At 36.5% G+C, this 57671-nt stretch carries 44 protein-coding genes, 4 tRNA genes and 6 rRNA genes (1 of these 54 running past the window's edge); 22 read left to right on the top strand and 32 right to left on the bottom strand.

Features of this window, described 5'->3' with window-relative positions; all coding sequences use genetic code 11:
* Together ACKX2A_RS14915 and ACKX2A_RS14910 are read right to left on the bottom strand one after the other, a co-directional pair.
* On the bottom strand, window positions 1-93 hold the 5' end (the start) of the coding sequence (locus ACKX2A_RS14915) for an RluA family pseudouridine synthase (protein ID WP_415325529.1). The gene continues 981 nt to the left of window position 1, outside the view; 93 of the gene's 1074 nt are visible here — the first part of the coding sequence; it begins with the start codon at window positions 91-93; its stop codon lies off the left edge, out of view.
* 73 nt (window positions 94-166) lie between these two features.
* The gene (locus tag ACKX2A_RS14910; protein ID WP_415325528.1) at window positions 167-1282 is read right to left on the bottom strand and encodes a PASTA domain-containing protein; all 1116 of its coding nucleotides are present in this window, start codon (window positions 1280-1282) and stop codon (window positions 167-169) included.
* A gap of 155 nt (window positions 1283-1437) precedes the next feature.
* Here ACKX2A_RS14910 and ACKX2A_RS14905 point away from each other — a divergent pair, with 155 nt between their 5' ends.
* From ACKX2A_RS14905 to ACKX2A_RS14895, 3 genes are all read left to right on the top strand, one after another.
* Window positions 1438-2424, top strand: a complete 987-nt coding sequence (locus tag ACKX2A_RS14905) for a D-alanine--D-alanine ligase (RefSeq protein ID WP_415325527.1) — start codon at window positions 1438-1440, stop codon at window positions 2422-2424.
* 72 nt (window positions 2425-2496) lie between these two features.
* Complete coding sequence (gene coaD, locus ACKX2A_RS14900; protein ID WP_415325526.1) at window positions 2497-2967, top strand: pantetheine-phosphate adenylyltransferase; 471 nt, start codon at window positions 2497-2499, stop codon at window positions 2965-2967.
* Window positions 2968-3065: 98 nt separating this feature from the next.
* Entirely contained in the window at window positions 3066-3701 is a 636-nt protein-coding gene (locus ACKX2A_RS14895; protein ID WP_415325525.1) for a trimeric intracellular cation channel family protein, read from the top strand.
* A 185-nt stretch (window positions 3702-3886) separates the two neighbouring features.
* On the opposite strand, the gene ACKX2A_RS14890 is transcribed toward ACKX2A_RS14895, so the two are convergent.
* Together ACKX2A_RS14890 and ACKX2A_RS14885 are read right to left on the bottom strand one after the other, a co-directional pair.
* The gene (locus ACKX2A_RS14890; RefSeq protein ID WP_415325524.1) at window positions 3887-4453 is read right to left on the bottom strand and encodes a DUF2892 domain-containing protein; all 567 of its coding nucleotides are present in this window, start codon (window positions 4451-4453) and stop codon (window positions 3887-3889) included.
* Window positions 4454-4569: 116 nt separating this feature from the next.
* Window positions 4570-5064, bottom strand: coding sequence for a dihydrofolate reductase (locus ACKX2A_RS14885; RefSeq protein WP_415325523.1), 495 nt, complete (start codon window positions 5062-5064; stop codon window positions 4570-4572).
* A gap of 73 nt (window positions 5065-5137) precedes the next feature.
* Here ACKX2A_RS14885 and ACKX2A_RS14880 point away from each other — a divergent pair, with 73 nt between their 5' ends.
* The 7 genes from ACKX2A_RS14880 (at window position 5138) to ACKX2A_RS14850 (ending at window position 10774) form a co-directional block, all read left to right on the top strand.
* Window positions 5138-5746: a LemA family protein gene (locus tag ACKX2A_RS14880; protein ID WP_415325522.1), complete on the top strand. Its 609-nt coding sequence runs from the start codon at window positions 5138-5140 to the stop codon at window positions 5744-5746.
* Window positions 5746-6177: a TPM domain-containing protein gene (locus tag ACKX2A_RS14875; RefSeq protein ID WP_415325521.1), complete on the top strand. Its 432-nt coding sequence runs from the start codon at window positions 5746-5748 to the stop codon at window positions 6175-6177. Before ACKX2A_RS14880 ends, ACKX2A_RS14875 begins: the two co-directional genes overlap by 1 nt.
* Entirely contained in the window at window positions 6158-6964 is an 807-nt protein-coding gene (locus tag ACKX2A_RS14870; RefSeq protein WP_415325520.1) for a TPM domain-containing protein, read from the top strand. Before ACKX2A_RS14875 ends, ACKX2A_RS14870 begins: the two co-directional genes overlap by 20 nt.
* 474 nt (window positions 6965-7438) lie before the next feature.
* Complete coding sequence (locus ACKX2A_RS14865; RefSeq protein WP_415325519.1) at window positions 7439-7960, top strand: NAD(P)H-dependent oxidoreductase; 522 nt, start codon at window positions 7439-7441, stop codon at window positions 7958-7960.
* A 6-nt stretch (window positions 7961-7966) separates the two neighbouring features.
* Window positions 7967-9856, top strand: a complete 1890-nt coding sequence (locus ACKX2A_RS14860; protein WP_415325518.1) for a monovalent cation:proton antiporter-2 (CPA2) family protein — start codon at window positions 7967-7969, stop codon at window positions 9854-9856.
* 169 nt (window positions 9857-10025) lie between these two features.
* Window positions 10026-10430 carry a carbonic anhydrase family protein gene (locus ACKX2A_RS14855; RefSeq protein WP_415329477.1) on the top strand — a complete coding sequence of 135 codons (405 nt, stop codon included), beginning with the start codon at window positions 10026-10028 and terminating at the stop codon, window positions 10428-10430.
* Between the two features lie 8 nt (window positions 10431-10438).
* Window positions 10439-10774 carry a carbonic anhydrase family protein gene (locus ACKX2A_RS14850; RefSeq protein ID WP_415325517.1) on the top strand — a complete coding sequence of 112 codons (336 nt, stop codon included), beginning with the start codon at window positions 10439-10441 and terminating at the stop codon, window positions 10772-10774.
* 31 nt (window positions 10775-10805) lie between these two features.
* Here the strand turns inward: ACKX2A_RS14850 and ACKX2A_RS14845 are convergent, their stop codons facing one another.
* A complete protein-coding gene (locus tag ACKX2A_RS14845) occupies window positions 10806-11630 on the bottom strand; it encodes a head GIN domain-containing protein (protein ID WP_415325516.1) in 825 nt (274 codons plus the stop codon).
* 60 nt (window positions 11631-11690) lie between these two features.
* On the opposite strand from ACKX2A_RS14845, the gene ACKX2A_RS14840 reads away from it, so the two are divergent.
* The 4 genes from ACKX2A_RS14840 to ACKX2A_RS14825 all read left to right on the top strand — a co-directional run bounded on the left by ACKX2A_RS14840 (window position 11691) and on the right by ACKX2A_RS14825 (window position 15824).
* Window positions 11691-13832, top strand: coding sequence for a M3 family metallopeptidase (locus ACKX2A_RS14840; protein WP_415325515.1), 2142 nt, complete (start codon window positions 11691-11693; stop codon window positions 13830-13832).
* A 13-nt stretch (window positions 13833-13845) separates the two neighbouring features.
* Window positions 13846-14694 carry a hypothetical protein gene (locus ACKX2A_RS14835; protein WP_415325514.1) on the top strand — a complete coding sequence of 283 codons (849 nt, stop codon included), beginning with the start codon at window positions 13846-13848 and terminating at the stop codon, window positions 14692-14694.
* Between the two features lie 2 nt (window positions 14695-14696).
* Complete coding sequence (locus tag ACKX2A_RS14830) at window positions 14697-15119, top strand: hypothetical protein (RefSeq protein WP_415325513.1); 423 nt, start codon at window positions 14697-14699, stop codon at window positions 15117-15119.
* Between the two features lie 327 nt (window positions 15120-15446).
* Entirely contained in the window at window positions 15447-15824 is a 378-nt protein-coding gene (locus tag ACKX2A_RS14825) for a YchJ family protein (protein WP_415325512.1), read from the top strand.
* 187 nt (window positions 15825-16011) lie between these two features.
* Here ACKX2A_RS14825 and ACKX2A_RS14820 read toward each other — a convergent pair whose 3' ends face one another.
* On the bottom strand, window positions 16012-16512 hold the full coding sequence (locus ACKX2A_RS14820; protein WP_415325511.1) for an FKBP-type peptidyl-prolyl cis-trans isomerase: 501 nt from the start codon (window positions 16510-16512) through the stop codon (window positions 16012-16014).
* A gap of 99 nt (window positions 16513-16611) precedes the next feature.
* Window positions 16612-16863, bottom strand: a complete 252-nt coding sequence (locus tag ACKX2A_RS14815) for a VF530 family DNA-binding protein (RefSeq protein WP_415325510.1) — start codon at window positions 16861-16863, stop codon at window positions 16612-16614.
* Window positions 16864-16999: 136 nt separating this feature from the next.
* Here ACKX2A_RS14815 and ACKX2A_RS14810 point away from each other — a divergent pair, with 136 nt between their 5' ends.
* Window positions 17000-17161, top strand: a complete 162-nt coding sequence (locus ACKX2A_RS14810) for a hypothetical protein (protein WP_415325509.1) — start codon at window positions 17000-17002, stop codon at window positions 17159-17161.
* Between the two features lie 81 nt (window positions 17162-17242).
* Here ACKX2A_RS14810 and ACKX2A_RS14805 read toward each other — a convergent pair whose 3' ends face one another.
* The 4 genes from ACKX2A_RS14805 to ACKX2A_RS14790 all read right to left on the bottom strand — a co-directional run bounded on the left by ACKX2A_RS14805 (window position 17243) and on the right by ACKX2A_RS14790 (window position 22681).
* Window positions 17243-18268, bottom strand: a complete 1026-nt coding sequence (locus tag ACKX2A_RS14805) for an LLM class flavin-dependent oxidoreductase (RefSeq protein WP_415325508.1) — start codon at window positions 18266-18268, stop codon at window positions 17243-17245.
* 78 nt (window positions 18269-18346) lie between these two features.
* Window positions 18347-19435, bottom strand: a complete 1089-nt coding sequence (locus tag ACKX2A_RS14800) for an acyltransferase family protein (protein WP_415325507.1) — start codon at window positions 19433-19435, stop codon at window positions 18347-18349.
* Between the two features lie 17 nt (window positions 19436-19452).
* Entirely contained in the window at window positions 19453-20523 is a 1071-nt protein-coding gene (locus ACKX2A_RS14795) for an acyltransferase family protein (protein ID WP_415325506.1), read from the bottom strand.
* 16 nt (window positions 20524-20539) lie between these two features.
* Entirely contained in the window at window positions 20540-22681 is a 2142-nt protein-coding gene (locus tag ACKX2A_RS14790) for a DPP IV N-terminal domain-containing protein (protein ID WP_415325505.1), read from the bottom strand.
* Between the two features lie 374 nt (window positions 22682-23055).
* Between ACKX2A_RS14790 and ACKX2A_RS14785 the strand changes: the two genes are divergently transcribed.
* Window positions 23056-23568 carry a YceI family protein gene (locus tag ACKX2A_RS14785; protein ID WP_415325504.1) on the top strand — a complete coding sequence of 171 codons (513 nt, stop codon included), beginning with the start codon at window positions 23056-23058 and terminating at the stop codon, window positions 23566-23568.
* A gap of 157 nt (window positions 23569-23725) precedes the next feature.
* Complete coding sequence (ygiD, locus tag ACKX2A_RS14780) at window positions 23726-24553, top strand: 4,5-DOPA dioxygenase extradiol (RefSeq protein ID WP_415325503.1); 828 nt, start codon at window positions 23726-23728, stop codon at window positions 24551-24553.
* A gap of 57 nt (window positions 24554-24610) precedes the next feature.
* Here ygiD and ACKX2A_RS14775 read toward each other — a convergent pair whose 3' ends face one another.
* The 4 genes from ACKX2A_RS14775 to hutH all read right to left on the bottom strand — a co-directional run bounded on the left by ACKX2A_RS14775 (window position 24611) and on the right by hutH (window position 28877).
* Window positions 24611-24880, bottom strand: coding sequence for a hypothetical protein (locus ACKX2A_RS14775; RefSeq protein ID WP_415325502.1), 270 nt, complete (start codon window positions 24878-24880; stop codon window positions 24611-24613).
* Between the two features lie 255 nt (window positions 24881-25135).
* Entirely contained in the window at window positions 25136-26623 is a 1488-nt protein-coding gene (locus ACKX2A_RS14770; protein WP_415325501.1) for a S8 family peptidase, read from the bottom strand.
* A gap of 116 nt (window positions 26624-26739) precedes the next feature.
* A complete protein-coding gene (locus tag ACKX2A_RS14765) occupies window positions 26740-27186 on the bottom strand; it encodes a GNAT family N-acetyltransferase (protein ID WP_415325500.1) in 447 nt (148 codons plus the stop codon).
* A gap of 203 nt (window positions 27187-27389) precedes the next feature.
* Entirely contained in the window at window positions 27390-28877 is a 1488-nt protein-coding gene (gene hutH / locus ACKX2A_RS14760) for a histidine ammonia-lyase (protein WP_415325499.1), read from the bottom strand.
* A gap of 225 nt (window positions 28878-29102) precedes the next feature.
* Between hutH and ACKX2A_RS14755 the strand changes: the two genes are divergently transcribed.
* The 3 genes from ACKX2A_RS14755 to ACKX2A_RS14745 all read left to right on the top strand — a co-directional run bounded on the left by ACKX2A_RS14755 (window position 29103) and on the right by ACKX2A_RS14745 (window position 32553).
* On the top strand, window positions 29103-29768 hold the full coding sequence (locus ACKX2A_RS14755; protein WP_415325498.1) for a hypothetical protein: 666 nt from the start codon (window positions 29103-29105) through the stop codon (window positions 29766-29768).
* A gap of 80 nt (window positions 29769-29848) precedes the next feature.
* Window positions 29849-31651 carry an excinuclease ABC subunit UvrC gene (uvrC, locus tag ACKX2A_RS14750; RefSeq protein WP_415325497.1) on the top strand — a complete coding sequence of 601 codons (1803 nt, stop codon included), beginning with the start codon at window positions 29849-29851 and terminating at the stop codon, window positions 31649-31651.
* Between the two features lie 122 nt (window positions 31652-31773).
* Window positions 31774-32553, top strand: a complete 780-nt coding sequence (locus ACKX2A_RS14745) for a T9SS type A sorting domain-containing protein (protein ID WP_415325496.1) — start codon at window positions 31774-31776, stop codon at window positions 32551-32553.
* Window positions 32554-32598: 45 nt separating this feature from the next.
* Here the strand turns inward: ACKX2A_RS14745 and ACKX2A_RS14740 are convergent, their stop codons facing one another.
* The 4 genes from ACKX2A_RS14740 to ACKX2A_RS14725 form a co-directional block, all read right to left on the bottom strand.
* A complete protein-coding gene (locus ACKX2A_RS14740; protein WP_415325495.1) occupies window positions 32599-35478 on the bottom strand; it encodes a T9SS type A sorting domain-containing protein in 2880 nt (959 codons plus the stop codon).
* 79 nt (window positions 35479-35557) lie between these two features.
* Window positions 35558-36310: a hypothetical protein gene (locus tag ACKX2A_RS14735; RefSeq protein ID WP_415325494.1), complete on the bottom strand. Its 753-nt coding sequence runs from the start codon at window positions 36308-36310 to the stop codon at window positions 35558-35560.
* An 11-nt stretch (window positions 36311-36321) separates the two neighbouring features.
* Entirely contained in the window at window positions 36322-37401 is a 1080-nt protein-coding gene (locus ACKX2A_RS14730) for a PorV/PorQ family protein (protein ID WP_415325493.1), read from the bottom strand.
* Window positions 37402-37416: 15 nt separating this feature from the next.
* Window positions 37417-38295 carry a DMT family transporter gene (locus tag ACKX2A_RS14725; RefSeq protein ID WP_415325492.1) on the bottom strand — a complete coding sequence of 293 codons (879 nt, stop codon included), beginning with the start codon at window positions 38293-38295 and terminating at the stop codon, window positions 37417-37419.
* Window positions 38296-38995: 700 nt separating this feature from the next.
* Here ACKX2A_RS14725 and ACKX2A_RS14720 point away from each other — a divergent pair.
* Window positions 38996-40624 (top strand): acyl-CoA carboxylase subunit beta, encoded by a 1629-nt coding sequence (locus ACKX2A_RS14720; RefSeq protein ID WP_415325491.1) that lies wholly within the window; start codon window positions 38996-38998, stop codon window positions 40622-40624.
* A 415-nt stretch (window positions 40625-41039) separates the two neighbouring features.
* Window positions 41040-41510 carry a VanZ family protein gene (locus ACKX2A_RS14715; protein ID WP_415325490.1) on the top strand — a complete coding sequence of 157 codons (471 nt, stop codon included), beginning with the start codon at window positions 41040-41042 and terminating at the stop codon, window positions 41508-41510.
* A 66-nt stretch (window positions 41511-41576) separates the two neighbouring features.
* Here the strand turns inward: ACKX2A_RS14715 and ACKX2A_RS14710 are convergent, their stop codons facing one another.
* The 13 genes from ACKX2A_RS14710 to ACKX2A_RS14650 form a co-directional block, all read right to left on the bottom strand.
* Window positions 41577-43016, bottom strand: a complete 1440-nt coding sequence (locus ACKX2A_RS14710; protein WP_415325489.1) for an AAA family ATPase — start codon at window positions 43014-43016, stop codon at window positions 41577-41579.
* A gap of 62 nt (window positions 43017-43078) precedes the next feature.
* Window positions 43079-44200 (bottom strand): vWA domain-containing protein, encoded by a 1122-nt coding sequence (locus tag ACKX2A_RS14705; RefSeq protein WP_415325488.1) that lies wholly within the window; start codon window positions 44198-44200, stop codon window positions 43079-43081.
* A 250-nt stretch (window positions 44201-44450) separates the two neighbouring features.
* Window positions 44451-45320 carry a ThuA domain-containing protein gene (locus ACKX2A_RS14700; RefSeq protein ID WP_415325487.1) on the bottom strand — a complete coding sequence of 290 codons (870 nt, stop codon included), beginning with the start codon at window positions 45318-45320 and terminating at the stop codon, window positions 44451-44453.
* Window positions 45321-45606: 286 nt separating this feature from the next.
* Window positions 45607-45715: ribosomal RNA gene (gene rrf / locus ACKX2A_RS14695) — 5S ribosomal RNA — on the bottom strand.
* A 125-nt stretch (window positions 45716-45840) separates the two neighbouring features.
* Window positions 45841-48593, bottom strand: a 23S ribosomal RNA gene (locus ACKX2A_RS14690).
* Between the two features lie 158 nt (window positions 48594-48751).
* Window positions 48752-48825, bottom strand: a tRNA-Ala gene (locus tag ACKX2A_RS14685).
* Window positions 48826-48905: 80 nt separating this feature from the next.
* Window positions 48906-48979, bottom strand: a tRNA-Ile gene (locus ACKX2A_RS14680).
* Window positions 48980-49194: 215 nt separating this feature from the next.
* Window positions 49195-50711, bottom strand: a 16S ribosomal RNA gene (locus ACKX2A_RS14675).
* 1418 nt (window positions 50712-52129) lie between these two features.
* A 5S ribosomal RNA gene (gene rrf / locus ACKX2A_RS14670) occupies window positions 52130-52238 on the bottom strand.
* 125 nt (window positions 52239-52363) lie between these two features.
* A 23S ribosomal RNA gene (locus ACKX2A_RS14665) occupies window positions 52364-55116 on the bottom strand.
* Between the two features lie 158 nt (window positions 55117-55274).
* Window positions 55275-55348: transfer RNA gene (locus ACKX2A_RS14660), tRNA-Ala, on the bottom strand.
* An 80-nt stretch (window positions 55349-55428) separates the two neighbouring features.
* Window positions 55429-55502, bottom strand: a tRNA-Ile gene (locus ACKX2A_RS14655).
* A 215-nt stretch (window positions 55503-55717) separates the two neighbouring features.
* Window positions 55718-57234, bottom strand: a 16S ribosomal RNA gene (locus ACKX2A_RS14650).
* Together the 16S, 23S and 5S rRNA genes with 4 tRNA genes alongside form the textbook arrangement of a ribosomal RNA operon.
* Window positions 57235-57671: the final 437 nt, after the last annotated feature.

The following is a 57671-nucleotide window of genomic DNA, read 5'->3' as shown; positions in this document are numbered from 1 at the left end:
CAATCCCTTATTTTCCTCATCAATATCTATATTATCAATACTGTTTTGGTCTAATAATTCTTCATCTAAAAAATCTTCGTTATCTTCTGTCATTGCTTTATTTTTTATAGAAAAGGCTTCAACATAATAAAAGTTGAAGCCTGTATTTTTTATAATAATTAATGTATTACTCTACAACTACCTTTTTAGCTTTTGGCTTTTCGGCAGGTTTTTGCGTAGTTGCCGTTGCTGGTTTGTTATTACCAGATGTATTGTTACCAGAACTACCGTTTGTGTTAGAAGCAGTAGTTTTTGGTTTATTTTCGGTTGCCACAGCTGTTGGCTTCGTAGTTGTCATTGTAGTTTTCGGAGCATCCGATTTTACAGCATCTGCAGGTTTAGGAGTTTCTCTTCTCGGAGCTGGTGCAGGTGGCGGAGCATCATAGCTTGGCTCTTGATGAGCAGGCATTTCTCGATATTCTATCGGGGGTAAACCTGTATCTGGCTTCATTCTGTAAACTGAGTTCAATTGCTCGATTTTAGCACTCAATTCCGCAGGTGTTTTCTTACTTGCCCAAAGATCGATCTGCATTCCCTGATCTCGTACATCTCCGGCTGCAGGATCCTGATAATAAATAATATCAGATTCATCTTTGCTTCCATCTTCGTGTTCTACAATACCAACTTCAAACATGCTTCTAGCAATTACTGCTCTAGCTTCTTTTACTGTTAATCCTACAACACTCGGAATTGAAATATTTCTCATTGGACCAGAACCAATTACAACATCTACCACAGAGAATCTCGGAAGTTTTGTTTTTGGTTTTGCTTCTTTACCATTAAACATGATTCTTAAAACAGCGTCCTTCTGGATACTTGGTTCAAAAATAGTGTCTCCTACTTTCAATCCAACCTGCTCCAATCTTTGGAAAGCAAGACCTGAATATTTATTGATAACATCCGGAACTTCCACTCTCGCCCAAGTTCTAGGATTTACTTTTAACATAATTGCTCTTCCGTCTTTTACACGAGAACCCGGAGTCGGATATACCTGTAAAACCTGGAAAGGTCTGTATTTAGGATTATACTGAGCACTATCAACCTCATAATCTAAGCCGGAATCATCCAAAACTTTGATGGCTTCCTGTACAGATTTATTGACAATATTTGGAACCGGAATTTCCTGGCCATGATTGGTATGATACTCCAACCAACGGAACGTAAGCCAAACCAAACCCACGAAAACGCCGATGGCTACGACTAAATTCACCAAAACTTTCCAATTGAAAAGCGATTTAAGCATACTTAAAATGACTATAATTAGACAGCAAATATAATTAATAATTTTAGAATGTCCTTTTTATTTAACACATTTCATTTTTGATTTTAAAATTTCCGAATTTCCGTTTATCCATTATATAAAATGATTAAATTTGCCTTAATTGATACTATATAGTTATGAGCAAAAAACAAGTTGCCGTAGTAATGGGAGGCTATTCTGATGAATATGTTGTGTCATTGAAAAGCGGACAATTAATTTACGATTCTTTAGACAGAAATCTTTACGACGTATATAAAGTAGTTATCCTTAAAGATGAGTGGTATTTTTTAGGCGAAAATGACAAAAAATATGACATCAACAGAGGTGATTTTTCAGTAAAATTAGAAAATGAAACACTTAAATTCGATGTATGCTTTAATATTATCCACGGAACTCCGGGCGAGAACGGAATTTTGCAGGCTTATTGGGATGCGATTGGGCAAAAATATACAGGATGTGATTTCTATCAAAGTGCTTTAACATTTAATAAAAAAGATACATTAGCTGTACTTTCAAAATACGGAATTCCTTCCGCGAAAAGTGTTTATTTGAGAAAAGGTGAAGACATTAATGTTGATGAAATTGTTGAATATTTAGGACTTCCTGTCTTTGTAAAACCAAATCAATCGGGATCATCTTTGGGAATCTCTAAGGTGAAAGAAAAATCTGAATTAATTGCTGCAACCGAAATTGCGTTTAAAGAAGATGATGAAATTTTAATTGAAAGCTTCCTGGACGGAATGGAGGTTTCTGTCGGAGTCATAGATTATAAAGGCAAAACCATCGTTTTAGGAATTACTGAAATCGTTCCTCAAAATGAATTCTTCGATTATGAAGCAAAATATGAAGGTGCTTCTGAAGAAATTACACCCGCAAGAATTGATGATGAAACAAGAATTCGTGTGGAAGAAATTGCAAAAAGAGCTTACAATTCTCTTGGAATGAGCGGTTTCTCAAGAAGTGAATTTATTTTAATGAACGGCATTCCTTATATGCTGGAAATGAATACGAATCCGGGATTCTCTCCTGCAAGTATTCTTCCTCAACAGGCAAAAATCTACGGAATTTCTATCACAGACCTTTGTGGAAACGAGGTTGAAAAGGCTTTACAAAAAGGAAACTAGATATTAGAAGTTAGATATTAGAGTAAAAACAAACTCATAATTAATAACTCATAACTTATAACTTAATTGCGCATGAAAATTGCTGTTTTCCCGGGATCTTTTGATCCGATAACTTTAGGACACTATGACATTATTGAGAGAGCTGCTCCACTTTTTGATAAATTAATCATCGCGATCGGACAGAATTCTCAGAAAAAATATATGTTTCCGCTGGAGAAAAGAATGGAATTCATACAAAATTCCGTTGCCGAATTTCCCAACGTAGAAGTTGATTATTTTGAAGGACTAACCGTTGATTACTGTTTTGAAAAAAATGCACAGTACATCATTCGAGGTCTTAGAAACCCAGCCGATTTTGAATTTGAAAAGGCGATTGCCCACACCAACAGAACTTTAGCTCATAAAAAACTGGAAACCGTATTTTTATTAACCTCATCTGGAAAATCTTTCATCAGCAGCAGCATTGTGAGGGAAATTATTAATCACGGCGGGGAATATGAATTATTAGTACCAGATTCTGTAAGGGTCGAAAGAAAAAAATAAAGAAGTAATTCAATAAATTTAAAATGATAGTTGAAGAATGGTAGAAAATTTGCTTAAGAAGAAAATCATTCATCAATTATCATTTTTTTATAAAAATCATGCACGAACAGTTCAATTTTGCCATAGAAGTACTCGGAACCATTTCCTTTTCGATGTCGGGAAGTTTTGCAGCGATGCAGAAACGTCTCGATCCGTTTGGAGTGCTTATTATTGCGTTCGTAACTTCGGTTGGTGGCGGAACTGTAAGAGATTTGTTGCTGGATATTCCTGTTTTTTGGATGCATGATCTTTTAACCTGTGCATTAATTATTCTGACCAGCATTTTCACCATGATCTTTAAATCTTTCGAGAAAAATTTCAGAGTAACTTTGTTTATTTTTGATAGTTTCGGGTTGGGATTATTTACGATTATTGGTGTGCAAAAAGGTTTAAATGTTGATATTCATCCTTTAATTTGTATTGGTTTAGGAACAATTACGGGCTGTTTTGGAGGTATTATTCGGGATATTTTACTCAACCGGATTCCATTGATTTTCAGAAAAGAAATTTACGCCACAGCTTGTATTGTAGGAGGTGCGACGTTTTTATTATTAACAAAATTCACAACGCTATCTTATACAGTTGTTCAGATTTTTACCATTTTATTAATTGTTGCGATAAGAACTTTCGCTGTAAAATATCATTGGCAGATCCCGAAATTTTATGGGTATGAGCATAATAATTCTGAGATGTAAATTAAACCATTAACATTTATTCAAGGAGTTAAGAATATCAAGTTACTTAGCTAACATTTAAACTTAAAATCTATTTGATTTGATTTTAAATCAAACTTAATTCCTTAGATAAATCTTAATAGTTCAAAACAAAAAAATGCACTCAATTTCTCAAGTGCATTTATATTTTAAATTAAAACTCTTAGTTAAAAGAATTTTCCTCTATTTCTCATATTAGGATTATGCATATGCTTTTGCATTGTCGGCATCTTCAACTGATCTTTCATCATTTTGATCTGATCTGTCATCATTCCTGCACTGTCTAATCTTTTTGCCTCATCCAATAATTTTTGACCTTCCTGCTTTCTACCCTTAGAGATTGCTGCAGCTGCAAGATTCAATGTTGCCATTGCTCTGTCGTGCTTCATATTTAAGCCATACTCCAATGCTTTTTTCATTAAGGGCTCCACTTTTGTCGGGTGATCCTGAGCTTGCGTCAACCCCAATAAATAATGATAATATCCGTATTGAGATTTATGAAGCTGCGCTTGATAGTTCTTAATATTTTTAAGCCATTCTCCGGCTTTTTCCATATTTTGTTTTCTCAATTGCCAGAAAGCCAATAAAATATATTCGTTTTTAAAGAAAAGTAAAATCGGTGATGCAGCGATAACAACCAAAACAATTCCCCAGCCGATATTTCTGTTCATCATCAGATAAACTGCTACTGCAATAATGACTGCAGAGATTACGAACTTTATGTATTTATTCATTATTAAATTTTAGAAGTGCAAAGATAAGAAATTTGGTTGATTGTTGATTGTTTCCAGTTGATAGTTAAAATTTTTCACACATATTAAAACTACAAGAAGCAACCGTCAACCAACAACTATTTACCATCAACCTTTTCGTACGTTTGAAAACAAAAATCGTATTGATTTTTTTCATCTTTCTCATGACAGACTTCACCTGTCTTTTTCCAGATTTTAGGATCAATTTTAGGGAAAAACGTATCAGCGTTAAGATCAGCTTTTACTAAAGTAACTTCTAATTTATCAACGACTTCCATTGTTTGCTCATAAATATTTCCGCCACCGATAATGAAAACTTCTTCATCAATTTTTTTCGCAAATTTTACAGCCTCTTTAATGCTTCCTACAATCAGAATTCCTTCCTGAAACCAGTCTTTCTTTCTCGACACAACAATATTGGTACGATTGGGAAGCGGTTTTCCGATACTTTCGTAAGTTTTTCGCCCCATAATAATCGGATGCCCCGAAGTAAGATCTTTAAAGTGTTTTAAATCTTTTGGAAGATGCCAAAGCAATTGATTATCAAGACCAATTTCGTTCTTCTCTCCCATTGCCACCACTATTGTCGTCATTAAAATAAATTTTTACAAAATTAGCACATAATTTGTATATTTGATTAGCACAAAAAATTAAAAAAAATAAACTATGAAAAATAAAGGTTGTCTGAGCGCCGGAACCATTGGTATAGCTCTTCTTATCATTGTTGCAGTTATTTTCTTCTGGGGAAAAAGCGGCTACAACGGATTTGTAACACAGGAACAGAACGTAAATACAAAATGGTCCAATGTAGAGACTGTTTACCAAAAAAGAGCGAATCTTATTCCGAATCTGGAAAGAACCGTAAAATCTTATTCTAAATTTGAGCAGGAAACATTAACAAAAGTAATCGAAGCTCGTTCGAAAGCAACTTCTATTAATGTAGATCCTACAAATATGACTGAACAGGATATTGCAAAATTCCAGGCTGCACAAGGGGAATTAACAGGTGCATTAAACAGATTGATGGCTGTTGTAGAACAATATCCAAACCTAAAAGCAGACCAACAGTACATTAATTTCCAAAGAGAATATATCGCAATAGAAAACAGCATCAGAACAGAGACTGTTTACTACAACGCGGCAGCTCAGGAATACAATACATCGATTAAAACCTTCCCAAATAATATTTTGGCGAATTTTACAAACTTTAAAGAAAAACCTTATTTCAAAGCAGACGCAGGAGCGCAAAAAGCACCTGAAGTATTCTCAGAATAATGGATAATAAATTCTTAACAAATCAGCAGATAGCTTCCCTCGTGGAAGCTATTCAGTCTGCGGAAGATCATTCTACAGGCGAGATAAGAGTGCACATCGACTCGAATACCGAAACCAAAAGTGCAGAAACCGCTTTTGAAATTTTCAAAAAGTTGAGCATGAACAAAACCGCCGAAAGAAATGCCGTGCTTTTTCATATTAATTTTGAACAAAAATATCTTACGATTATTGGAGATGTAGGAATTCATGAAAAGGTAAGTCAATCTTACTGGGATCATCTGCACGACTATATTACTTCTGAATTTGCCAAAGGAAATTATTATAAAGCTTTAAAAAGCGGCATTCTAGAAACCGGTCTTGAACTAAAAAAATATTTTCCTGTAAAAGGAGAAAATCCCAATCAGCTCTCCAATGAAATTACGTTCTCTTAAAATAGTATTTTCATTTTTATTGATTTGCTTTTACAGTTTTGTATCAGCACAATACACTATTCCGGCTAAACCAACGGTGTTATATCCTGTTTTCGATCAGGCCAATATTCTTTCTCAACAGGAAAAAGATAATCTTAATAAAAAGCTGATCGCTTTTTCGGATTCTACCTCAACAGAAATTGAAGTTGTCATTATTCCTTCAACAAAAGGTGAAGATGTAAACTTTTTAGCAACGATGTTCGGAGAAAAATGGGGAATCGGAAAAAAGGGAGTTGATAACGGAGTTGTTTTTCTAATTGCAACCGAAGATCACACCATGTCGATCCAGCAAGGAAGAGCGGTTGAACAATATTTAACAGCATCCGTAGCAGGACAGATTTTAGATTATATCGTTACTCCACACTTCAAGCAAGGCGAATGGTACGAAGGCATTAATGGAGGAACTTCTGCGATTATGGAAGCGGTTCAGGGAAAATTCAAACCTGCACCAGTTTCTGACAATGGCGGAGATGGAAGTATTCTTAAAATTCTTCTAATTGTTTTTGTTATTATCATTATTCTCTCCATTCTTTTCGGAAATAAAGGCGGCGGTCGCGGTGGAAACAGTGACGACGACGATGTAATAATCACCAGAAGAGGTCGCAGAAATTATCCGGGAGGATTTTTCCCTTTCCCAGGCAGTTTCGGTGGTGGTTTTGGTGGTGGAAGTTCTGGCGGCGGTGGAGGATTTGGAGGCTTCGGCGGTGGCGGAAGTTTTGGAGGCGGTGGCGCTTCGGGGGGATGGTAGAACATTATTTAATATCTATTTTTCTTTTTTCTAATCTTTTTTAATCCTTTAAAAATTCAAAAATAATATTTGGAAATAAGTTTCCACAAAGTTTGTTATTCCGTAGGAATTTAAGCTACGTTATTTAAAACTTTGCCGAGATTCCTACGGAATGACAAACTTGATGATTATTACTATTATGCTATTTTATAATGATATATTCTTCTTTCGTCAGAATAACCATTACACCGTTTTCTTTGCTGAGTGAAACGCCTTTGCGAACGAAAAATATTCTCAATAATTTAAAGAAAAATTTTTGCGAACTTTGCGTTTAAAAAACACACCAACAAATATTAAAGAAAACAAAATTTAAACTCTTATTCTTTACCATTTCTTAACATAATTTTCTATTTTTAATATTAAAAAATTAATAAACCTCTCCAAAACCTACCTTTAATTCAAACTTTTTTCATTATATTTACTGAAAACAGGTTTATGAAGAAGACGTTGGTAGTTTTTGCGCATCCTTATTTAGAGCACTCAAACTCGAATGCAGAGCTCATTAATTTCTATGTTCGTCACCAGCATTTTACACTCAGAGATCTTTACGAAGAATATCCTGATTTTCATATCGCCGCTTTTCGAGAAAGAAAAAGGATAAAAAATTACGATCGTTTTATCTTTCAGTTTCCTTTAATCTGGTTTGGAATGCCGCCTTTGCTAAGACTTTGGATCGACGAGGTGTTCGACAGAGACTGGCTCAAAGACGGCGAATACAATCCGCTTGAAGGCAAAGAGGTCTATATTCTCGTAACGACTGGTGGAAAGGAAAGATCATTTTCAAAAGACGGAACTTATCAATATACAATTGAAGAATTAATCAGTGGATTAATTGTTGCTCTGAGAGTTTTCAAAGCCAATATTAAAAATATCAAGATCGTTTACGAAGCCAATAAGCTTTCAAAAAAGGAAATTATCCTGCATAAAAAAGAATTTACAGAACTTTTGAATCAATAAAAAAATATGGAAACCAGCTTAGCTATGAACACCCTTATTTTTTTAGGCGTTGCCATTATTATGGTTCCGCTGGCCAGAAAATTTGGGTTAAGTTCGGTGATCGGCTACATTGCTGGTGGAATTATCATTGGGCCTTATGTTCTGAAACTGACAGGAAAAGATGTCGACGGAATCATGCACGCCAGCGAATTTGGCGTGATTATGCTTTTATTTTTGGTCGGATTAGAACTGGAGCCCCGAAAGTTCTGGGAAATGCGGAAAAAAATAATCGGACTCGGTCTTACGCAAATGCTGTTAACCATTTCTTTATTATTTCTGATTTTCATCTGGGCTGGTTGGCGTATCGATAAAGCCATTGCCATTGCGATGTGTTTTGCCTTATCTTCCACAGCTATTGTTTTGCAGACTCTGCAGGAAAAAAACAATTTAAAAACATTGGCTGGAGAAGCATCCTTCTCTACCCTTTTGTTTCAGGATATCGCAGTGATTCCAATTTTAGCGATTTTGCCAATTGTTGCCAATTATAAAGCCAAGGATAATGACAACGATATTCAGGTTTTGATACAAACACTTCCGGAATGGATGCAGTTTGCAACGGTAATATTGGGGGTTGTTGTATTAATTTTATTGGGAAGATATGTTTTTGTTCCATTTCTAAGATATGTTTCAAAATCTGGGATGACCGAACTTTTAACGGCTTCTTCTCTATTTTTAGTCATTGGAGTTTCAGAATTAATGGTGGCTATCGGACTTTCTCCGGCGTTGGGAGCCTTCCTTGCTGGTGTGATGTTGGCAAACAGTGAATTCCGTCACGAACTGGAGGCTCAAATCGATCCGTTCAAAGGATTGTTATTGGCGGTTTTCTTTGTGAGTGTTGGCTCTACCATGAACTTCAATGTTATTCAAAAAGATCCGGTTTTTATTTTCAGTACCGTTTTTGCGGTGTTGGGAATCAAATTTATTGTTCTTTTTTTAATTGGTAAATTCTTTAAAATTGATAATTCACAAAGCTTATTCTACGCTTTTGCACTTTCGCAGGTTGGGGAATTCGCCTTTGTTTTAATTAATTATGCCTCAAGTTTATATCTTTTAAATCCGGAATTAAATGCTCAAATGATGGCTGTCACGGCAATTACGATGTGCATCACTCCTTTTCTTTTAATTATTAATGATAAACTGATTACTCCAAAATTCATTAAAGACATTCCGGAAGGCGATCACGATTACAACATTCTGGACAGCAATGTTTCTCAGAAGAAAATCATTATTGTTGGTTTTGGTCATTTCGGAAGTACCGTTGGACGTCTTCTGAAAGCCAATAAAATTTCGGCGACGGTCTTGGACAGGGATTCGGATCGTGTAAAATTACTTAGAAGCTATGGTTTTAAAGTATATTATGGTGATGCTACAAGAATTCCTATTTTAAGAGCCGCCGGAATTGAAGATGCCGAAATTTTGGTTCTTTGTCTAGATGACCCGGATGACAATAAATTCATTGCAGATCTCGTTCGCGAACATTACCCAAACGTAAAAATTTTCGTAAGAGCTAAAAACAGGATTGATGCCTACGATTATCTAAATAACGGAATTAATAATATTTACCGTGAAACTTTAGGAACTGCAGTTGATATGGCAGTTGATGTTCTCCATGAAACAGGAATGCGAAAATATGCGGCTAGAAGACTGGGACAACGGTTTATGGCGATTGATAAAGCATCCATCAAAAAACTGGCAAGGGCAAAAGAAAGTGATGATGACAAAATTCTTTTATTTACCACAAAAGAAATCCTCCAGCGAGAGGAAGAACTATTGGCTTACGACAATCTGAATTTCGATAGTCGTGACTGGGAAGAAGATTCCTCATCTGAAGAAGATGATGAGGAGTCTGAGAATTAATTTTGTCTAACACTGCAATTCTACTTAATTTCATATTATTTCAATTCATTTTCAACAGGTTAAAATATTGCAGAGTGTTTGTAGTAATGTTTTTTTCTTAGTACTTGATTATATTTGTAGTTTATAATTTCTCCAAAAGATAAATTTACACAAATGAAAAAAAACAGTTATTATCTGTGCTTTATTAGTCCTAAATTTTATTAATGCACAAAATCATTGGAGTTATGAAGGGGAAGGATCTCCCGAACATTGGGGAGAAATTCTGGGCAACGAAAAATGCAGTCAGGGAAAAACACAGTCTCCTATTAATATCAGTACACTAAAAGTCGTTAAGGGTAAAAATCTTAAAAAAATTGATTTTAAATATGATTTAGGAGACGTAAAAGACATTCAGGATAATGGTCATTCCTTGCAATTTGATTTTGAAGACTCAAGTTTTATTAAATATGAAAATAAAAAATATGCTTTGATTCAATTTCATGGTCATGAAAAATCCGAACATACCATTGATGGAATTCATTATCCTCTAGAACTTCATTTTGTACATAAAGCTCTTGATGGTCTATTCTTGTGATTGGTGTCATGGTAAAAGAAGGTGAAGAAAATTCTTATTTTGAAAAACTAAATGTCTTCAAATCACTGGCTAAAAATGGAAAAGAAGACACAAATATTACTTTCAATCCGGAAAAAATGTATCCTAAAAACAAGTCTTACTACCAATATTCAGGTTCATTAACAACTCCTCCGTGTTCAGATAATGTAACATGGATTGTTTTTAAAAATCCTATCAATATGTCGGAAAATGAAATAAAAGACATTGCAAAGCATCTTCCAAAGAATAATAACCGACCAATACAACCTCTTAATGACAGAAAAATTTTAATTTCAAAACAACAAAAGCTCCGATTCTTTAAATAAAACCAGAGCTCTGTATTTTATTTTTAACGAATTATTCCACAGTTACGCTTCCGCCGCTGCTTTCTTCTTTCTGCACATTTTTAAGCTCACCTTTTCTGGAAACGTGTACACTTCCTCCCGAAGAAGCCTCGCCTTTTACGCTTGAAGTTGCCGTAATTTCTACACTTCCTCCACTCGAAGCTTCCGCATCCACGTTATCTGCAAATACATTTTTCGCAGAAATACTACTTCCTGAAGAAGCACTTACATCCGCATTTTTCGCTTTTCCGGTAACATCGATACTTGCAGCAGAAGATGCATCAATATTAAGATCTACTGCCCAAACTTTTCCATCAAAGCTTCCGCTGCTGTCCGCAGAAATATCGAAATCGTTCGCTTCCAGGTCTCCCGAAACAGAACCTGAACTTGAAATTTCAACATGCATTTTATCCTGAACAAATTTATCTTTAACCTTAATTGTTCCCGCAGAATTGGCATTTAACTTTGTGAAATCTTTCGCAAAAATTCTTGCTTTTACATTGTGAGAATTCATTACACGGATTCCGCTTTTATAATGGATGTGAAGTTTTCCACCGCTATTATCCACCAAGATCTGATCCATGATATTTTCAGGTGCAGAAATCACAACTTTTTCAACATCAGCTTTTATAATTTCAGCTTCGATTGCCTGAGAAATTTCAATTTCATCAAAATCTCCGGTAAATTCTTTTTCTCGTACAGGTCCGTTATCTTTAGTTACAACTTTTTCTACCCAAGTATTTTCTTCGTTATCGTCATTGTGTCTTCTTTCATGTTTTTCGTTGCAAGAAGCTAACAAAACAAAGGCTGAAAACATAAAAATAGTCGTTGATTTCATGCTTAATAATTTTTATAATTTAAGTTTTTAATATCTTTATACTTTATTAACAACTAATTTATGAAAAATATTACATCGGTATTATTAATTTCTGCATTAGCATTTAACTACTCTTGTACTACAATGAAAAAAGCCGATAATCAACAGGAAGTGCCTTCACCGGACGCTTCCCTTTCTTCAAATCCTTTTATGAAGAAAAGCAAGCTTCAATATGAAGCTCCTGAATTTGATAAAATTAAAAATGAACATTTTAAACCCGCTTTTGATTTTGGATTAAAACAGCACGATGCTGAAATTCTCAAAATTGCTAATAATCCAGAAGCTCCAACTTTCGAAAACACGATTGTAGCTTTGGAAAAAAGCGGTGAAGTTTTAAAAAGAGCGGTGATTGTTTTTTCAAATCTTACCAGTGCAAATACAAACCCAACTTTACAGGCTTTAGATGAAGAATATGCTCCAGTTTTCGCTGCACATTCCGATAAAATGTATTTAAATGAAAATCTTTACAAAAGAATAAAAGCCATCACTGAAAACGGTCTGGATTCTGAAAGTAAAAGACTTTTACAATATTATAAGCAAAACTTTGAAATTGCAGGAGCAAATCTTTCTGCGGCTGATAAGGAAAAATTAAAGCAAGTAAACCAAGAGCTGGCTTCACTTTCTACTCAATATTCCAACAAATTATTGGAAGCAAGAAAGCAAGGCGGAGTTTTCTTTTCCGATGCTAAAGAACTGGATGGACTTTCGGCTGACGAAATCGCTGCTGCGGCTTCTGATGCTAAAAACGCAGGAAAACCGGGTCAATATCTTTTAGCTTTACAAAACACAACACAACAACCTCTTTTGCAAAACCTTAAAAACAGAGCAACAAGAGAAAAATTGTTCAAGGCATCTTGGTTGAGAGCTGAAAAAGGTGACGGAAACGACACAAGAGAAACGATTGAAAAATTAGCAAAATTGAGACTTAAAAAAGCTCAGATTTTAGGTAAAAAAAGTTTTGCAGAATGGAAATTGCAGGATCAGATGGCCAAAACGCCTGAAGCAGCAACGAAACTGATGAATCAAATTGCAACTCCTGCGGTAGAAACTGCAAGACGCGAAGCGAAAGACATTCAGGATTTGATCGATCAGCAAAACGGAGGTTTCAAAGTGGAACCGTGGGACTGGAATTTTTACGCTGAACAGGTAAGAAAAGCGAAATTCGATTTAGATGAAAATCAAATCAAGCCTTATTTTGAAATTACAACCGTTTTGGAAAAAGGAGTTTTTTTCGCTGCAGAAAAATTCTATGGACTGACTTTCAAAAAAAGAACAGATCTTCCTGTGTATCATCCGGATGTTGTGACGTACGAAGTTTTCGATCATGACGGAAAATCTATTGCAATTTATTACTTAGATTTTTACACAAGAGATTCTAAAAATGGTGGAGCTTGGATGAGCAATTTCGTCGAACAATCTTACCTTTTGGGAACAAAACCTGTGATAGTAAACTGCTACAATTATCAGAAACCGGCACCTGGAAAACCTTCATTAATCAGTTATGATGATGTTACAACAATTTTCCATGAGTTTGGTCACTCTATTCACGGAATGTTTGCAAGTCAAAAATATCCTTCCCTTTCAGGAACAAGTGTGCCGAGAGATTTTGTGGAATTCCCTTCACAAATCAATGAACACTGGGCTTTAGATCCGGTAGTTTTAAAAAATTACGCGCTTCATTATGAAACAAAGCAGCCAATTCCACAGGCTTTGGTTGATAAAATTAAAAAAGCAGCTACATTTAATCAGGGGTACATGACAACCGAATTGGTTTCTGCCGCTGAATTGGATATGGATTGGCATACGGTAACCAGCGAAAGTGAATTAATTCCAGTTTTAGATTTTGAAAAACAATCGTTAACGAAACATGGATTTACTTTATCAACGGTTCCTCCGAGATATCATACTCCGTATTTTGCTCATATTTGGGGAGGTGGTTATTCTGCGGGATATTATGCTTATTTATGGTCTGAAACGTTAGATAATGATGCTTGGGAATGGATTTCTAAAAACGGTGGTTTGACGAGAGAAAATGGAGACCGTTTCAGAAAATACATTCTATCGGTAGGAAATTCTGTTGATTTGAATCAGGCATTCAGAGATTTTACAGGACACGATCCGGATATTAAGCCTTTATTGAGAAACAGAGGTTTTATTAAATAATAAAATATCATTTATGGTATTAAATATTGGAATTAAAGTAATTTCTTCTTTATCCATAATAATTCTGACTTGTTTTACGATGAAAAATAAAAGATTCGAAAGCAAGTCAGAATCTTTTTATAAAACAAAATCGGATACGATTTCTGATTCATTAATGATTAAAATGGAAAAATGGATGAAGGAAGAACAAAAATATTGGGACTCCACCTGTCAGGCTGAAACTAAAAAAGCAGAGATTGATATTAAAAATAAAAAATTAGTTTACTTCCATTATTTCGGAATGGTAAAACAATATCGAAGTAATGAAGAAATGAATACTCTTTTAAAAAAATACAATATTACAATAGACTCTGCAGCCTATTTTTGCACAGTTCCATCTGAGCTTCAAAATTGCTATGCATACGTTATGAGAAATGAGATCAATAAAAGATTTGGACGCAAATTTATTGATTCTTTAAGAAATGTTGCAGAAATACAATATGTGAAGAAAAATCCTGATAGAATTTATCCTTTTGAAGAATGTGATTATATTTCACGATATCCAGGTGATAAAACTTATGATGATTTTTTCAAGACCAGCGAAAGAGATTTTTGGAGAAATGTAGAATATCCTGAAGGATTTGAATTCAGAAAAGATAAAGACTTTTATTCTCATATTGGAGCAGAATTCATTCTAAGCAAGACAGGAAAGGTTTCAGATACAAAAATCGATATCAGATTTCAAAATAAAAAAAATTATCAATACAGTTCTTATTTTATTAACGAATTAAAAAAATTCATAAAAAATACAAAATGGATTCCTGCAAAAAGTGCAGGAATAGATGTAAACAGCCAAATGAGAATAACAATATTTTTTAAATAGCTATGAAAAAGATTATTTTAAGCGCATTAATTTTAAGTTTCGGAACGATCTATGCCCAAAAGGCTAAACCTCAAGCCAATAAAATAGACAAAAGTCTTGTAGGCTTATGGAAAGGCAGTGAAAAGGATCAACAAATTGATGGAGTAGAGAAACTGTGGATTATGGATAGAAAAGAAGATGGAACTTTTATGCTTCTTTTCACTACAGTTCAGGATTGTAAGGTTGATCAACATGTAGAAAAAGGACAATGGTGGATTGAAAACGGAGAGTTTCATGAACTTCATTTTGATTCAGGAAACACAGATGTTTATACTTATAAAATTCTTGACAAATCACAAGTACAATTCAAATCAAAAAGTGTATCAATGGATATGAATAGCAATGAATATACTTTTGTAGATACCAGAATCGAAGACGAAGATTAATAATAATTTTAAAAGCATTCATTTTTTTGGATGCTTTTTTTAATTTAAAAACTAATAGCAAATGTTTTTCACAAATAACACTAATATTTTTCTCACGCAGATTTAATATTATTACGAAAAATTAAAACGTAAACATCTGTGGAAATCTGTCAAATCTGTGGGAAAATAAAATAAGTTTTGGCTAAAGCCAATTTAGCATGGATAACTTTCTTAAATGGGCTAAAGCCCATTTCTATTGATGCAAACTTTGTATGATTCGTGAATTCGTGGCAGAAAAAATAACAATATTCCTGTACATTTGTGTTTTAAAATAAAATCGAGAAAAAAATGAATTGTCCCTGCTGTTCAGGAAAAGCCTACGAAGAATGCTGTAAACCTTATCACACCGGAGAAAAAAATGCGCCGACTGCGGAAGCGTTGATGCGTTCGAGATTTTCTGCGTTTGCAATTCCCAACGGAAAATATTTAATGCAAACAACAGCTCCCAGCAAACGACAGTTTCACAACACCAAAGATTTGCAGGAATGGAGAGAAATCAACACGTGGACAAAATTGGAAATTGTGGATAAACCTTCCATCAGTAAAGTTGAATTTAAGGCTTTTTATATTGATGAAAATGGAGAAGAACACATTCATCATGAATTATCTAAATTTAAAATGATTCAGAACCGTTGGTTTTATGTGAGTGGGGAATTTTTGGAATAATTAAAATTTCATTTCAATTTTGTGTGGTTGTTATTTTGAGTGAAACGAAGTGAAGTCGAAAAATCTTAAATATTTTATTTCAAAAGATTCTTCATTTCATATTGCTTCGCAAATTCCATTCAGAATGATATAAGCATTTAACAACAAAAAAAATGTCCGACAAAAAATCGGACATTTATATTATTTTTTAGTGAGCTTCGTTTCCGTCGATTCCGTGAGCGTGACCGTGTGACAACTCTTCTTCTGTCGCAGGACGTGTATTTAAAATTTCCACTTGGAAATCTAACACTTTCCCAGCCATCGGGTGATTAAGATCTGCCACAACAGCTTCAGGAGTTACTTCCACAACAAACGCCTGGAAATTATTTCCCTGATTGTCAGATAATGGCAAAATTGCTCCCACCGGTGGAATTCCAGATTCTGCGAACATATCGATTGGCAATTGTGCGATAGCATCCGGTTGCTTTTCACCGTAAGCTTCTTCCGGCTGAATAACGAAATCTGCTTTATCTCCGGCTTTTAAGCCAAGAATATTTTGTTCAAATTTTGGAATCATCATTCCCACACCATACAAAAAAGTAAGTGGATTTTCTACTGTTGTTTCTTCTACAAGAATCTTACTTCCATCTGCTTCGATAGTGTGAAGTACATACTTTACAGCTACAACATGATTTTGTTCAATTGTCATATTTTTGTTTTTTTCGTGAGTTCTTTTTCACGATTATCTGTACAAATATACTCTTTTTTGAAATGATTGATTTCCTAAATAAATTTGAAAAAGAATGCATTACTTCCCTTTCTTTTCATCAGCACGTTTTTTCTCTCTTAGTACAAAAAGGTACAGGCTTTCAACCTTTGCTCTTGCCCAATCTGTTTTTCTGAGAAACTTTAAAGATGAATTAATACTTGGATTATCCGTAAAACATTTAATATTGATCTGCTCTCCCAGCTTTTCAAAACCATTATAGTAGTCTACCAGTTCTTCAAGAATGGCATCGAGTCTTTTTCCGTGGAGAGGATCTTTTGATTGTTGTTCCATGATGTAAAAATAGACATTAAATTGTATTTTTTATTAACAACTATATTAAATTCCAATTGAAAAAAGGCTTTTCCTTTTAATAAGAATAGATTAATTTAGTCCCATCTATCGAAATAAAAATTACAAATAAATTGAGATGAGTAGAAATACAGAAGCCAACAGAAAATTGCATAAAAAGAAAATCGACAATAAAAAACGTAAAATTCAAGAAGCGGAACTCAAAAGAAAAAATCGCTTGAAGGAAATGCGTCAAATTACCAATGAAAAACTAGCCGCAAAAAAAGAAAACGAATCTTAATAGGCAAAAACAGGAAGGTTTTATCCAAATCATAATGGTTTTAAAGAAAACCACCGCTGAAAATATCAACGATGGCTTGTTTTATAAGTTTTGAAGAACAGGTTTTACCTCTTTTCCGAATAGTTCGATAGATTTCATCATCAGTTCGTGGGAAGGGTCTCCAACATCCATATGACCGATAAATCTGGTGATTCCGAAGATTTCTTTTAAGTAAGCAATTTTATCTGCCACTTCTTTCGGACTTCCGATGAATAAAGCACCGTCTTTGCTTCTTCCACCTTCATACTGAGCTTTCGTGTAAGGCGTCCAACCTCTGGATGAGCCAATTCTGTCCATTTGAGATTTGTAGCTATGAAAATACCCGTCAATAACTTTCGGATCGTCGCTTACAAAGGTGTGAGAATGAACAGCTATCTGCATTTTAGATTCATCGTGACCCGCTTTTTTGTATTCCTGCTTATAAAATTCAATTAAATTTTTAAACTGAATCGGCATTCCTCCGATAATTGCCACGACTAATGGCATTCCTAACTGAGCCGCACTTAGAACCGATTGAGGCGTTCCTCCAACCGCTCTCCAAATAGATAGTTTCCCATTATTCTTTGCTCTTGGATAAACGGTTTGATTTTTCATTGGCGCACGTAGTTTTCCAGACCATGAAACGTTTTCTTCTGAATTTATTTTTAATAATAATTCTAATTTTTCATCAAAAAGCTCTTCGTAATCATTTAAAGAATACCCATAAAGCGGAAAAGATTCAATGAAACTTCCTCTTCCTACGAAAATTTCTGCACGACCATAGGAAATTAGATCCAACGTTGAAAAATCTTCATAAACTTTTACAGGCTCAGATGAACTTAAAACCGTTACACCACTCGCCAATTTTATATTTTTTGTGATACTCGCAGCCGCAGCCAAAACCATTTCCGGTGACGAAACTGCATAATCCGGACGGTGATGCTCTCCCATTGCGAAAACATCTATTCCGACCTCATCCATGAATTTTACCTGTTCCAAAATTTCACGGATTTTCACTCCGGCATCTCTATATTTTCCGGTTGCCTGGTCGACTGATAAGTCGCCAAACATTCCTATTCCTAATTCCATATTGTTGATTTTATGTTGACAAAATTAGGTTAATAGAAGATGATATACATTGATCTTTGGTAAGAACGAAAGGGCAAATTATTGAGAAGTGAACTGTGTTTTAGTTTTAAATTTCAAAAATTGTTTTTCGAAAAGATGATAAGACAAGTATGCCAAAATCACACTTGCGATAAAGGATAAAACCAATGTAATATACCATTCTAAATGATATTTTTCGCCCAATTTTCTGAACAGCATAATCGGTACAAGATGGATTAGATATAAGCCATAAGTATATTTCCCGAGCCAAGCGAAAATGGTTTTATCAGAGATTTTGAATACATTTTTACTTCCTAAAGTAAATAAAATGAGCAAAGCGAATAATATTCCAAAGAATAGAGGTCTTACATTGATATTTTCAAAAATAAGAATGTCTAAAGGCGCTGCAATTATAGCAATCACAACAAGAAAATAAAGGTATTTGTAAAAAGTAGGAATTAAATTTAATTTATGTATGAGCTCTTTATGAAAAACAAAAATATAAGCCGGAATCGCTCCTAAAGCAAAATAATCAAGGTTTGAAAAAATATCTAGCATTCCGATATGTAACGCTGTATAAACAATTCTGAAAATAAATGAAATAATCAGACTTATAAAAATTAACTTAGGTATATTTTTATAAGAAATAAAATATATGATAAGCCCCCATATGATATAAAAATGCTCTTCTACACAAAGTGACCAAATTACAGGCAAAGGAGAAACATTAGGGTGACCTCCTGTATACATAACCATATAATTTTCCAGAAAAGTAAATGTAAGGACCCAATTGGGTTCGTAGCCGTCATTAGATGATGGCAGATGAAAAAACTGAATGAGATAAGGTGTAAAAAAGGCAAATAAAACCATCGCATAATACAATGGCCAAATTCTTAGCATTCTTCTCACATAAAACTTTTTTAATGGAATTTTTCCTTTATTATTCAGCTTTTCTAGAACTAAAATATAAGTAATTAAAAAACCGCTTAAAACAAAGAAAAAAGAAACACCGATCTCACCTCTTGAAAAATATTGCATGAAAGAATCTTGCGGAATATTAGCATGATGTAAAAAAACCAACAGAAATGAAAAAAACCTCAACGAATCGAAGGTGTGAAAATGTATCCTACTTATTTTTAAATCGTTCATTCTAATTATTAGTATGATTAATTTTTAAATTTCAAAAATTGTTTTTCAAAAAGATGATAAGACAAAACGGAAAATATTAAAGTCAAAACGAATGACAATAATGTAATTTCAATCCAATTCAGATTAACCCGAGTTCCTAGTTTAATGAATAAACCAATAACAATAGTATGAAATAAATACAAACCATACGTATATTTTCCCAATTTAGCTAAAACACTTTTGTCTGAAATTTTAAAAACATTTTTCTCACCAAGTGTAAATAAGATTAAAACAGAAAATAAAATACTGAAAAGTAATGAACTTATTTTAAGATCCGGAATTGCGTTTGTATTGGCAACCATCAATATAATCCCAATAATTCCTAAAGCATATAAATATTTAAATATAGCAGGAATTCCACCTATTTTCTCAATAATATTTTTCTTGAAAACAAACAAATAAGCCGGAATTGCTCCGAAAGCAAAATAATGAATATTTGTAAATAAATCTAAAGTATTAAGCTCGTGTTTTTCATAAACAGATTGCATTACAAAAGAGAAAATAATACATCCAAAAAGAAGTTTCGGAATATTTTTTAAAGAAATAAAATAAAAAACCAATCCCCAGAAAATATAAAAATGCTCTTCAATACAAAGAGACCAAATTACAGTTAATGGTGCTACATTTGGTAGTTGTTTAGTAAAGATCATTACATAATTCTCTAAAAATGTAAGCGTAAAAAACCATTTTGGCTGATATCCTTCATTAGAATAAGATACATTAAAAAAATTCAAAATAAAAGGCGTACACATTGCGAATAAAACCATTGCATAATACAATGGCCAAATTCTTAAAATTCTTCTTTTAAAAAACTTTTTTAACGGAATTTTTCCTTGATTATTAATCTTTTCAAGAATAAGAATGTAAGTGATTAAAAAGCCACTCAATACGAAGAAAAAAGAAACACCAATCCCACCTTCCTTTGAGAAATAATGCAAAATGCTATCTTCAGGAATGAGGGAATGGCGGAAAAAAACTAATAAAAAAGACAGGAATCTCAACGAATCAAACGTATGAAAGTGTACTCTATCTACTTTTACAAAGTTCATTCTCTATTTTATTAGATTATTTTTTCAGATTTTGATCAAAATAATCTGTCACTTTCTGCATCAAATGTACTCTATCTTTTCCGATCACGTTGTGAGGATGACCCGGATAAACGAAATAATCTATTTGAACACCATTGTCAACCGCAGATTTAATGAATTTGATTGAATGCTGCCAAACAACAACATCATCCTGTGCTCCATGAATCATCAATAATTTACCTTTCAAATTCTGAACTTTATCTAAAAGATTTGCCGTTGCATAACCTTGTGGATTTTCCTGCGGTGTATCCATATATCTTTCACCATACATAATTTCGTACATGCTCCAGTCGATTACAGGTCCTCCTGCAACACCCACTTTAAAAACATCAGGCTTACGAAGCATAAAACTTGTGGTCATAAATCCACCAAAGCTCCATCCGTGAATTCCCATTTTTTCGGAATCTACATAAGGAAGAGATTTCAAATACTCTACCCCTTTCATTTGGTCGTTCATTTCGGTTGTTCCTAAATTTCTGAAAACAGCCTGTTCGAATTTCATTCCGCGGTTGGCAGAACCTCTTCCGTCCATTGTGAAAATGATATATCCGTTTTGAGCCATGTATTCGTACCAAAGGTTTCCTGAAGCCGGGAACGTATTTGTAATTAATTGTAAATGTGGTCCGTTATATAAATAAACGATCACCGGATATTTTTTGTTTGGATCAAAATTCGTTGGAAGAATGATTTTTCCATACAAAGGAGTTCCGTCATCAGCTTTTAGGTTTACATTTTTAATTTCAGGTCTCTGATAGTTTTTTAATGTATTTTCAGCAGTTAAGAGGTTATTTGTTTTTAGAGTGCTTGTATTGATAATATTTGCAACTCTCGGCGTATTTGCATTGCTGTAAACATCATACAAATAATTTCCGTCGCTGCTTAAAACTCCTGTGTGAACCCCTTCTGCATTGTCCAGACGCTGCATCTTATAGTTTGTCCAGCTTATTTTATACAAATGTTTTTCCAAAGGAGTTTCTTTCGTAGAAGTGAAATAAATTTCCTTTTTCTTGTCATTAAAACCTAAAATCTCAGTCACCAACCAATCACCTTTCGTGATCTGAGCAACCAAACCTTTTTCTAAACTATAATGAAATAAATGATTGTAACCCGTTCTCTGACTCTGCCAAATAAAATCTGTATTCGAATTTGGGAAGAACGTCAACGGATGCTGTGGTTCAACATATTTACTGTCAGTTTCTTCAAATAAAGTTTTCACTAAATTTCCTGTTGCTGCGTCATATTGATTCATCTTCATGTGATTCTGACCTCTGTTCAAAACACCAACAAAAATATATTTTGAATCTGGACTCCAGGTTACAGCCGTTAAATACTGGTCTTTTTCTCCTTCAGTATTTAAGAAAGTAGTCTTTTCAGTTTTAATATTGAAAACACCCAAAGTCACTTGGTGAGAAGTTTTTCCCGCCATCGGATATTTAATGTTGTGGTTCACAGCCGGAGTTACAGACCAATCGATTATCGGATAATCTGCAACCATTGTCTGATCCATTCTGTAGAACGCAACACTTTCAGAATTTGGAGCTGGGAAAATTCCTGTATCGATTCCGAATTCGTTTCTGTGAACATTTGCAGCTCCATTCAGAATATTTTCATCTGAATCGTTGGTTACTGCGATTGTTTTCCCGTTTTTATTAATGAACAAATTATTTTTTACGGTAAATGCGAAAGTCTGGTTGTCTCCGAAAACTTTTACATTAGATGCATTTTCATCAACAGAAACTGAACTTTTTGTTTTCCAGTCGCTTCCCGATTTTTCAACCCAAGTCATTTTACCATTTGAATTGAAATAACCGTTGGAATTGCTGATGAACTTAATTTGTGGAACTGCCTTGAATTTGTTGTCCGCCAGATTTTTGTTTAACTGTGTTAAAGACACCAAGGTATCCTGCTTATTTGTTTTTAAATCTGTGATTAAATATCCACCTTTTACAGCCTGAATGTAAGATTTTCCATCCGCAGACCAAGAAAATTGTGAAATATTTTTAACGGCCAAGTTCGTTCTCATTCCGTTTACCGCCTCCGCCATCGTAAATTTTTGAGTCTGAGCAAATGCACTGCTCCCCAAAACCAGCATCAATAAAGATAATTTATATAATTTCATTGCATAAAATTGAATTCTCCAAAAGTAAGAAATAAAAATCATTCGTTAAGAAATGTTAAATTAAATCATTTGTAAAATGAGATTGTGGGATTGATGGGAAATAATTCTTAACTTAATATTGATATTTTGTTGATTGTTTTTGGCTGATTGTTGATGTTTTTTTGCGTAAGGCTGTCATTCAGAACGAAATGTAGTGGAATGAAGAATTTTTTTATTCGAGATTGCTTCGTCACTTCGTTCCTCACAATGACAACAAAAATGTGGACAAGTATGAAAAAACATCACAAAAATCATTTCTTATCCTACGTCAATGATTTGTGCCTCTCACTTGACATAAATTTGCATCATAATTAACAACAAAAAATATTAATACAATGGCAACAAAATGGAACCTAGACCCAGCTCACAGTGAACTTACTTTTAAAGTAAAACACATGATGATCTCTAATATCAAAGGAAACTTCACCAACTTTACTGCTGAAATCGAAGCTGAGGACGACACTTTCGCAAATGCTAAAACAACAGCAACAATTCAGACAGATTCTATCTCTACACACAATACAGACAGAGATAATCACTTAAAATCTGCTGAATTCTTCAACGCTGAAGCAAACCCGACAATTACTTTCGAATCTTCTGCTTTAAACAATGAAGTAACTGGAAATCTTACGATCAACGGAATTACAAAACCTGTAACGCTTGATGTTGATTTCAACGGAATCAACGTTGATCCGTGGGGAAATACTAAAGCTGGTTTCTCATTCGAAGGAAAAATTAACAGAAAAGATTTCGGATTAAACTGGAATGCTGCTCTTGAAGCCGGAGGTGTAATGGTAAGCGAAGAAGTAAAAATCGCTGGTGAATTACAATTCGTAAAACAAGCTTAAGAAATTATACGGATTTTCTGTAAGCCCGAAGGGGCGACTTAATTCAGATTAGGATCAAATCCTATTCAAATTAGATAAAAAATCCACAAAATTTCAACATAAAAGGTTCAGGGATTTCTAAAACCTTGAACCTTTTTTCATTTAACCAATCAATATAATGAACCTCAACGATTTACAAAACATAAGCGCCAATTTTGGAAACACTCAGAGAATGCCTGTTCTTTTTCTCGGGCATGGTTCTCCGATGAATGCTATTGAAGAAAATCAGTTTGTGCAAGGTTTTAGAAAAGCTGCCACTGAAATTCCGAAACCGAATGCTATTTTGTGTATTTCTGCACACTGGTTTACTCAGGGAACGAAAGTAACTTCCATGGATATGCCAAGAACCATTCATGATTTTGGAGGTTTTCCACAGGCTTTGTTTGATGTTCAATATCCTGCTCCCGGAGATCCTGAATTGGCAAAAGAAACTGCCGAATTATTAGCTCCTGTTTTCGTTGAAGAAGATCATAATTGGGGATTGGATCACGGAGCGTGGTCGGTCATCAAACACATGTATCCGAATGCAGATATTCCTGTGATCCAGATGAGTATTGATTATACTAAACCTCCACAATATCATTTTGATTTAGCTAAAAAATTAAATAAACTTAGGGAAAAAGGAATTTTAATTATCGGCAGCGGAAATATTGTTCATAATTTAAGATTGATCGACTGGAGAAATATCAACACCGTGGGAGCCGGCTGGGATTGGGCGATTGAAGCCCGTGAGAAAACCAACAACTGGCTTTTGGATGGAGATTTTCAGCATATTATCGATTATCAGAGACAGGGAACTTTTCTGCAATACGCTGTTCCTACGCCTGATCATTATTTACCGTTGATTTATACTTTAGGTTTAAAAGAAAAATCTGAAAATCTGGCTTTATTTAATGATGAATTAATTGGTGGTTCGCTAAGCATGACAAGCGTAAGAATCGGGTAAAAAGAAAACCGGAAGATTAAAATTAATCTCCCGATTTCTATAAGTAAAGGGTTGTAATTAAATTCTGTGAATAGAAGTAATGTGTGGTTTTCCTTCGATCGGAGCATAAATTTCCACGATTGCTTCCCAAACCACTTCTGAAGGAGGCATAGAAGCGATACATTTATAACGGTAATTTGTCCCGTTTACAACTTGCGTAGAAACTTCCTGAGGAGTGTATTTTACGCCAACGAAACCTTCCATTGCTTCGTTGAATACTTCCTGATCTTTTGGTGTAAGAGTATGGTATTTTGTCCATCCTCCTGCTACTAATTCTTGTATTGACATAATTAATATTTTGGATTCCTACTCTTTTGGCTTTTCGGATTTCGCCCCGTTTGGATGGTTTCTGGTCTCCATGATTAAAGTTTTTTAGTTTGTGATCACATTTCAAAGGTATTACACTTATAATGAATTTGTTAGCGTAGAATTACTAATTTTTCACTATACGTAGAAATACTTAATTTGTTAATTTATATTCATTAAAAAAGGAATATCATTCGTAAACAATATCCCTCTTAAATATATTTTTAGTTTAAAATTTTACTGAACCGCCTGTAAAACATTAATATTTCCATATCCATAATCCGAATTCGGAGTTGGATAGTATGTTGCAGATTGTCTCATTTTATTTAAAACCTGATCTCTCGTCCAAGTAGGATTTTTAGACCAAACTAAAGCTGCAATTCCTGCCGTAGAAGCTGTTGCCACTGAAGAACCACCAACATAATCTGTTTGTCCGTTATAATAACTTAACACCGGAATACTATTTCCTGAAGCTCTTTCCATTTGATAAGTAAAATCAATTTCCGCTCCTGAATGACAAACATCGCACTTTTGGTTGGACGTATTTTCTTTAACTCCGGTGATTGCCTGAGTTTCAGACATCCAAGCCGGGAAAATTACACCTACGAAATTGGTAAAACTTGTAGAAGTTCCACCTGCACAGAAAATCAATTTTCCTTTTGAGTAGGCATATTTTACACCATCTTCAATTTTTCCAACTGAGAAAATGTGTCCCATCGACATAGAAATGATTTTAACATTATTATTATTTCCGAGCTCCGTAAACGCAATTTTAACTCCGTTTTGTTCGTGATAACCGTCTAATACCACATTTGAAGCCGCTCGGTAAGTCACTAAATTTGAATTATAAGCCACTCCAACTGGTTGTCCCTGATTATTTCTAGGAGCCGCTGCTGCTGAAGCCATACTCGTTCCGTGACCGCACTGATCATTTGGGCCATCATAACCTGTACTCCACGGCCAGATTGAGTCTACATAAACACCATTTTTACTGATCGTTCTTCCAGACGAAAGGCCATTGTTGAAGCTGCTTCCCAACAATGTTTGCTCAGGAGAAACGCCACTGTCGATGACGCCAATCGTGACTCCAGCTCCACTGCTGTAACTCCAAGCGTTGATGATATTGTGTTTTGTGAACGACCAAGGCGCTTTTGCATTAGGTGTAACGGTTGTATAATCCGAAGCACTTAAAGCTGTCGACTCAAATCCGCAACCCGATGAACCGCTGCTTGATTTTCCTAATTTTTGTTCATTTTCAAAATAGCGATAATCTGCAGGTTCCAAATAACGGATATTTTTCATTTTTCTAAGAGCAATTACCGTTTCCTGCTTTTCTATCGCAACATCAATTTGATTTAAATATTGATCTGATGAAAGTAAAATTCTTTCTGTTTTTCCCTCATATTGCTCAATAACTTTTAAAATTTCCGCCTCGATCGCTTTGTTGTTTGAATCTAAATTTCTGTCGAAAGAAGAACCAAATCCGATAGAAGCAATTTTATTTCCTTGAAAAATAGTGCTCCAAATAAAATGATCAGAAGATTCTTTCCACGAAAATCTTCCTTTGGTTTTGATGGTTTCGTTAATTTTTTCATTGATTTCTTTAGCTGTTAATGGATCTTTTTGAACAACTTCGATGTTTCCCGGATTGTTTTGCATGTCTTCCCTGTTACAAGCAGTGAAAACAAAAAACAGCATAAGTACATAAAAGACATTTTTCTTCATATAAAATAATATTTGGTTTGTAAAACCAAGATATCACTTTACATTGAATTACATATGTTTAAAATTTGATTTATTATTAATTTTATTATGCTAAAAATAATATTTAACGCAATAAATTACAGTACTTTTTCGTAACAAACGCTTTTATCAATACCAATATATTGTCCGTAATTTGGAATTCTGGTATAACCACTTTTCTCATAAACTGAAAGTGCTTCATTCTGTTCAAGCGAACTTTCAAGAACTGCTTTTGTATAGCCTAATTCTTTTGCCCAAATTTCCAGTTCTTTCACAATTGTTGTTGCCAGACCTCTCTTTCTGAAATCAGGACTTGTGTACATTCTTTTGATTTCAACGGTGTTTTCTTCAAATTTTTTGAATGCTCCACAAGCAGCTGGTTTTTCATCGATATAAATAACAATACAGTTTTTAATCATATCAATTTTGTTGAACTGATCATAAAAAGCATGATCGTCACCATTTCGAATCGCTAAATCTGCATCTAAAAGTTTTACTAAATTTTGAAAATCTAAGTTGGAAGAATCTGTTCTTTTGATTGTCATTCTGTTGTTTTTACTTTGCTAAATTAATGATTGTTTTTTATTTTCCCACAGATTTCATGGTTTGCACAGATGTTTATGTTTTATTTCAATATGGTTATTTTAACAAAAAAAATATGCTCAATCATCTGTGCAAACCATGAAATCTGTGGGAGAAAAAAAGACTTCCATTTCTGGAAGTCTCAATATTATTTAACTTTAAAAAATTAATTAACTACAAATTTTCTTTCATTAATCAATTCTGCGATAGCCAACATATCTTGTCCGATCAATCTGTCGTCTTCCAATTTAGCTACTTTTGAACGAAGAATTGTATAGTTTTCTTCAATTATTTTTGAGCATTTTGCAGGTCTTCTGAATTCCAAGCCTTGCGCAGCAAACATTAATTCAACTGATAAAATATTCACCAAATTTCCAAGAACCTGATTGAATTTTCTACCCGAAATACTTCCCATCGAAACGTGATCTTCCTGTCCCAAACTCGTCGGAATAGAATCTGCAGAAGCAGGAAAACACAATGTTTTATTTTCCGTAACCAACGCTGCAGAAGTATATTGAGGAATCATGAATCCTGAATTTAAACCAGAGCTTTCCGTTAATAATCTTGGTAAACCATATTTTCCTTCCAATAATAAGTAGCTTCTTCTGTCTGAAATATTTCCTAATTCAGCAGCCGCCAAAGTTGCGTAATCCAATGGTAAAGCCATCAATTGTCCGTGGAAATTTCCTCCTGAAATTGATTCTTCTGCGCTTAAAACAATTGGGTTATCCGTTACAGAATTCAATTCCGTTTCAGCCATCATTTTCAAATGTTCGAAAGAGTTTCTGCTCGCTCCGTGAACCTGCGGCACACATCTCATTGAATAAGGATCCTGCACCCTTTCGCAATCTTCGTGAGCCATCAAATTCTCAGAACCTTTTAAAAATTTCAGCATTCTTGCAGCAACTTTTTTACTTCCTTCAAATGGTCTGATCTCATGAAGTTCTTTCTTAAACGGACTTGCCGACCCTCTATATGCTTCCAGACTCATCGCAGCCGTCATATCTGCAAGGTCTAATAAATATTCGAATTTTTCTAAACCTTTGATTGCATGAGCCAAAATAAACTGAGTTCCGTTAATCAATCCCAATCCTTCTTTCGGACCTAAAGTGAGTGGTTCTAATTTATTTTTCTTTAAAACTTTCGCTGTTTCAACTACTTTATCACCATCCCAAACCTGACCTAAACCTAATAAAGGTAAAACCAAGTGAGCCAAAGGTGCCAAATCTCCAGAAGCTCCTACAGAACCCTGTTCTGGAACGGCCGGAATAATGTCTTTTTCCAACATCAAAATCATTCTCTCGATTACGTCCAGAGAAACTCCCGAAAATCCTTTCGACAAAGCATGAACTTTAGCAATCATCATGATTTTTGAAAGTTCTTTATCAATCGGTTTTCCAACTCCTACAGCATGAGAAATAATTAAGTTATATTGAAGCTGAGCTGTTTCGTCAGCAGATATTTTTGTATCACAAAGAGGTCCGAAACCCGTGTTGATCCCATAAACACACTGATCTGACTCTACAATTTTCTGAACATTTTTCTGGGATTTTAAAATTTGTTCTTTGGCAGCTTTATTAAGTTTAGCTCTATTTGGAGCTTTACAGATTTCCAAAACATCATGGAAACTGAAAACATCTACACCGTATATCATTCTCAAAATTTTGTCCTAAAATTACACATTTAACAATAATTGAAGAAACTAATTTTTTCAGCCCTGTATTTTTCTGAAAACAAGTAATTTATTTCACTATTTTTACCGCCGAAAATAAAAAATTAATACCCTTATGAGACTTAAAACTTTGTTGCTTGCATTGTTCATTGTAAGCACTGCATCTTTCGCACAGAAAGTAAAATACTCTAAAGAAGAGATAAAAAAATGGAACAATACCTTTTTAATGAAGGATTCAATGCTCCATCACCTAAAAAAACATCAACCGTTATTTTAAAAGACGGAACGACGGTAAAAGGTTTCTGTAATAAAATTGATACTAAAAAAGGGCAGATTTTCGAAGTATCCATTAAGGACAGTGTTACGAAAAAACCAGCCGTTTTGGTTGCGGATAACATCAGCGAAATGTATTTATTTCCAAATGAAGCTGAGAAATTTATGAAAGTTGCGAAATATATGGGCAACATCAGAAATTATCAGACTAAAAAGTTGAAAAATACAACCACAAACGGTCGTATCCACTTTGTAAACCAAACGGTTTCTTTAAAGAATAAAAAAGACGACAAAGAATTCTTAATGCAGGTAATTAACCCTGAATTTGATGATATTATCTCTGTTTATCATGATCCGAGAGCGAAGGAAACTACAGGATTTTCTGTAATGGGTTCTCCAAGCTTGGGAGGTGGCGTTATCAAATCTTATTATGTGAAAAAAGGTGATAAAGTAATGTGGCTTCACAAAGACGATTTCGAAGACAACTATGATTTCCTTTTCGGCGACAATGCGGAATTCATGAAAAAATATCCTAAAAACTCTGTAGAATGGGATTATTTCAGCTTCCTTGTTTATCAGTACACTGAAATGAACGGATAAAATTTAATTTTAACAAATATTATAAAGCTGCAGAAATTCTGTGGCTTTTTTTGTGCCTTTAAATTCCGTAATTTTGTTATATGAATCCTTCTTTAGAATTACAGCTCAAAACTTTACCATCCGAACCCGGCGTTTATCGTTATTATGATAAAAACGATCAGCTTTTGTATGTAGGAAAAGCGAAAAATTTAAAGAAGAGGGTTCTCTCATACTTCAATAAAAATCTTCCGGGATACAGAATAAAAATAATGGTCGGGAAAATCCAGCGACTGGAAACCACGATTGTAAACAGCGAGTATGACGCACTTTTATTAGAAAATAATTTAATTAAAGAGCATCAACCGTTTTACAATGTCATGTTGAAAGATGACAAAACGTATCCTTGGATTTGCATTAAAAATGAAGATTTTCCTAGAATATTTTTAACTCGAACTAAAATTAAAGACGGGTCGGAATATTATGGTCCTTACGCAAAAGTACGTCCTGCAAAGATTTTGTTGGATACAATTAAACATATTTACAAATTAAGAACTTGTAATTTAAATTTAGCTCCAAATAAAATCGACGACGGAAAATATAAAGTCTGTCTGGAATATCATATCAAAAATTGTGAGGGACCTTGTGAAGGATTGGAAAGCAAGGAAGATTATGATGAAAAAATTGATGCAATTCGAGGAATAATTAAAGGAGATTTCCGAAAAGCAAAAGAATATCTGGTTGGTCAGATGATGAAATATGCAGAAAATCTGCAGTTTGAAAATGCTCAATTGATTAAGGAAAGATTGGACGCTCTTGAAGATTATCAATCCAGAAATACTGTTGTGAATCCAAGTATAGACGATGTAGACGTATTTGGGATGACGAGTGATGAAACGGCTGCCTATGTGAATTTCTTTAAAATCCGAAATGGAAATATCATTCAGAGTTTTACAACAGAAATCAAAAAAATCCTTGAAGAAAGCGATGAAGATATCATGGAACAGGCTTTAATTGAAATTCGCCAGAAATTTGATTCTCATTCAAAAGAAGTGCTTTTGCCTTTTCATTTATCTGTTGAAATTCCAAATGTAAAATTAATTGTTCCAAAAGTTGGTGATAAAAAACGTATTGTTGAACTTTCCGAAAAAAATGCGAAAGAATATCGTTTAGAAAAATTAAAACAAGTCCAAATTGTCGATCCGGAAAGACATACCAACAGAATCATGGCAGAAATGCAAAAGTTGTTGAGAATGCCTGTTGAACCGAGACATATCGAAGGTTTTGACAACTCCAATATTCAGGGAACAAATCCTGTTTCGGCGTGTGTGGTTTTTAAAGACGGAAAACCAAGCAAGGCAGATTACAGAATTTTCCATCCAAAAACGGTAGTTGGTCCTGATGACTTTAAAACCATGGAAGAAGTGATCTTTCGACGTTACAAAAGGATGATTGAAGAAGGTGAAAATTTACCACAATTAATCCTGATTGACGGTGGAAAAGGACAATTATCTTCAGCTGTTAAAAGTTTAAAATTATTAGGATTATACGGAAAAATTACGATTGTAGGAATTGCAAAAAGGCTGGAAGAAATTTTCTTTCCGGAAGATCCAATACCTCTATATCTTGATAAAAAATCTGAAACATTAAAGATCTTACAAAGAGTAAGAGACGAAGCTCACAGATTTGGAGTAAAACATCACAGAACGAGAAGAAAAAATTCTACGATAAAATCTGAACTGGAGGAAATTCCTGGAGTTGGAGGAAAAACTATTGAATTACTTTTATCTAAATTAAAGTCTGTGAAAAGAATTAAAGAAGCAGATTTGGTGACTTTGGAGGAGATTTTGGGGAAAAGCAAGGCGAAAATTATTCGTGATTTTTTCGATAATTCTCCATCAGCTTAATGATTAAAAAGATTAATGATAAAAACGTTATTCAATTACACAAATACCATTAAATAAATCCCCTTCAAGAGAATACTTTATTTATTTTATTACTTTAGTAAAGAACAAAATAAAGTACACTTATGAAAAATTATTACAATTTCGCGAAAGCGTTTGCTTTCTTATGTGCATCTGCAATTTCAAATTTATTTAATGCTCAAACTTATTGTAACCCAACGTACTCCAATAGCTGTGCAAATTGGCGAATTACACAAGTTTCCATTCCTCAGGCAAATTTCAATAATACATTTGCTTCAGGAACTTGCACATCAGGAAGGGATAGAACATCTGTCTCTATGAACCTGAATACCAATACCAATTACGGTGTAAGTGTGACAACTATGGGCTGGATGTCTTGCGGACTGGCTATAGACTTCAATAAAGACGGTGATTTTGACGATGCGGGAGAAAATCTGTATATGCCGAATTACATCGGAAATTCAAGCCCTGAAACTTACACTGGTTCATTTACAGTTCCGGGATCTGTAACACCGGGAAGTTACAGAATGAGAATCTGGACTCGTGAAGCGAACGCACAGCCGGGAACTTCGGCGTGTGGTTCTTATGCTTATGGAACATGGACAGATTATACAGCAAATATTTTAGGACCGTTGGCAACCTCAGAAGTAACAAAAGCCACAGCCAAAATTTATCCGAATCCTGTTTCTGATATTTTAAATATTGAAGATCAAAGCACAATTGAATCTGTTGAAATTTATGATGCTGGTGGAAAATTAACTAAAACTATTTCCTCGAAAGGGAAAAATATAGCTGTGAAATTATCTGACCTTATTCCAGGTGTTTATACCGCAAAAGTTAAGAATGATAAAGATTCTCAAACTGTAAAATTTATAAAGAAGTAAAATGAAAAAGGCTCTTGAAGAAAGAGCCTTTTATTTTGATATTGCTTATTTTTTAAGAATCTTACTTAAAAATTCGCCTTTATTTGTTTTAATTTTTATGAAATATATTCCGACTGATAACTCAGAGATATTTACTCTTCCGTTGAAGTTTAAAATATTCTTCATTAGCTTTCCTGAAGCATCAAATACTTTAATTCCTTCAACCTTATAATCATTTTGAACATTTAAAGAGAATTCATCCGAAACAGGATTGGGATATATCTGAATACTTGGGTTTACAGCTTTCGAATTAACAGCTGTGTCGTTTACAGCAAGAAAAACAGGGAGTGGATCGGTAACGGTATACAGCTCATTTCCGTGTTCTTTCGTATAGATGGTTAAAAATAACTTTTCATTATCGGTAGCCAATTTCAAGATATTTTCATTCGTCAATAATTGGTTGTCATCATTTGTAATAAAAATATCCAACGGAACAGTACCTCCCGATACACCATTGCTTCTCCAAACTTTTTGAGAATCGCCATTAAGGAAATACAAATAGTTATTGGTACAAACCATATCTTTTATACCTTGGAAATTTGCTCCTAAACTCATTGTTCCTGATGTAGTACCATCTGTTTTCCACAATTCTGTTGAATTATTATGCGTGAAAAATATCTGACTGCCACATTTTTTCAGTTTAATATCACCATAAAAATTACCGTTTGTAAATACTTCTGTTGTACCGGCTACCGTGCCATCTGTAGAATAAATGCCGCTTGGATAATCTGATGCAAAATAAAATAACTTGTTATTTAAAATTTCGGTATCTCTATCGATATTGGCAGAACTAAAAGAAACATTATGTGACTTTAATAATACAGTAGAAGCCTGATCTCCATTAGAAGCATATAATTCTGTCTGTCCGTAGTTGGATGATCCTTCTTTTCTTGATGTAAACAATAATTTGTTATTAAAATTTCCTAACACCTTAATGTCTCCATCTGTTCCGTCCTGAAAATTAACCTGAACTGCTTTTGTTGTGTTTGCTTCGGTTCCATCAGATTTCCAGATCGCAAGTTTCCCGTTTTCTTTGGCTACAAAGTATGCATATCCGTTCAGCACAGTTATTTTTGAGTCTGTATTGTACATACTTCCCATGCTGTCTGTCGAGATATCTTTTACTAAAGAAAATGTATTCGAATTATTATCAATTTTCCAAAGCTCTGTTCCTATCACATTGTTATATCCTGAAAACAATAATGTATTGTCATTAAGATTAGCAAAAAAAGTATTATCGTAAAGCACTGTATTTCCCGTAGATATTCCAATCGAATTTGCAGAAGTTCCGTCTGTTCTGTAAAAACCGCTCATCGGATTGGGAGTACTGTTTTTAGTGTAAAGGAAATTTCCAACTTTGAAAAAAGTATCATTAAAATTTGTAAACATTCCTACGGAAGACGAACCACTTGTAAAATTGCTCAATCGGGTAATCTGCTGCGTATTTTTATCTCTCTTATAAAACTGATTGTTGAATTCTCTGTCTGCTGCAATAAAAATTAAATTATCATTCAATAATTCATAAGAATGTGGTGAGCTACTTTCATATTTACTAATATCCGAAGCCAGAGTAGCAACTTGCGTTATTGGATCTAAAGTATATAATTCCATCCCATGTTTTGCGGTAGTTCCTGCCAAATATACTTTTGAATTAAAATCTACAACACCGTTAGCAGCAGTCATTCCCAATGCCGACATTTCGAATGTTTGAGCAGAATTTCCATTCGTTATCCAAAAACGACTCCATTCGTTTGGTTTGGTAAGGATTAGGTATTGTCCATCTGAACTTTTTCCATATAATACATTATTGATAGGTGTATTAAATAAAACTGTTCCGGCTTCTGTTCCGTCTGTTTCCCAAATATAATTGCCATATCCAGGATTCCCGTTTGAACTGCTGTCAAAATAAATTTTATTACCCAATTTCAGAAATTTCTGATTGAGTCCCATCGAGCTGGTCGTTCCGGGATATATATCTTTTAACAACTTAGTTCCTGCTACTGTTCCGTCCGAGATCCACGGTTCAGAACCTCCGTTGGTAGCACTAAATCCTATAAAAACGAAATAATTTCCTCCTGAAGCACCTTCCAATTGAGGTGTATTTTGCATAGGCATCAAAGGATTTGTTCCCGCTGAAGTCCCATCACTTTCATAAAGCATATAACCTGTTGCGGTATTCGCCATGAAATAAAACTTACCATTATTCAACGTTACAATTTTAAAATCGTTTGATATGCTGTTTCCATTATTCGGAGCTATATCTTTTATCAATGCTGTTCCGGCAACGGTACCATCTGATTTCCATATCTCTTTGCCCGAAATTCCATCATTTGCGGCAAGAATTACCTGATTGTTATAGGAATATAATTTTACATTCCCGGAATATTCAAATGTTTTTAATAAAGATGAATTATTTGATGCTGTATCGAATGACCAAAGTGCATTATTCTGATAGTAGAAAATTTTATTCCCTGCCACTACAAACTCATCAATAGAATAATTAGAATTAATATCCTGTTTCTTTACCGTTCCAGCTGGTGTTCCATCTGTTTCCCAAATCTGATATCCCGAATAATTTTGCTGTGCCAGAAAATACACCTTGTTATTTAATTTTACAAATATTGAATTGGGAGGTATTCCGCTGTTATATCCGGCAAAAATATCTTTTAATAATGTAGATTTTTGTGTTGTAGAATTATAAACCCAAGGCTCTAATCCTTCATCTGTATTTTTGGATGCTGCAAAAATTATAAGGTCATTCAGCTTTATTAGATTATATGGTGAACTTCCTGATCCAAAATGAATTTCGTTCAGCTGAGTGTTTAATGTTTGAGCATACGAATACATCGAAAATGCGATCAATAATGTCGTATAAATTTTTTTCATTATTATTTTTTAAAAATTAATCCTTAACTCATTCTTTCGTTTGAATTAAGGATAAAGTATTTTTCATATGTTCTCTAAATTATTTTTTCGAAAAAATTTCCTTGGCAAATTCTCCATTTGGCTGAGGAATTTCAATCACGATATTTCCGTTTTCAAAATATCCTAAAGTAGACTCTCCATTTTGTAATTTCACTCGGAAAAAATCATTTTTAGTTGTTGCTTTAAAAGTTGCAAATGGCGAAGAGCTGTTTGAATTCACCAAGATAAATTGTGAATTATCAATCTGAATTTTCTGCAAATCCATTTTATCATTGCTAAATCTTACCGCAGTGTTATCCACATTTGATGAAGTTGCAGTTGTAACAGGTTGAGTAGAAACAACAGCCGTTTCCTGAGGTTTTATAGGAGCTGCAGGTTGATTGGTAGGATTCGCCGGCGAAATTGATGTAAACGTCTGCTTCAAAGCATCCTGATAACCTTCCTTATATTCCTTAATGTTGGAAGCTCCTTTTATCGACGCAATTGATTTATTATTACAATCCTTAAATTGTACCAATACTTTATTTCTCAAAAATCCGCTGTCATTAAGAACATCCGCGATCAAAACATTACAAGGATTACTTTGCGCTTCAGATGGCCATTGTAGTTTATCTGATGGAATAACGGTATAGTTTTTAGCCCTTAATGTTTTTGTAAGCATTTCTCCCAATCCGAAATCTTCTTTAAAAGTTTCAAATTTAGCGGGAAGAGAAATATATTTATAATCCGAAACTTTTTGTCCGAATGCAAGCATTGAACAAGCTGTTACTATTACGAGTGAAAGTTTTTTCATTTAATTTAAATTTAATCATTTCTAAACTGTCCCATATCCAATTTCAAAGAAAAGAAATTAGAATAGAAATTAGACCCACCGATACCTGAATTGGTAATTGCGTAATCCAATGTGAGACCCCTGTATCGGATTCCAATCCCGGCGCTTGGCTGGAAAGAAACCTTTCTGCTTAGATCTTCAATATCTGTAACCGATTGGAATCTATTTACCCCCAATCTCACAAAAATCATCTTCTGATATCCTAATTCTGCTCCGGCATAAGGCGTAATACTTGCAAAATCTGTTGAAAGAAGTGCCGCTGTTTTAGCAAAATCTACATTAATTCCCGCTTCCGGTAAAACATAAACACTGCTATTAATCTCGAAATTCTTACTTACTCCAACATTCAGTTTTGGCATCGTAAGTTCCATTTTGTCTTTCGGTGCAGGGTTGAATTCTTCACCGTTTACAACTGTCGATAGTTCTTTTTGATTTACACTCCAAAAGTTCACCGTAGTTGTTGCATCTCTCAACATTCCCCCGATTTTATAACCATTATCTAGTTTATAGATTGCACCAATATCGAAACCGAAACCATATCCGTTTGCAAATTTCCCTACATTTCTGTAAACAATTTTAGCATTGATTCCGACATCCAATTTTGTATTCCCTGCAGGATTAAATGCATATGAAAGAATCGCAGCATAATCGGATTGTGAGAATTTTGTAATTTTATCATAATCAATATTTCCTTCAGTATCAATTAACTGAGTTGTATTCAGGATATTATCAACACCAAGCCTTACCACAGAAACTCCGAAAACTCCCGTTTCCAAAACTTTTGCGTAAGCCAGATAATCATACTTCGCGATAGATTCAAAATATTCTGCGTGCATCGCTGCTCCCTGCCAATCTCTCTCGATCGACATCAAACCAGCCGGGTTCCACATCGGAGAATAAACATCGTCCTGATTAGAAACGACAGCTCCACCCATCGCGAGACCTCTTGCTCCAGCTCCAATATTCAAAAATTCGTTGGAATATTTTCTGATAATCTGAGATTGTGATATCCCAAAAACCAGGGAAAATGCAAGTAATAGATATTTTTTCATCCTATAAATTGATGCTTAATTTAATGTTTTCTGTTTTCTAGCTTTTATTAATCCATTAGCAATGATTGCCAGTATCATAACTCCTGAAGCGATATAAAAAATCGGACTCATATGTTCTGATTCCCCAAAGATAAAAAAAGCTAGTATAATTCCGTAAACTGGTTCTAAATTAACTGTTAAAATTAGTGTAAAAGGCGAGATATACTTCATCAGATTTACCGATTCCAGCATCGGAAAAGCTGTGAAAACACTTGCCAATAAGCATATTAACGCAATATCGCGGTAACTTATTTCATTCATCTGAAAAATTTGTCCTGAAAACAAATAAAATATCATTAAAATGAACCAACCCGAAAATATTTCATAAAAAATAATATTTCCTGAACTTGTTTTTCCGAACATCTTTCCGTTGAAAACCGAAAATATGGTTCCAAAAATTGCGCAGAGAACACCATAAAAAATTCCTTCTTTGTATTGAAATTCTGTTTTGAATATCAATAAAATACAAGCAACAATCACCACTCCCATTACCACTTCCGAAATATCAATCTTTCGTTTAAAAATCAAAGGTTCTAAAATCGATGCAAATAAGGTTGATAATGATAAACAGCTCAACGCAATCGAAACATTCGAAATTTTAATGGAATGAAAGAAACAATACCAGTGAAGCGCCATCGAAAAGCCGATTGCAGCCAATTGGAAAAATACTTTCTTCGAAACCTTAATACTGTCTTTTTTGAAAACTCTGATGTAAACAAAAAGACAGATCGCCGCAAACAACATTCTGTAAAAAACAAGAATCTCCGCATTCGCATGAATCAGTTTTCCCAAAATTGCCGTAAATCCCCATAAAAAAACAATCAAATGCAATCTGAAAAGAGCCAATTTATGCATATCCTACCTTCTTTTTATTTTTTGCAAATTTAACAAATAGCTTTTACAAATCCTGCAATAATTTTGTGTAATAACTATGATTTTTTTGAGAAAATTTTGCTTTTCAAATTATTTTTAAAAACTAATCAAGAGTTTTTTAAGCATAGAACAAATATTTAATAATCAATAATTTAAATTTTTGTATTCCTTTTATAAGCGAAGCGGCTTTGCCTAGCTTAAAAACGTAATTCATTAAGTAAAAAACTTTGTTTAGCCTTGCGATAATTTTTAAACGCAAATAAAGTAAGACAAAGATCATTTTAAATTGTACTTGAAAAATTCAAAGATATACAAAGACATTTCACTTATTTTTTGAAAACTAGGCTTAAGAATTTTAAAAATTAAAACAAATAAAGATGAAATAAATTATTTTTGAATTGAATAAAAAAAGGCAACAAAAAAACCCTGAAAATTTGTTCAACTTTCAGGGCCTTCAAATAATAAACTATTAAAAAAATAAACTAGGAACTTAGAGTAAAGTGTTGAGAATTCACTCTCACTTTCTCTAGTGTAAAGTTAGCAAAATACACACCAAAAAAAATATTTTTTTTGTTAAATATTTCATAAATTTCTGAAAACCAATTTATTAAACAGTTGTTTATATCAATTTTCATTCCATACAAAAAATAGTATCTTTAAGCGGAAAAAATTGAAAACTTTTATGGACATTGAATTCAACAAAAGAGAAGATCAGAACAGATTAAAACTATCCGAAATCAATCGCCTGCTTACAGACATCAAAAAAGGAGGAGGCGAAAAAAGGCTTCAAAAGCTGCGTGAAGAAGGAAAAATGACGGCAAGAGAAAGAATTGAATATCTTCTTGATAAAGATTCAGATTCCATAGAAGTCGGTGCTTTTGCCGGATATGAAATGTATGAAGAACACGGCGGTTGTCCAAGTGGCGGTGTTGTTGTGGTAATCGGATATGTTTCGGGAAGACAATGTATCGTTGTTGCCAATGACGCTTCTGTAAAAGCCGGAGCTTGGTTCCCGATTACTGGAAAGAAAAACCTCAGAGCGCAGGAAATTGCAATGGAAAACAGACTTCCCATCATCTATTTAGTAGATTCTGCGGGAGTTTATTTGCCAATGCAGGACGAAATTTTCCCTGACAAGGAAATGTTCGGAAGAATCTTCAGAAATAATGCTAAAATGAGTTCCGCCGGAATCGTTCAAATATCTGCTGTTATGGGTAGCTGTGTTGCTGGTGGAGCGTATCTCCCAATCATGAGCGATGAAGCAATGATCGTTGAGGGAACGGGTTCTATTTTCCTTGCAGGAAGCTATTTGGTAAAGGCTGCGATTGGAGAAAGTATAGATAATGAAACTTTGGGAGGAGCAACTACACACTGCTCAATCTCAGGAGTTACCGATTATAAAGCTAAAGATGATAAAGATGCTTTGAACAGAATTAAAAACATCATGAAATCTTTAGGAAGCACTGATAAAGCTGGTTTCGACAGAATTGAAAGTGCCCAGCCAAAAGAAAAGCTGGAAAATATTTTCGGGATTATGCCGGTTTCAAGAGCTGAGCAATATGATACTTATGAAATTATTAAATGTTTGGTTGATAATTCAGAATACGAAGAATACAAACCAGATTACGGAAAAAGCATCATCTGCGCAACAGCCAGAATCGACGGTTGGTCTGTGGGAATCGTTGCTAACCAAAGAAAACTGGTCAAAAGCGGAAAAGGTGAAATGCAGTTCGGAGGGGTAATTTATTCTGATTCTGCGGATAAAGCAACGAGATTTATTGCTAATTGTAATCAGAGAAAGATTCCTTTGGTTTTCTTGCAAGACGTGACTGGTTTCATGGTTGGTTCAAAATCCGAACACGGTGGAATCATTAAAGATGGTGCGAAAATGGTAAATGCCGTTTCGAATTCTGTGGTTCCAAAATTCACAATTATTACCGGAAATTCTTACGGTGCAGGAAATTACGCGATGTGCGGAAAAGCTTACGACCCAAGATTGATCGTAGCTTGGCCGTGGGCAGATCTTGCGGTAATGGGCGGTGCTCAGGCTGCAAAAGTTTTGGCACAAATTCAAGAATCTACTTTGAAAAAACAAGGAAAAGAAATTTCAGAGGAAGAGCACAAGGAAATCTTAGATACCATTACAAAAAAATATCAAAAGCAAACAGAAGCAACGTATGCTGCCGCAAGACTTTGGACGGATGCAATCATCAATCCTGTTGATACCAGAAAATGGATTTCTATGGGAATTGAAGCTGCAAACCATTCTCCGATTACTGAGAAATTTAATTTGGGAGTTATTCAGGTTTGATAATTGATAATTGATAATTGATTACAGATAAATAAAAAGATGTGGAAAAGTTTTCTACATCTTTTTTTGTGTTGTTTTGGATCCTTTAGAGATAAATTTTTGTATAGATTTTTCGAATCTTCTACATATTGACTATCGCCATAGCCCCGATTGAAGCATTTGTTTGAGCTCATTTTATTGGTTTCGGGGCGGCGCGGCTTTGCCGCGCCGCCCCGAAACCAATAAAATAGCGAGTGCGGAAAGCGGGATTAAGCTTCAAAAAAAATTAATAGGATGATTAGCTGTTAAAAAATAATAATTAATGGTAAAGTTTCAAAATGTGGTAGGATAAGGTCAAATTTTTGCTGTCAAAGTAAACTTAAAAAAACTAGTAAGCACTACAAACTATTTTTATTACTAATCCTAAAGGAAACCTATGAAAAGAAAATTTGCAGTATGTATTGCCCTTTACACCGTTATTTTGTTGTACATGATGTTTTACGCCTCGGGACGCGAACCTTCTGAAATATCTTATTTACAGCTAAAACCTTTTATTACGATCCATCATTTTTTTAGCGATCAGCATATTAATATTCAGGCATTCTTTGTCAATATTTTTGGAAACTTATTTTTGTTTTCGCCTTTCGGATGGTTAGGACTTTGCATTAAAAAATTCAATCGTTTTATTCCTATTACATCATTTTTCATCATAGCAATAAGTATCATCGAAACAGCCCAATATATCACAGGAAGGGGTGTTGCAGACATCGATGATGTTTTTCTAAACACATTTGGAATGCTGATCGGGTTTATAATTTTTAAATATGCGACGTGGAAAAATATTGCCAATATTAAATTTCACTTTCATTTATTTGAAGATAAAAAAGTAATTTTAAAAACAACTTAATTTCAGTCAATAGAAAAGGCTCAGATATTTAAATCTAAGCCTTTTTTTATCTTTATTATTTTAAAATTAAGAAAAGAAAACTCCTGTTCTGAATCTTTCTTTATTCAGTTTTTTATTCACTGCCAATCCCCAAAGGATAAATTCTTTCAAGAATAAAATATCTTCAGGATTTGTATCTGGTTGATATTTTTCTATAATTTCATCGAGCGGAGTAATTTTGTTTAAATTTTTAGCATAAATTTCATCCGCAGATTCATCTGTAATTTCCAGGAATCCATCGTCTTCCAAAAACCAATCGGTAATTTGGCTAAATGGCCCATCTATATTTTTCTTCTCCAATTTTTCCACTTTCGGGAAGTAAGAAGTGAATAAAGTTCTCACCGCATTATCTATCAATAACTGAGCAACAGCTTCTGCACCTTCTTGCTCGCCTTCATAAACCAATTCCACTTTACCCGTAATTGCAGGAATAACACCAACAAAATCACTCAATCTTACCGAAGTTTTTTCTTCGCCTGTCAATAAAGCTCGACGTTCTGCGGTACTCAATAAATTTTCAAAAGCCGTGATGCTCATACGTGCACTCACACCACTTTTTGAATCAACATATTCGCTTTCACGAGCTTCAAAACCGATTTGCTCCAAAAGATCATGCGCCAAAGCCGGAACATACACTCCATTTTTCTGACGGCTGTCTAAATTCGATTCATACTTTGTAATTTCTTTTGCAATATGAATATTTTCGGGATAATGCGTTAAAATTTGAGATCCGATTCTGTCCTTCAACGGAGTTACGATGCTTCCTCTGTTTGTATAGTCTTCAGGATTCGCAGTGAACACAAACTGAATATCCAAAGGCATTCTCACCTTAAATCCACGAATCTGAACATCACCTTCCTGTAAAATATTGAACAAAGAAACCTGAATTCTCGCCTGAAGATCCGGTAATTCATTAATGACGAAAATACAACGGTTTGCTCTCGGAATCATTCCAAAATGAATTACGCGATCGTCTGCATAAGAAAGTTTGAGATTGGCAGCTTTAATGGGATCTACATCACCAATCAAATCGGCAACCGTTACATCTGGGGTTGCTAATTTTTCGAAAAATCTTTCATCGCGGTGAAGCCATTCAATGGGTGCATTTTCACCTTCTTTTTCAATTAATTCTTTTGCGAAACGAGAAATCGGATTAAACGGATCATCATTGATTTCGCTTCCTTCAACAAAAGGAATCCATTCATCCAATAAGCTCGTCATCATTCTTGCCAGTCTTGTTTTTGCCTGACCTCTCAATCCTAATAAGTTGATGTTGTGACGACTTAAAATTGCGTGTTCCAATTGGGGAATTACTGTATTTTCATATCCGAAGATCCCTTCAAAAACAGACTCTTTATTAAGGATTTTTATTCTTAAATTATCTCTTAGTTCGTCTTTAATGTTTTTAGTTATATATCCTGATTTCTTTAACGAACCTAGTGTTTTTATATCTGGCTTTGCAGTCATTGTATTTAAAATGTAATTTATAATATTTGATTTAATGCTTTTTAAACATTAAAATTAAATTTTTAACGAATTCTTTTCTTACGGTTGGTTTCATAATCTTCGAAAATCATATGTCCTAATCCGTTAAGTCCTGTATAAAAGGCTTTCCCCTGATTGGCTTCTGTAAATTCTCTCACAAAATGTTGCAAATAAGGATCCTGAGCAATCATAAAAGTCGTTACCGGAATATGTAATCTTCGCGCCTGAGCTGCCATATTGTAACATTTCTGAACAACATAATCATCCAAACCATAAGAATTCATGTAATAAGTACCGTCGGGTTCGCGCACACAACTTGGCTTTCCATCCGTAATCATGAAGATTTGTTTATTGGTATTTCGTTTTCTGCGCAAAATATCCATCGCCAATTGAAGTCCTGCAACCGTATTCGTATGATAAGGACCAACCTGTAAATAAGGCAGTTCCTGAATTTTTACCGGCCATGCATCATCTCCAAAAACAATAATATCCAAGGTATCTTTCGGATAACGAGTCGTGATTAATTCTGCAAGTGCCATCGCTACTTTTTTCGCAGGAGTGATGCGGTCTTCACCATATAAAATCATGCTGTGGCTAATGTCGATCATCAAAACCGTACTCATCTGAGATTGATGAATACTGTCTTCTACGATCAGATCATCCTCAGTTAAATGGAAATCTCCGATTCCATTATTGATTTGGGCATTTTTCAGACTTTCCGTAATAGAAATTTTTTCAACAGGATCTCCAAAACTATAATTTCGAAATTCTCCCGTCGTATCTTCACCCGTTCCGCTTTTGTTGGTTTTATGATTTCCGTTTCCGCTTTTCCCTAGATTTCCGAAAATTTGGTTAAGCGCCTGTTTTCGGATATTTTGTTCCATTTTTGCACTTAGACGAATACCATTGCCATTTCCTGTAGGATCAACTTCTTCACGAATATATCCTTTTTTCTTAAGATCTTCGATAAAATCCTCTATAGTATAGTCTGGTGTAGTCAATTGATATTCCTGATCCAGCATGTGAAGCCAGTCTATCGCTTCATCAAAATCACCTGAAGTATGGGTCAACAGATCTGTGAAAATTTCCAGCAACCTATCAAAAACTGATAATTCCGGCGCCTTGTAAGTTTCAAATCTAAACCCTCTCACAATATGCTCTTTCATAACATAAAGTTACAACATAAATTGGGAGATATTTGAGAGATTTCGTCTATTTTAATTTTTATGAATAGAAATAATAACTCAAAATTTCAAAGTTAATACCATGAATTTTTATAGCAACTTAATCCCTCTTCTCGTGTATGCTGCTCGAATCGAAGTACTATATCTTTTTGCCAATGCAGGACTAGGGTTGAAATAGTAATCGTTAGCATAAGAATTCATTATGAACGATGCAAAGCAATTTAAGAAAGCATCAATGAGCATCAAATCTTTTTCTCTTCTCCTTCGCTAAAAGATAAAGTGCATTTATAATAAAATCAGAATACTCTTTACTTTTAAAGGTTAAAGATAAAGTCCTCACAGAATCTTTTTCATATAGATGCTCATAATCCATGTCATTATGCCCAATATTGGAATAGATCATATTATAATTTTTATTTTTCCAGATAACTGGATAAAAACCTTCCGTCCAAATTTCATGTTTTTTAGGTCCTGTTCCAAGAGGAAAACTTCTTTCATCAATTGCGTAAAGAATTTCTATATCTTTATTTTTTCTGAGATCATTTTTCCATGCATACCACTCATTAGGTTCTGTTTGTACAAATTTTTCTGAACTAAATTTATTTTTAATAATCCTTTTTAATATAGCTGAAGTTGGTCGCCAAGTATTGCTTTTGTATTCTCCCGAACCAAGAAAAGTATTGTGATACCATTTCCAATTATTTTCATAAGCAGATTTCTCTAATGCAAAAGCAGCAAAATGAAATCCTATCCAACTACCACCTTTCTCCATATACTGTTGAAAACTATACCTTTGATTAGCATCTTCTGGACGAGTATCTAAAAACATCACAATATCATATTTTGATAATTCATTAAAAGTCATCTTACTCCAATCATTTGTTGATTGATACCCAAATCCTTTGACCTTACTTATAGAATCGAAATAATTATTAGCCTCCTTCACATAACTAATGTGTGCCATATCATTCTTTGCGTTATAAAAAGCTAAAATTTTAAAGTGAAAATCTCCATTTTCTAAATTTTGCGATTTTATATTATTGAATAAGACAGTAATAAGAAAAATAAATAGAATAACTTTTCGAATCTTTAAGCTATGCATTACAATTTTTAATTAAAAATATGATTAAACTTATAAATAACAAAATAATATATTAATAATTGGAGAGTACGAAACGGCGCTTCAACCCAAGGCAAGATAAATTCCTATCAAAAATCATAAAGTCAGGGTCATAAAAACATCTAGCATCTAGCATCTAGCATCTAGCATCTAGCATCTAGCATCTAGCATCTAGCAAAAATAAATGATATAGATTGTTTGAGTTTTCATTTCAGTTTATTGCAAAAAAAAGTCTCATAGAACTTAATCTATGAGACTTTTAAATAAAAACTGGCGGCGACCTACTCTCCCGCTATTCGCAGTACCATCGGCGCTGGTGGGCTTAACTTCTGTGTTCGGAATGGGAACAGGTGAGCCCCACCGCTAAAACCACCCTAAAGGTTGTATATAGCTGTTGGCTATTGGCTTATTGCCATTGGCCATTAGCGTTTTATCGGTAAATTTCATCACAAAGGCAAAACCAAGGCTGCACTTATAAGGCTTGTTTTAATAATAACCAATAGGCTATAAATCTACGGGTAATTAGTACTACTCGGCTATGCTGTTACCAACTTTACACCTGTAGCCTATCAACGTGGTCATCTCCCACGACCCTTAAAAGATGTCTCATCTTGAGGCGAGTTTCGCACTTATATGCTTTCAGTGCTTATCTCTTCCAAACGTAGCTACTCAGCGGTGCACCTGGCGGTACAACTGATACACCAGAGGTTTGTTCAATTCGGTCCTCTCGTACTAGAATCAAGCCCTCTCAAACATCTAACGCCCGCAATAGATAGAGACCGAACTGTCTCACGACGTTCTGAACCCAGCTCGCGTGCCACTTTAATGGGCGAACAGCCCAACCCTTGGGACCTTCTCCAGCCCCAGGATGTGACGAGCCGACATCGAGGTGCCGAACCTCCCCGTCGATGTGAGCTCTTGGGGGAGACTAGCCTGTTATCCCCGGAGTACCTTTTATCCTATGAGCGATGGCCCTTCCATACGGAACCACCGGATCACTATGTCCTGCTTTCGCACCTGATCGACTTGTTGGTCTCACAGTCAAGCACCCTTATGCCATTACACTCTACGCACGGTTACCAAGCGTGCTGAGGGTACCTTTGAAAGCCTCCGTTACTCTTTTGGAGGCGACCACCCCAGTCAAACTACCCACCACGCAATGTCCTTCTAAAAGAAGTTAGGCTCCAAGTAAGTAAAGGGTGGTATTTCAACGTCGGCTCCACAAACACTAGCGTGCCTGCTTCAAAGCCTCCCACCTATCCTACACATTACTTACTCAAAGTCAATACGAAGTTATAGTAAAGGTTCACAGGGTCTTTTCGTCCCATTGCGGGTAATCGGCATCTTCACCGATACTACAATTTCACCGAGCTCGTGGCTGAGACAGTGCCCAGATCGTTACACCATTCGTGCAGGTCGGAACTTACCCGACAAGGAATTTCGCTACCTTAGGACCGTTATAGTTACGGCCGCCGTTTACTGGGGCTTCAGTCAAACGCTTCGCTTACGCTAACGCCCTTCCTTAACCTTCCAGCACCGGGCAGGTGTCAGACCCTATACAGCATCTTTCGATTTAGCAGAGTCCTGTGTTTTTGATAAACAGTCGCCTGGGCCTCTTCACTGCGGCCAGCATTGCTGCTGGCGTCTCTTCTTCCGAAGTTACGAGACTATTTTGCCTAGTTCCTTAGCCACGACTCACTCGAGCACCTTAGGATTCTCTCCTCGACCACCTGTGTCGGTTTTGGTACGGGTTGCTTCACTTCGGCTTTTCTTGGATCCGATTTCACTATAACAGCTTCGCCCGAAGGCTAGGCCTTGACACTTCCGTCCGTCTTCAATAGCTACGTCGAACCGTCCCCTTTTTAGTGTGAGCAAGTATGGGAATATTAACCCATTGTCCATCCACTACCCCTTTCGGGTTCGCGTTAGGTCCCGACTAACCCTCAGCTGATTAGCATGGCTGAGGAAACCTTAGTCTTTCGGTGAGGGGGTTTCTCGCCCCCTTTATCGTTACTTATGCCTACATTTTCTTTTCTGTCCGCTCCACAATACCTCACGATACTGCTTCGGCGCAAACAGAATGCTCTCCTACCAGATGTATTAATACAAATCCATAGCTTCGGTAATATGTTTATGCCCGATTATTATCCATGCCGGACCGCTCGACTAGTGAGCTGTTACGCACTCTTTAAATGAATGGCTGCTTCCAAGCCAACATCCTAGCTGTCAATGCAGTCCAACCGCGTTGCTTCAACTTAACATATATTTGGGGACCTTAGCTGTTGGTCTGGGTTCTTTCCCTCTCGGACATGGACCTTAGCACCCATGCCCTCACTGCCGCAGAACATTTATTAGCATTCGGAGTTTGTCAGGAATTGGTAGGCGATGAAACCCCCGCATCCAATCAGTAGCTCTACCTCTAATAAACTCATTTGCGACGCTGCACCTAAATGCATTTCGGAGAGTACGAGCTATCTCCCAGTTTGATTGGCCTTTCACCCCTACCCACAGGTCATCCGAAGACTTTTCAACGTCAACCGGTTCGGTCCTCCACTTTGTGTTACCAAAGCTTCAACCTGCCCATGGGTAGATCACAAGGTTTCGCGTCTAATCCTACTAACTATCCGCCCTATTCAGACTCGCTTTCGCTCCGGCTCCGGACCTGAAGTCCTTAACCTCGCTAGTAAAATTAACTCGTAGGCTCATTATGCAAAAGGCACGCCGTCACCCAACTTGTGGGCTCCGACCGCTTGTAGGCGTACGGTTTCAGGTTCTATTTCACCCTTCTATTCGAAGTGCTTTTCACCTTTCCTTCACAGTACTTGTTCACTATCGGTCTTTCAGGAGTATTTAGCCTTGGAGGATGGTCCCCCCATATTCAGACAGGATTTCACGTGTCCCGCCATACTCATTTATCATCTATATATACCTTTCGAGTACAGGATTATCACCTTCTATGATTGTTCTTTCCAGAACATTCCTCTAAATATATATAGACTTTTGGGCTAATCCGCTTTCGCTCGCCACTACTTACGGAATCTCTTCGATTTCTTTTCCTCCGGGTACTTAGATGTTTCAGTTCTCCGGGTTTGCTCCTCTTACGAGGTGACAGGTCTTCAACCTGCCGGGTTGCCCCATTCGGACATCTCGGGATCTATTCGTGTGTGCCAATCCCCCGAGCTTTTCGCAGCTTACCACGTCCTTCGTCGCCTCTGAAAGCCTAGGCATCCGCCATACGCCCTTAACGATTTCTTTCCTATTTTTAGGTTACTCAAGCACTTATAAGTGCTCGGTTTTCTCTTTGTGATGTCTTTACCGTTAATGTCAATGATCTTAATGTCTTCTTTTTGGTTTAGTAAACAATTGTTGTTTTTGGCTCCAATCGTCACTTTTAAACTAAACCTCCAAAACTGTGGAGAATAAGGGAGTCGAACCCTTGACCTCCTGCGTGCAAGGCAGGCGCTCTAGCCAGCTGAGCTAATTCCCCTCTAGTGCTTTTAGCTTTTGGCTTTTTGCTATTGGCTTTTGGCCAGAAGCTAGTCGCTAATTGCTATCCGCTTTAATTAGTAGTCTCGGGCAGGCTCGAACTGCCGACCTCTACATTATCAGTGTAGCGCTCTAACCAGCTGAGCTACGAGACTTTGTTTTTAGTTCGTGGTTGTCGGTTTTTAGTCGATAGTAAACTATCTTCTAATTGCTAACCTCTAACTTCTTACTAAAATCTCTTCCCTTTACTAATTTCTAGTGGGTTTTGTATTTTTTTATATATCAACCAAACAAAAAACTAAAGCTTTACTTTGAAGTAAGTACAGTGTGTCTAGGACACTAATTTTGTTTTACGTCTTAAGACGCTCTAAAATGAGATGTTCCAGCCGCACCTTCCGGTACGGCTACCTTGTTACGACTTAGCCCTAGTTACCTGTTTTACCCTAGGCAGCTCCTGTTACGGTCACCGACTTCAGGTACCCCAGACTTCCATGGCTTGACGGGCGGTGTGTACAAGGCCCGGGAACGTATTCACCGCGCCATGGCTGATGCGCGATTACTAGCGATTCCAGCTTCATAGAGTCGAGTTGCAGACTCCAATCCGAACTGAGACCGGCTTTCGAGATTTGCATCCTATCGCTAGGTAGCTGCCCTCTGTACCGGCCATTGTATTACGTGTGTGGCCCAAGACGTAAGGGCCGTGATGATTTGACGTCATCCCCACCTTCCTCTCTACTTGCGTAGGCAGTCTCACTAGAGTCCCCAACTCAATGATGGCAACTAGTGACAGGGGTTGCGCTCGTTGCAGGACTTAACCTAACACCTCACGGCACGAGCTGACGACAACCATGCAGCACCTTGAAAAATGTCCGAAGAAGGATCTATTTCTAAATCTGTCATTTCCCATTTAAGTCTTGGTAAGGTTCCTCGCGTATCATCGAATTAAACCACATAATCCACCGCTTGTGCGGGCCCCCGTCAATTCCTTTGAGTTTCATTCTTGCGAACGTACTCCCCAGGTGGCTAACTTATCACTTTCGCTTAGTCTCTGAATCCGAAAACCCAAAAACGAGTTAGCATCGTTTACGGCGTGGACTACCAGGGTATCTAATCCTGTTCGCTCCCCACGCTTTCGTCCATCAGCGTCAGTTAAGACATAGTAACCTGCCTTCGCAATTGGTGTTCTAAGTAATATCTATGCATTTCACCGCTACACTACTTATTCCAGCTACTTCTACCTTACTCAAGACCTGCAGTATCAATGGCAGTTTCATAGTTAAGCTATGAGATTTCACCACTGACTTACAGATCCGCCTACGGACCCTTTAAACCCAATAAATCCGGATAACGCTTGCACCCTCCGTATTACCGCGGCTGCTGGCACGGAGTTAGCCGGTGCTTATTCGTATAGTACCTTCAGCTTTCCACACGTGGAAAGGTTTATCCCTATACAAAAGAAGTTTACAACCCATAGGGCCGTCGTCCTTCACGCGGGATGGCTGGATCAGGCTTGCACCCATTGTCCAATATTCCTCACTGCTGCCTCCCGTAGGAGTCTGGTCCGTGTCTCAGTACCAGTGTGGGGGATCACCCTCTCAGGCCCCCTAAAGATCATTGACTTGGTGAGCCGTTACCTCACCAACTATCTAATCTTGCGCGTGCCCATCTCTATCCGCCGGAGCTTTCAATATCAACTGATGCCAGTTAATATATTATGGGATATTAATCTTCCTTTCGAAAGGCTATCTCCCAGATAAAGGCAGGTTGCACACGTGTTCCGCACCCGTACGCCGCTCTCAAGATCCCGAAGAATCTCTACCGCTCGGCTTGCATGTGTTAGGCCTCCCGCTAGCGTTCATCCTGAGCCAGGATCAAACTCTCCATTGTATGTTTGTTCTTGACTCACTCAAAGTTTTTTTAACGCTTTAGTTTTTCCTTACTTGGTTGTTATATTGTATTTCAATGAACTTCGTTCTTTCGCTTTTTAACGGGACAATCTTTCTGTCAGTGTCACCCCGTATTTGCGTGTGCAAAAGTAATAACTTATTTTTAATTGACCAAATCTTTTTAAAGATTTTTTAAAGTTTTTTGATGACCTTAATTCTCTTTATTTCCACTCCGTCAATCTCACTCCTGCTCCCCGTTTTACCGTACTGCAAAGATACAAAACTTTTCTAATCTCACAACTTTTTATCTAATTTAATTTTGCAATTAGCTTAAATAAAATTGTGTTTGATGTAATCGTTTGTTATCTAAAAGTGTTTCTTGTTATTGGCCTTGTTTTAGGCTCTTCTGCGCTTCCTACTTCCTCTCGTTTTCAGTGGGGCAAAGATAGGTTCTTTACTTAATACCAAACAAGTTTATTTAACATAAAATTAAAATAGAATCGCAATTGTGGGAAACTTTGATATCTAACTTATTGGTTTGTTTTATATTAAAAGGTTATTCATACTTATCCACATTGATGAAATAGTGTTTTAGTGTTTTAGCGTTTTAGCGTTTTAGCGTTTTAGTGTTTTAGTGTTTTAGTGTTTTAGTGTTTTAGTGTTTTAGTGTTTTAGTGTTTTAGTGTTTTAGTGTTTTAGTGTTTTAGTGTTTTAGTGTTTTAGCAAAATTAAAGCATATAGAGAATTTCAAAAAAATTCAGATATTTTTGATTAATTTTTTTATAATTTTAAATTGAATGTAAGAGACGTAAAATAATCGGCGGACTTGATCCCTTAAAAGTAATTCTACTTTTTAAATAAAATACAGGAATATATATTATTCTGATAATCTCTCGCAGATTTTGCAGAGAGCGCAAATTTTTATACTGATTTTAAATTTTATTTTCTTTCTTTATTAATCTCTATACAGTTTGTACTTTGGAGGATCCAGACTGGTTGCTTCAAATATAAAATGAATATTATATTAACCATGAAATAAGATTTAAGATCTTAAGTCATATTAAAAAACATCAAAGATATTCTAAAAAGTAAGATCGTTGCATTATTTAAGGAGATGGCTTTCTTCCATCAGAACAGCACAGACGGCTTCGGTATCGTAATGATACAAAATACAAAACTATCTTCTGTGATTAGCAGACCGCCCCTACGGGGCTCGTGATCTCTGCATCACATTGTAATGCTATTACCAGTTCGCTCCTCCGGAGCTCTATTTCAGGCAATAGGCAATAGGCAATAGGCAATAGGCAATAGGCAATAGGCAATAGGCAAAGATAAATCTTTGAGTTTTGAGCCCGGATTTCTTCAGTTTATTGCAAAAAAAAGTCTCATAGAACTTAATCTATGAGACTTTTAAATAAAAACTGGCGGCGACCTACTCTCCCGCTATTCGCAGTACCATCGGCGCTGGTGGGCTTAACTTCTGTGTTCGGAATGGGAACAGGTGAGCCCCACCGCTAAAACCACCCTAAAGGTTGTATATAGCTGTTGGCTATTGGCTTATTGCCATTGGCCATTAGCGTTTTATCGGTAAATTTCATCACAAAGGCAAAACCAAGGCTGCACTTATAAGGCTTGTTTTAATAATAACCAATAGGCTATAAATCTACGGGTAATTAGTACTACTCGGCTATGCTGTTACCAACTTTACACCTGTAGCCTATCAACGTGGTCATCTCCCACGACCCTTAAAAGATGTCTCATCTTGAGGCGAGTTTCGCACTTATATGCTTTCAGTGCTTATCTCTTCCAAACGTAGCTACTCAGCGGTGCACCTGGCGGTACAACTGATACACCAGAGGTTTGTTCAATTCGGTCCTCTCGTACTAGAATCAAGCCCTCTCAAACATCTAACGCCCGCAATAGATAGAGACCGAACTGTCTCACGACGTTCTGAACCCAGCTCGCGTGCCACTTTAATGGGCGAACAGCCCAACCCTTGGGACCTTCTCCAGCCCCAGGATGTGACGAGCCGACATCGAGGTGCCGAACCTCCCCGTCGATGTGAGCTCTTGGGGGAGACTAGCCTGTTATCCCCGGAGTACCTTTTATCCTATGAGCGATGGCCCTTCCATACGGAACCACCGGATCACTATGTCCTGCTTTCGCACCTGATCGACTTGTTGGTCTCACAGTCAAGCACCCTTATGCCATTACACTCTACGCACGGTTACCAAGCGTGCTGAGGGTACCTTTGAAAGCCTCCGTTACTCTTTTGGAGGCGACCACCCCAGTCAAACTACCCACCACGCAATGTCCTTCTAAAAGAAGTTAGGCTCCAAGTAAGTAAAGGGTGGTATTTCAACGTCGGCTCCACAAACACTAGCGTGCCTGCTTCAAAGCCTCCCACCTATCCTACACATTACTTACTCAAAGTCAATACGAAGTTATAGTAAAGGTTCACAGGGTCTTTTCGTCCCATTGCGGGTAATCGGCATCTTCACCGATACTACAATTTCACCGAGCTCGTGGCTGAGACAGTGCCCAGATCGTTACACCATTCGTGCAGGTCGGAACTTACCCGACAAGGAATTTCGCTACCTTAGGACCGTTATAGTTACGGCCGCCGTTTACTGGGGCTTCAGTCAAACGCTTCGCTTACGCTAACGCCCTTCCTTAACCTTCCAGCACCGGGCAGGTGTCAGACCCTATACAGCATCTTTCGATTTAGCAGAGTCCTGTGTTTTTGATAAACAGTCGCCTGGGCCTCTTCACTGCGGCCAGCATTGCTGCTGGCGTCTCTTCTTCCGAAGTTACGAGACTATTTTGCCTAGTTCCTTAGCCACGACTCACTCGAGCACCTTAGGATTCTCTCCTCGACCACCTGTGTCGGTTTTGGTACGGGTTGCTTCACTTCGGCTTTTCTTGGATCCGATTTCACTATAACAGCTTCGCCCGAAGGCTAGGCCTTGACACTTCCGTCCGTCTTCAATAGCTACGTCGAACCGTCCCCTTTTTAGTGTGAGCAAGTATGGGAATATTAACCCATTGTCCATCCACTACCCCTTTCGGGTTCGCGTTAGGTCCCGACTAACCCTCAGCTGATTAGCATGGCTGAGGAAACCTTAGTCTTTCGGTGAGGGGGTTTCTCGCCCCCTTTATCGTTACTTATGCCTACATTTTCTTTTCTGTCCGCTCCACAATACCTCACGATACTGCTTCGGCGCAAACAGAATGCTCTCCTACCAGATGTATTAATACAAATCCATAGCTTCGGTAATATGTTTATGCCCGATTATTATCCATGCCGGACCGCTCGACTAGTGAGCTGTTACGCACTCTTTAAATGAATGGCTGCTTCCAAGCCAACATCCTAGCTGTCAATGCAGTCCAACCGCGTTGCTTCAACTTAACATATATTTGGGGACCTTAGCTGTTGGTCTGGGTTCTTTCCCTCTCGGACATGGACCTTAGCACCCATGCCCTCACTGCCGCAGAACATTTATTAGCATTCGGAGTTTGTCAGGAATTGGTAGGCGATGAAACCCCCGCATCCAATCAGTAGCTCTACCTCTAATAAACTCATTTGCGACGCTGCACCTAAATGCATTTCGGAGAGTACGAGCTATCTCCCAGTTTGATTGGCCTTTCACCCCTACCCACAGGTCATCCGAAGACTTTTCAACGTCAACCGGTTCGGTCCTCCACTTTGTGTTACCAAAGCTTCAACCTGCCCATGGGTAGATCACAAGGTTTCGCGTCTAATCCTACTAACTATCCGCCCTATTCAGACTCGCTTTCGCTCCGGCTCCGGACCTGAAGTCCTTAACCTCGCTAGTAAAATTAACTCGTAGGCTCATTATGCAAAAGGCACGCCGTCACCCAACTTGTGGGCTCCGACCGCTTGTAGGCGTACGGTTTCAGGTTCTATTTCACCCTTCTATTCGAAGTGCTTTTCACCTTTCCTTCACAGTACTTGTTCACTATCGGTCTTTCAGGAGTATTTAGCCTTGGAGGATGGTCCCCCCATATTCAGACAGGATTTCACGTGTCCCGCCATACTCATTTATCATCTATATATACCTTTCGAGTACAGGATTATCACCTTCTATGATTGTTCTTTCCAGAACATTCCTCTAAATATATATAGACTTTTGGGCTAATCCGCTTTCGCTCGCCACTACTTACGGAATCTCTTCGATTTCTTTTCCTCCGGGTACTTAGATGTTTCAGTTCTCCGGGTTTGCTCCTCTTACGAGGTGACAGGTCTTCAACCTGCCGGGTTGCCCCATTCGGACATCTCGGGATCTATTCGTGTGTGCCAATCCCCCGAGCTTTTCGCAGCTTACCACGTCCTTCGTCGCCTCTGAAAGCCTAGGCATCCGCCATACGCCCTTAACGATTTCTTTCCTATTTTTAGGTTACTCAAGCACTTATAAGTGCTCGGTTTTCTCTTTGTGATGTCTTTACCGTTAATGTCAATGATCTTAATGTCTTCTTTTTGGTTTAGTAAACAATTGTTGTTTTTGGCTCCAATCGTCACTTTTAAACTAAACCTCCAAAACTGTGGAGAATAAGGGAGTCGAACCCTTGACCTCCTGCGTGCAAGGCAGGCGCTCTAGCCAGCTGAGCTAATTCCCCTCTAGTGCTTTTAGCTTTTGGCTTTTTGCTATTGGCTTTTGGCCAGAAGCTAGTCGCTAATTGCTATCCGCTTTAATTAGTAGTCTCGGGCAGGCTCGAACTGCCGACCTCTACATTATCAGTGTAGCGCTCTAACCAGCTGAGCTACGAGACTTTGTTTTTAGTTCGTGGTTGTCGGTTTTTAGTCGATAGTAAACTATCTTCTAATTGCTAACCTCTAACTTCTTACTAAAATCTCTTCCCTTTACTAATTTCTAGTGGGTTTTGTATTTTTTTATATATCAACCAAACAAAAAACTAAAGCTTTACTTTGAAGTAAGTACAGTGTGTCTAGGACACTAATTTTGTTTTACGTCTTAAGACGCTCTAAAATGAGATGTTCCAGCCGCACCTTCCGGTACGGCTACCTTGTTACGACTTAGCCCTAGTTACCTGTTTTACCCTAGGCAGCTCCTGTTACGGTCACCGACTTCAGGTACCCCAGACTTCCATGGCTTGACGGGCGGTGTGTACAAGGCCCGGGAACGTATTCACCGCGCCATGGCTGATGCGCGATTACTAGCGATTCCAGCTTCATAGAGTCGAGTTGCAGACTCCAATCCGAACTGAGACCGGCTTTCGAGATTTGCATCCTATCGCTAGGTAGCTGCCCTCTGTACCGGCCATTGTATTACGTGTGTGGCCCAAGACGTAAGGGCCGTGATGATTTGACGTCATCCCCACCTTCCTCTCTACTTGCGTAGGCAGTCTCACTAGAGTCCCCAACTCAATGATGGCAACTAGTGACAGGGGTTGCGCTCGTTGCAGGACTTAACCTAACACCTCACGGCACGAGCTGACGACAACCATGCAGCACCTTGAAAAATGTCCGAAGAAGGATCTATTTCTAAATCTGTCATTTCCCATTTAAGTCTTGGTAAGGTTCCTCGCGTATCATCGAATTAAACCACATAATCCACCGCTTGTGCGGGCCCCCGTCAATTCCTTTGAGTTTCATTCTTGCGAACGTACTCCCCAGGTGGCTAACTTATCACTTTCGCTTAGTCTCTGAATCCGAAAACCCAAAAACGAGTTAGCATCGTTTACGGCGTGGACTACCAGGGTATCTAATCCTGTTCGCTCCCCACGCTTTCGTCCATCAGCGTCAGTTAAGACATAGTAACCTGCCTTCGCAATTGGTGTTCTAAGTAATATCTATGCATTTCACCGCTACACTACTTATTCCAGCTACTTCTACCTTACTCAAGACCTGCAGTATCAATGGCAGTTTCATAGTTAAGCTATGAGATTTCACCACTGACTTACAGATCCGCCTACGGACCCTTTAAACCCAATAAATCCGGATAACGCTTGCACCCTCCGTATTACCGCGGCTGCTGGCACGGAGTTAGCCGGTGCTTATTCGTATAGTACCTTCAGCTTTCCACACGTGGAAAGGTTTATCCCTATACAAAAGAAGTTTACAACCCATAGGGCCGTCGTCCTTCACGCGGGATGGCTGGATCAGGCTTGCACCCATTGTCCAATATTCCTCACTGCTGCCTCCCGTAGGAGTCTGGTCCGTGTCTCAGTACCAGTGTGGGGGATCACCCTCTCAGGCCCCCTAAAGATCATTGACTTGGTGAGCCGTTACCTCACCAACTATCTAATCTTGCGCGTGCCCATCTCTATCCGCCGGAGCTTTCAATATCAACTGATGCCAGTTAATATATTATGGGATATTAATCTTCCTTTCGAAAGGCTATCTCCCAGATAAAGGCAGGTTGCACACGTGTTCCGCACCCGTACGCCGCTCTCAAGATCCCGAAGAATCTCTACCGCTCGGCTTGCATGTGTTAGGCCTCCCGCTAGCGTTCATCCTGAGCCAGGATCAAACTCTCCATTGTATGTTTGTTCTTGACTCACTCAAAGTTTTTTTAACGCTTTAGTTTTTCCTTACTTGGTTGTTATATTGTATTTCAATGAACTTCGTTCTTTCGCTTTTTAACGGGACAATCTTTCTGTCAGTGTCACCCCGTATTTGCGTGTGCAAAAGTAATAACTTATTTTTAATTGACCAAATCTTTTTAAAGATTTTTTAAAGTTTTTTGATGACCTTAATTCTCTTTATTTCCACTCCGTCAATCTCACTCCTGCTCCCCGTTTTACCGGACTGCAAAGATACAAAACTTTTCTAATCTCACAACTTTTTATCTAATTTAATTTTGCAATTAGCTTAAATAAAATTGTGTTTGATGTAATCGTTTGTTATCTAAAAGTGTTTCTTGTTATTGGCCTTGTTTTAGGCTCTTCTGCGCTTCCTACTTCCTCTCGTTTTCAGTGG

It is taken from the genome of Chryseobacterium sp. MMS23-Vi53 (assembly GCF_047651245.1).
GTDB lineage: Bacteria > Bacteroidota > Bacteroidia > Flavobacteriales > Weeksellaceae > Chryseobacterium.
This window is presented reverse-complemented; position numbering and strand designations above follow the sequence as displayed.

What these genes read in the sequence shown, in the direction of transcription:
- ACKX2A_RS14910 (WP_415325528.1), bottom strand. Translation starts at nt 1,282, where the DNA reads ATGCTTAAATCGCTTTTCAATTGGAAAGTTTTGGTGAATTTAGTCGTA.
- ACKX2A_RS14905 (WP_415325527.1), top strand. Translation starts at nt 1,438, where the DNA reads ATGAGCAAAAAACAAGTTGCCGTAGTAATGGGAGGCTATTCTGATGAA.
- coaD (WP_415325526.1), top strand. Translation starts at nt 2,497, where the DNA reads ATGAAAATTGCTGTTTTCCCGGGATCTTTTGATCCGATAACTTTAGGA.
- ACKX2A_RS14895 (WP_415325525.1), top strand. Translation starts at nt 3,066, where the DNA reads ATGCACGAACAGTTCAATTTTGCCATAGAAGTACTCGGAACCATTTCC.
- ACKX2A_RS14890 (WP_415325524.1), bottom strand. Translation starts at nt 4,453, where the DNA reads ATGAATAAATACATAAAGTTCGTAATCTCTGCAGTCATTATTGCAGTA.
- ACKX2A_RS14885 (WP_415325523.1), bottom strand. Translation starts at nt 5,064, where the DNA reads ATGACGACAATAGTGGTGGCAATGGGAGAGAAGAACGAAATTGGTCTT.
- ACKX2A_RS14880 (WP_415325522.1), top strand. Translation starts at nt 5,138, where the DNA reads ATGAAAAATAAAGGTTGTCTGAGCGCCGGAACCATTGGTATAGCTCTT.
- ACKX2A_RS14875 (WP_415325521.1), top strand. Translation starts at nt 5,746, where the DNA reads ATGGATAATAAATTCTTAACAAATCAGCAGATAGCTTCCCTCGTGGAA.
- ACKX2A_RS14870 (WP_415325520.1), top strand. Translation starts at nt 6,158, where the DNA reads ATGAAATTACGTTCTCTTAAAATAGTATTTTCATTTTTATTGATTTGC.
- ACKX2A_RS14865 (WP_415325519.1), top strand. Translation starts at nt 7,439, where the DNA reads ATGAAGAAGACGTTGGTAGTTTTTGCGCATCCTTATTTAGAGCACTCA.
- ACKX2A_RS14860 (WP_415325518.1), top strand. Translation starts at nt 7,967, where the DNA reads ATGGAAACCAGCTTAGCTATGAACACCCTTATTTTTTTAGGCGTTGCC.
- ACKX2A_RS14850 (WP_415325517.1), top strand. Translation starts at nt 10,439, where the DNA reads ATGGTAAAAGAAGGTGAAGAAAATTCTTATTTTGAAAAACTAAATGTC.
- ACKX2A_RS14845 (WP_415325516.1), bottom strand. Translation starts at nt 11,630, where the DNA reads ATGAAATCAACGACTATTTTTATGTTTTCAGCCTTTGTTTTGTTAGCT.
- ACKX2A_RS14840 (WP_415325515.1), top strand. Translation starts at nt 11,691, where the DNA reads ATGAAAAATATTACATCGGTATTATTAATTTCTGCATTAGCATTTAAC.
- ACKX2A_RS14835 (WP_415325514.1), top strand. Translation starts at nt 13,846, where the DNA reads ATGGTATTAAATATTGGAATTAAAGTAATTTCTTCTTTATCCATAATA.
- ACKX2A_RS14830 (WP_415325513.1), top strand. Translation starts at nt 14,697, where the DNA reads ATGAAAAAGATTATTTTAAGCGCATTAATTTTAAGTTTCGGAACGATC.
- ACKX2A_RS14825 (WP_415325512.1), top strand. Translation starts at nt 15,447, where the DNA reads ATGAATTGTCCCTGCTGTTCAGGAAAAGCCTACGAAGAATGCTGTAAA.
- ACKX2A_RS14820 (WP_415325511.1), bottom strand. Translation starts at nt 16,512, where the DNA reads ATGACAATTGAACAAAATCATGTTGTAGCTGTAAAGTATGTACTTCAC.
- ACKX2A_RS14815 (WP_415325510.1), bottom strand. Translation starts at nt 16,863, where the DNA reads ATGGAACAACAATCAAAAGATCCTCTCCACGGAAAAAGACTCGATGCC.
- ACKX2A_RS14810 (WP_415325509.1), top strand. Translation starts at nt 17,000, where the DNA reads ATGAGTAGAAATACAGAAGCCAACAGAAAATTGCATAAAAAGAAAATC.
- ACKX2A_RS14805 (WP_415325508.1), bottom strand. Translation starts at nt 18,268, where the DNA reads ATGGAATTAGGAATAGGAATGTTTGGCGACTTATCAGTCGACCAGGCA.
- ACKX2A_RS14800 (WP_415325507.1), bottom strand. Translation starts at nt 19,435, where the DNA reads ATGAACGATTTAAAAATAAGTAGGATACATTTTCACACCTTCGATTCG.
- ACKX2A_RS14795 (WP_415325506.1), bottom strand. Translation starts at nt 20,523, where the DNA reads ATGAACTTTGTAAAAGTAGATAGAGTACACTTTCATACGTTTGATTCG.
- ACKX2A_RS14790 (WP_415325505.1), bottom strand. Translation starts at nt 22,681, where the DNA reads ATGAAATTATATAAATTATCTTTATTGATGCTGGTTTTGGGGAGCAGT.
- ACKX2A_RS14785 (WP_415325504.1), top strand. Translation starts at nt 23,056, where the DNA reads ATGGCAACAAAATGGAACCTAGACCCAGCTCACAGTGAACTTACTTTT.
- ygiD (WP_415325503.1), top strand. Translation starts at nt 23,726, where the DNA reads ATGAACCTCAACGATTTACAAAACATAAGCGCCAATTTTGGAAACACT.
- ACKX2A_RS14775 (WP_415325502.1), bottom strand. Translation starts at nt 24,880, where the DNA reads ATGTCAATACAAGAATTAGTAGCAGGAGGATGGACAAAATACCATACT.
- ACKX2A_RS14770 (WP_415325501.1), bottom strand. Translation starts at nt 26,623, where the DNA reads ATGAAGAAAAATGTCTTTTATGTACTTATGCTGTTTTTTGTTTTCACT.
- ACKX2A_RS14765 (WP_415325500.1), bottom strand. Translation starts at nt 27,186, where the DNA reads ATGACAATCAAAAGAACAGATTCTTCCAACTTAGATTTTCAAAATTTA.
- hutH (WP_415325499.1), bottom strand. Translation starts at nt 28,877, where the DNA reads ATGATATACGGTGTAGATGTTTTCAGTTTCCATGATGTTTTGGAAATC.
- ACKX2A_RS14755 (WP_415325498.1), top strand. Translation starts at nt 29,103, where the DNA reads ATGGAACAATACCTTTTTAATGAAGGATTCAATGCTCCATCACCTAAA.
- uvrC (WP_415325497.1), top strand. Translation starts at nt 29,849, where the DNA reads ATGAATCCTTCTTTAGAATTACAGCTCAAAACTTTACCATCCGAACCC.
- ACKX2A_RS14745 (WP_415325496.1), top strand. Translation starts at nt 31,774, where the DNA reads ATGAAAAATTATTACAATTTCGCGAAAGCGTTTGCTTTCTTATGTGCA.
- ACKX2A_RS14740 (WP_415325495.1), bottom strand. Translation starts at nt 35,478, where the DNA reads ATGAAAAAAATTTATACGACATTATTGATCGCATTTTCGATGTATTCG.
- ACKX2A_RS14735 (WP_415325494.1), bottom strand. Translation starts at nt 36,310, where the DNA reads ATGAAAAAACTTTCACTCGTAATAGTAACAGCTTGTTCAATGCTTGCA.
- ACKX2A_RS14730 (WP_415325493.1), bottom strand. Translation starts at nt 37,401, where the DNA reads ATGAAAAAATATCTATTACTTGCATTTTCCCTGGTTTTTGGGATATCA.
- ACKX2A_RS14725 (WP_415325492.1), bottom strand. Translation starts at nt 38,295, where the DNA reads ATGCATAAATTGGCTCTTTTCAGATTGCATTTGATTGTTTTTTTATGG.
- ACKX2A_RS14720 (WP_415325491.1), top strand. Translation starts at nt 38,996, where the DNA reads ATGGACATTGAATTCAACAAAAGAGAAGATCAGAACAGATTAAAACTA.
- ACKX2A_RS14715 (WP_415325490.1), top strand. Translation starts at nt 41,040, where the DNA reads ATGAAAAGAAAATTTGCAGTATGTATTGCCCTTTACACCGTTATTTTG.
- ACKX2A_RS14710 (WP_415325489.1), bottom strand. Translation starts at nt 43,016, where the DNA reads ATGACTGCAAAGCCAGATATAAAAACACTAGGTTCGTTAAAGAAATCA.
- ACKX2A_RS14705 (WP_415325488.1), bottom strand. Translation starts at nt 44,200, where the DNA reads ATGAAAGAGCATATTGTGAGAGGGTTTAGATTTGAAACTTACAAGGCG.
- ACKX2A_RS14700 (WP_415325487.1), bottom strand. Translation starts at nt 45,320, where the DNA reads ATGCATAGCTTAAAGATTCGAAAAGTTATTCTATTTATTTTTCTTATT.